Below are 57,671 nucleotides of genomic sequence, written 5' to 3'. Positions count from 1 at the left end.
ACCTCCCCCGTGGGCGCGGCGTCGGAGAACGCCGCGCTTGTCATTGCGTGATTGCGTCACGGCGACGTGCGCCCCTGCTGCTCCGGGCCCGCCGTGCCGGTGATCCTATGGTTGGAACGGCGTCCCTGGTGGCCCGTCTGACGGCCGTCGAGCGGGGCCGCTGGTTCGACCCCCCGGCGCACAGTGGAGAGCCGCCGACGTCGCGTTGCAGCTCTACGGTCAACGGCTGCTCGACGAGTTGCTGGGCGGCGCGCGACGGCCGGTCATGGAGATCAGCGGTGGCCCGAGCTGGAACTCGGGTGTCTGACCCGGCGGTTAGCCTGCCGTCATGGCGAGCACCGAGCTGGATGAGTTGATCGTCGCGGACGCCGAGGCCCTGCGCGCATGGTTGGCGGCCAACCATGCCACGTCGCCCGGCGTCTGGCTCGCCCTGACCAGGAAGGGCGGCACGGTCACGACGTTGACCTGGCAGCAGGCGGTCGACGAGGCCCTGTGTGTCGGCTGGATCGACGGGCAGGCCCGTAAGCGGGATGAGGAGTCCTCCTGGATCCGGTTCACCCCGCGTCGACCCCGCAGTTCGTGGTCCCAACGCAACGTCGCCAACGTGGCTCGACTGGAGGAGCAGGGGCGGATGCTGCCGGCGGGTCGCGCCGCGGTGGAGGCCGCGCAGGCGGACGGGCGGTGGGCCGCCGCCTACGCCCCGCCGTCGGAGGCGGAGGTCCCGGCCGACCTCCTCGCCGCCATCGCCGCCGAGCCCGCCGCCCAGGCCATGTTCGACGTGCTCACCAAGGCCAACCGGTTCGCGCTCATCCACCGCCTCAACGCCGTCAAGCGGGCCGAGACCCGCGAGCGCAAGGTCGGCGAATTCGTCGCCATGCTGGCCCGGCACGAGACGTTCTACCCGCAGAAGGCGAAGCCGACGCTGTCGTGAGGGGTGCGGCGACGCTGAAGCAACCGATTGACTTTCGATAGGTAACGAGCGAAACTCGATGCATGGTTACAGAGCATCGAGCGGTTGCCGCTCTCAGAGTTTTCCTCGTGGTGCTGTTCGGGGTCCTGGTCGTGTTCCAGACCCTCTCGCTGCCCGGGCAGTTCGCGTACATGGCTCAGGAGTCCCCGGAGGACGCCTACCTCCGCTGGCCGGCCACGATCGTGGCGGTGTTCTGGGTGCTGTGCGTCCAGGTCGTCATCGTCGCGACCTGGAAGCTGCTCAGCCTGGTCAAAAGCGACCGCATCTTCACCGAGGCGTCCCTGAAGTGGGTGGACGCGATCGTGTGGGCCATCGCCGCCGCGTGGGTGGTGCTGGTGGGCGTCTTCCTCTACGTGGGGTTCAACGCGGACGACCCGGGGCTGCCGCTGCTGCTGTTCCTGCTGACAGTGGGCGTCACGGTGCTGGGCCTCCTCATGGTGGTGATGCGGGCGCTGTTGCGGCAGGCCACCACGCTGCGGACCGACATGGAAGCGGTGATCTGATGCCCATCGTCGTCCGCATCGACGTGGAGTTGGCCAAGCGCAAGATGAGCGTCGGTGAGTTCGCCGAGCGCGTCGGGCTCACCCCGGCCAACGTGGCGGTGCTCAAGAACGGCCGGGCCAAGGCCGTCCGGTTCAGCACCCTCGAAGCGATGTGCCGAGTGCTCGACTGCCAGCCCGGAGACCTGCTGGAGTGGGTCGAGGAGGAAACCTCATGAAGTACATCCTGACCGTCGCCGCCATCCTCGTGGTCGCGCTCGGCGTCGCCGGCATCGTGCACGGCGAGGCCGACGACTCGCCGGGCCTCCAACTCCTCGGCGTCCTGCTCGTGCTCGGCGCTGTGGTGTTCGGCATCCGCAATCTCCGGGGCGGCAGTTAGCTGCTCAGGCGTCGTGCGACCGCCTGAGCTGACCCTCCCGTAATAACGATCATGTAACGGGCGCGAACCTTTCCCGGTGGGTGGCCTGTCTTGATGGTCGTCGGCCCGCCAGGGCCAGGGGAGGCGTCGGATGAAGCTGGTGTGGAGGCGGGCCCGCGAGGCGCGAGGGTTGCTGGTCGCGGCGGTGATCGCTGCCCTCGTCGCCGTCGCGTTGGTCACCGGGCTGTCCGACTACAACCGCCGGGCGGTGGACGCCGGGCAGCGGGCCCTCGTCGCCGCCTCGCCCGCCGAGGAGCGCGGCCTGCTGGTCAGTGGCTCCGGCGGGCGGGACGCCGCCGAGTTCGCAAGCCGGGACAAGGCGGTCCGAGCCGAGTTCGCCACCGGGCTCGGCGGCGTCCCGGTCAGTGTCACCGCCGCCCGTTACGGCACCGGCCGGGAGCTGATCGGCGACCTCGGGCAGATCCCGCGTACGGCCGACGAACCGGTCTTCGCGAACCTGGCCACACTCGCCGACCTCGCCAGCCACGCGGAGCTGACCAACGGAGCCTGGCCCCGCCCCGGGGCGAACCCCGTCCAGGTGAGCCTCCCCGAGCGGGTCGCCGGCGCCCTCGGCCTGACCGTCGGCGAACGTGTCCCGGTGCGCGACCGGGCCACCGAACGACGGGGAGAGCTGGTGCTCGCCGGCACCTGGCGGCCCCGCGACCCGGCCGACGCGTACTGGCTGCTGGCCCCCGGCGTGGGGGCGGGCACCGCCAGTTCCGGCACCTCGTACGGGCCGTTCACGCTCGACCCGGCCGACTTCGCGGCCACCTTCCCGGGCTCGGTGTCGGCGTCCTGGCTGGCCCAGCCCGACCTCGGTGGCATCGACACCGCCGACCTGCCCGCCGTTCGGAAAGCCCTCACCGAGGCGGTCTCGGCCGTGCCCGAGGCCGCCCAACTGGGCAGCTCCGGGCAGACGGTGACGAAGATGCCGCAGTTGCTGGACCGTATCGCCCGCGCCGACCTGGTGGGTCGCTCGTCGCTGGCCACCCCGCTGCTGCTCATCCTGGTGCTCGCCGGGTACGCGCTGGTGCTGGTCGCCGCATTGCTGCACGAGGACCGCCGCCCGCAGACCGCGCTGCTGCGTGCCCGCGGCGCCGCCCGCCGGCAGTTGGCCGGCCTCGCCGCCCGTGAGGCCACCCTTGTGGTCGCCCCGGCCGCCGTGCTCGGCCCACTGATCGCCGGTGAGGCGCTGCGGTACATCCGGCCCGGCGGCTCCGGTGACCTCTCCACCGCAGGCGGCAACACCACACTGGTCTGGGCGGCGGCCGCCGCCACAGCGGCCGGCTGCCTCGTCGCCATGGTCCTTCCGACGCTGCGCGCCGCCGGGACGTACGTCGCCGACATGGCGGCCCGATCCCGGCCGAACCGGGCGGCGAGCGTCCAACGGGCCAGCGTCGACCTGGTGCTCGTGGCGCTCGCCGTGCTCGCCTGGGTGCAGCTGCGCCGGTACGCCTCCCCGCTGGCCGGCTCGGGCGGCCAGCTCGGGCTCGACCCGCTGCTGGTCGCCGCCCCGACGCTCGGGGTGCTGGCCGGTGCTGTGCTGGCGCTGCGGGTGCTCCCGCCGCTCACCCGGTTCGCGGAGCGGTTCGTCGACCGGCGACCCTGGACCGCCACCATGTTCGGCATGTGGCAGGCCGGACGGCGTCCGCACGCCGGCCCGGTCCTGCTGCTCGCCCTCGCCGTCGGCGGCAGCACCCTGGCCTGGTCCCTGATCAGCACGGGGGAGCGGTCCCAGGTCGAACAGGCCGGCCACACCGTCGGCGCCGACCTCCGGGTGACCGAACGGGCCGGGGCCGCCCCACCGACCCGGGCCGGTGAACTCGCCGCGCTGCCGAGCGTGCACCGGGTGCTGCCGGCGTGGCGGGACGAGATCCGGGTCGGGCGGGAAAACCTGCCGGCGACCGTGATCGGTGTCGACCCGGCCAGCGCCCCGGGCGTCGTCCGGCTCGCCGACCGCCTCGGCGACGGGTCGGCGTCGGAGCAGTACCGGAAGATGGTCGACGCGCGGGGAGAGCCCGCCGGCGTCGAACTGCCCGCCGGGGCGCGCGCGATCACCGGCACGATCCGTACCCCGGTGAGCAACGCAGCCCGGGCGCTGAAGGTCGCTGTGACGCTGCTGGTCACCACCCCCGACGGGCTCGCCCTGCGGCTCCCGGCGGCCAACGCCGACGGCGACGGCCGGGCCACCCGATTCACCGCGCAACTGCCCGACCTGGGCGGGGCGCGGCTGCGGCTGGCCGGCTTCGAGGCCGACGGTGGGTTGGCCGCCGGCAACTCCTACCGGCTCCAGGTGGACGGGCTGACGCTGGTCAAGGCCGACGGCACGACCCAACCGGCCGACCTGGCCGGCGACTGGGCCATGGCGGTCCCCGGGCAGCAGCCGACACCTGTGCTGACCACCGCCACCGGGTTCGCCGCGGTCCGCTCGGTCGAGGTGATCCCCGGCGGGCAGTTCGCGTACCAGCCGCCCACCCGGTTCGCTGTCGTGCCGGGCGGAGACGACACGCCCGTACCGGTGCTGATGACCCCCGGGGCCATCAACGCGCTGAGCCTGCGCGTCGGCGACACCGTCGACCTGACCCTCTCCGGGGCGACGCTGCCGGTGCGCCTGGTCGGCGAGCTGGCCGCCGTGCCCGCAACCACCGGGGAGGGCGTCCTGCTGGACCTGCCGGCCGCGGCCGACGCGATGATCCGGAGCAGCGGCGCGGTGCGACAGACACCGGAATGGTGGGTCGGCGCCAGCGACGCCAACGCGGCCGCCCAGGCGGCCAGCGCACTCCCGGGCGTCACAGTGCTCAACCGGGAGGCGACGATCGAGGCGGCCGCCGACGACCCGTACTGGCGCGGTTCGCGTACCGGAATGCTCGCCGCCGCCCTCGGCGCGGTGCTGCTCGCCCTCGTCGGCCTGATGGTGGACGTGTGGGCCACCGCCCGGCGTCGGCTCGGCGAGTTCGCGGTCCTGCACACCCTCGGCGCCACGCCCCGGCTGATGGCCCGGGCGCTGCTGGCCGAACAGACGTTCCTCGCCGGCATCGGCGTGGGCGTCGGGCTGTTGCTCGGCACCGCGGTCGGCGCGACGATGGCCCCGCTTGTCATCCTCACCCCGGCCGCCGGCCGGCCGACACCCCCGGCGGCGTTCGTGCTGCCCTGGGTGCCGATCGGCCTGACCTCGGTCGGTCTGCTGCTGGCGGCGCTCGCCTTCAGCGCGTTCATCGCCACCGGCATCCGTCAGCGGGTGGCGGCGGTGCAGCTGCGAATCGGGGGAGAACGATGAACGTCGGGGCGGCCGTCCGGCGGGTCCGGGCGTACGGGGGGCAGTTCCTGCTGCTGGCGGTGCTGACCCTGGTGGTCACGCTGCTGATCAGTGGAGTGCCCCGGCTGGTCAACCGGCTCGCCGAACAGGGGCTGCGAGCGCAACTCAACAGCGAGCCGGCCGCCCGCCGGGACCTCTCGTACACCACCAGTCTGGCGTCGGCGACGGCGCGACGGACGGCGATGGGCGACGCCGTCGAGCGGTTCGACGCCCTGGCCGCGCAGATGCCGCCGCAGGTGCGCTCGGCCGTGACCGAGCGGTGGTACAGCGTCGAGACCGCTCCGGCCCGGGTGGTCGGACCGGACCTGGCGGCCCGCAACCTGCTGGTCAACCTGGGTCTGCGGGCCATGCCCGACGTGCAGGGCGCGAGCACCCTCGTCGAGGGGGCGTGGCCGAGCGAGACGTACGTTCCCGACCGGCCGATCGAGGTGGCGCTCGACGTCGACGTGGCCCGCAAGCTCAACCTGCGCGCCGGCAGCCAACTGCGCATCGGCAACACCGACGACAAGGGCAGACTCCTCGACGGCGCCCCGCTGGTGGTGGCCGGGCTGTTCCGCCCGGTCGACCGCGCCAACGGCATCTGGGACGGGCTGCCACAGCTGCTGCGGATCATCGAGCCGCAGGGTGATGGCGAGCCGTTCGTCATGGTCGGCGTCGTCGCGCAGTCGGCCCTCAACAAGCGGGCCGTGGCGGGCTGGCCGATCCAGTCCAACTGGCGCTACCGGCTGGGCGTCGACCGGATCGACGCACGCGAGCTGGACCAGCTGATCGACGGCCTGCAGGTGATGCAGCGCAACCAGCCGACGGGGCTCACCCTGACCCAGGGCGTCGACGTCCCGTTGCGCGCGTTCGCCGCCCAGATCGACGCGGTCCGGACCCTGCTCGCGGTGATCGCGGCCGGCGTACTGGCCACCCTGGCGGGGCTCATCGTGCTCGCGGCCAGCCTCGCCACCAGACGGCGTCGCTCGGAGTTCGCGCTGCTGCGCGCCCGTGGCGGCGGGGCCACCGCCGGCGCCCGGCGCAGCCTCGCCGAGTCGGTGCTGGTGGTGCCGGTCGCCGCCGCGCTGGGCTGGTGGTTGGGCACCCTGTTCCCCGGTGCCCCGGATCCGACCACGCCGTACGTCATCGCGGTGACAGTGCTGGTCACGCTGGCGCTGCCGTTGGCGACGCTGGCCGTACGGGCCGGCGGCGCGGCGCGCCGCGACCTGATCCGGGTGCGCCCATCGGCCCGTCGGCTCACCGTGGAGATCTCCCTGCTGCTGCTGGCCGGGCTCGCCGCGGTGCTGCTGCGCCGGCGGGGCCTGACGCTCGGCGAGGTGGACCCACTGCTCGTGTCGGTGCCGGTGCTCCTCGCGGTCGCGGCGGCGGTGCTGGCTCTGCGGGCGTACCCGTGGCCGTTGTTGCTGGTCAGCCGGCTGGCCGCGCGGACCCGGGGCAGCGTGGCGTTCCTCGGCACGGCCCGCGCCGGCCGCGCGGCGGTCGCCGCCCCGCTGGTAGTGGTGGTGCTGGCGATCGGTACCGCGGCGTTCTGCGCGGTCGTGGCCGCCGGCGTCGACGCGAGCCGGGAACGGGCCGCCGCGCAGATCGTCCCCGCCGACGCGGTGATCCGCGGGGAGCGCTTCGCGCCCGACACCATCGACGAGCTGGGCCGTCTGCCGGGGGTCCGGGCCGTCACGCGGGTGCTGTACGAGGACGATGAGCGGTTGGCCTCCGACGAGGTCGGCACCGACGCCTTCATCGAGCAGACGGACGTGCTGCTCGTCGACGGCTCAGGGTTGGACACCGTCGCCCGCGAGTCGCAGGTGGACCTCCCGGTTCCGGCGGCGCTGCGCACCGCCAGGCCCGGCCCGGGTCCGCTGCCGGCGATCGTCTCACCGGCGGTCGCCGCCGACCTGGCCAAGGCCGGGCTGGACGACTCCGCCTTCATCTCGGTGCAGGGCCAGCGGTACGAGTTCCGGGTGGCCGGAACCCAGGACGGTTTCCCGCTGCTGGCGGCGAACGCCAGCCGGTTCGTGATCCTGCCCTGGCAGGCCCTGCCGACGCGTACCACCATCCCGGTGCCGACCAGCCTGCTGATCGCCGGGGACTCGCTGGACGCCGAGGCGCTGCGCGTCGCCGGCGACCAGGGCCAGGCCCGCTACCAGCGGAACGGCACGATCACCGGTCGGGAACGGCCGCTCGGGGTCACCGTCGACACCCGGGCGGACGTCCGCCGGGATCTTGGCGAGGGCGGGGCGAACGGGGTGCTGGCCTTCGGGTTCGTGGCCGGGGCCGTCGGCGGCACCGTGCTCGGGCTGTTGGCCATCGCGTTCACAGTGCTGGCCGGCGCACGGGCCCGGGGCCAGGTGCTGTCCCGGCTGCGCACCCTCGGCCTGTCCCGCCGGCAGTGGCGTGGGCTGCTGCTTGTCGAGTTGACCCCGCTGGTAGCGGTGTCGGTGCTGACCGGCGCGCTGGTCGGTGCGCTGCTGCCCCTGCTGCTCAACCCGGTGCTCGGCCTGTCCGCGTTCACCAGTGGTGTGCCGGTCCGGGTGGCTTTCGAGCCCAGCCTGGTCGCCGCTGTGCTCGCGCTCGGGGCGATCGCCCTCGGCTTCGCGGTCGCCGTCGAGGCCCTGAACAACCGCCGGTTGCGCCTCGGAGAGGTGCTTCGGCTCGGAGAGGAGAGCTGAGATGACCGCTACCGCCCAGACTCCACTGGTGCCCGACCTGGCAGCCCTGCAACAGCGGGCCGCGCAACGCGCCGCCGAGCGGGCCGGCGGGCAGGACCGGCTACGAGGGCACATCGTCTGCGACGGCCTGGTGCGCATCTTCAAGACCGAGGGGGTCGAGGTGGTCGCCCTGCAGGGGCTCGACCTGGTCATCGACCGGGGCGAGCTGGTGGCGATCGTCGGTGCCTCCGGTTCGGGCAAGTCGACCCTGCTCAACATCCTCTCCGGCCTGGACACCCCGACCGCCGGCATCGCCCGGGTGGCCGACTACGACCTGCTCTCGCTCTCCGCCAAGCGACGGCTGAGCTACCGGCGGCAGCTGGTCGGGTTCGTCTGGCAGCAGACCGGCCGCAACCTGCTGCCGTACCTCAACGCGCTGGAGAACGTCGAGCTGCCGATGCAGTTGGCCGGCAGACGCAGCCGCAAGGCCCGCCGGGAGCGGGCCCGGGAACTGCTCGACCTGGTCGGTGTGGGCTACTGCGCCGACCGGCGGCCCGGGCAGCTCAGCGGTGGCGAACAGCAGCGGGTCGCGGTGGCGGTGGCGGTGGCCAACGACCCGGAGGTGCTCTTCGCCGACGAGCCGACCGGTGAGCTGGACGAGGCGACCGGCGCGGAGGTCTTCGCGGCGCTGCGCACCATCAACGCGGAACTGGGCGTCACCATCGTGGTCGTCACCCACGACCACGCCGTGGCCACGCAGGTCCGCCGGACCGTCGCGATCCGTGACGGCCGGACCGCCTCCGAGGTACGCCGGACCGCGCGGATCGACGCGGAGGGCAACACCGAGCTGGTCAGCGAGGAGTACGCGGTGCTGGACCGCAACGGTCGGATGCAGCTGCCGGCTGCGTTCGTCGACGCGCTCTCGCTGAAGGAGCGGGTCCGGCTCGACCTGGAACCGGACCATGTGCAGGTACGGCCCGGCGACTGGGCCTCGGACGAGCGGGGGGCGCGGGCATGAGCCGGCAGGACATGGCGGTGACCGGCGCGGCCGGGTTCGGCGGTGCGTCCGCGGTGCGCCCCGACGAGGTGGTCCGGGTCAGTGGGGTCAGCCGGACCTTCGGCCGGGGTGAGCACGCCGTGCACGCGGTGCGGGACGTGTCGTTCACCGCCAACCGGGGCGAGCTGGTCGCCATCCGAGGCCGGTCCGGGGCTGGCAAGACCACGCTGCTGAACCTGATCGGCGGGCTGGACCGGCCGGACAGCGGTCAGGTGGTGGTGGCCGGGCACGACGTGACCTCGGCGGGGGAGGCGGAGCTGCTGCGGCTGCGCCGGCGCACTGTCGGGTTCGTGTTCCAGACCTTCGGGCTGGTGCCGATCCTCTCCGCCGCCGAGAACGTGGGGGTGCCGTTGCGGCTGGCGCAGGTGCCGGCCGCGGAGCGGGAGGAACGAGTCGCGGTGCTACTGGAACTGGTCGGCCTGGGCGGGCACGCCGCCCAGCGTCCGTACGAGCTGTCCGGCGGCCAGCAGCAGCGGGTCGCTGTGGCCCGTGCGTTGGCCAACGAGCCGGACCTGCTCATCGCCGACGAGCCCACCGGCCAGCTCGACTCGGAGACCGGCCGGTCCATCATGGACCTGCTGCGCGCGGTGGTGCACGCCCGTGGCATGACGGCCCTGGTGGCCACCCACGACCCGGCCCTGATCGACCTCGCCGACCGGGTCCTCGTCCTGCGCGACGGTCGCCTGGTCGACGGCTGACGGCTGCCCGGAAGGCTGGCCGTTTGCCGGGCAGCTGGCGGCTGGCTCTGCCGGGCGGGCTGGCCGGTGCTGGGCGGCTGGCCACGCTGGGGGTGCCGCTCGCCGGACCCCTGCTGTGCGGCGCTCGTCCGCGCGTCAGCTCGCCCGGGTGGCCAGTGTGCGCCTGATATGGAGCTGATGTCGTGAACGGATCGGGCGGTGATTCGTTTGTGGCATCAGCTCCACAGCGTCTGACCACGTGGGGGCGACCCCGCCGGAGACGCAGCGTCAGCCGGCTGACCGCGATCGGCTCCGCTCACCGCCCTCGCGCTCACCGATCATCGGATCGGGCCGCCCGGTCAGAGCGCGAGCTTCATGCCTTCGTGACTGGCCACGAAGCCGAGGCCCAGGTAGAAGCGGTGCGCGTCCTCGCGGGTCTTGTCCGTGGTGAGCTGCACCAGCGCGCAGCCACGCTGCCGGGCCTGGTCGACCGCCCAGGTCATCAGGTCCCGGCCCAGCCCCTGGCCGCGCCTGTCGGAGCGGACCCGGACCGACTCGATCAGCGACCGCTCACTGCCGTGCCGACCCAGGCCCGGGATGTAGGTGATCTGCAGGCAGCCCACCAGTTCGCCGGCCTGCTCGGCCACGATCAGCTGGTTGCGGGGGTCCGCGTCGATGGCCGCGAACGCCCTCTCGTACGCCTCGTCGACCTCGGTGAAGTCGCGTGCCTTGCCCAGGACGTCGTCGGCGAGCAGGGCGATGACGGCGGGCAGGTCAGCCCGGACCGCCTCCCGGTAGATCACGTCGGTCATGCCGGCGATCCTGGCACAGCGAAACCGGCGAATGGGCCTGTGCCGGTTGCGGGCGACGGGCAGCATGGGGCGGCATGGAGCTAGTGCTACTGCCGTTCCGTTGGGTGTACCGGGCGTTGGTGTGGTTCGCGAACTCGCCCCGCACGCTGATCACCTCGTACCTGTTGATGATCGTAGTGGCCGGGATCATCTATGGGGAGGTCGAGCAGCGCAGCCCGGCCGACGCCGTCTGGTGGGCGGTGGTGACCGCCTCCACCGTCGGGTACGGCGACATCTCGCCGACCACCTGGGCGGGCCGCACACTCGCCGCGCTGCTCATCTCGACCATGGTGCTGCTGGTCATCCCGCTGATCACCGCGCACTTCGCGAGCCGGCTCATCGTCGACGACGACGCCTTCGAGCATGAGGAGCAGGAGCAGCTCAAGGCCGACGTGCGCCGGATGCGGGCGCTGCTGGAGGAGTTGGCCACCCGGCAGGGGATCGATCTGCCCCCACTGCCGCCGACCCAGCCGGTCAGCGGGCCGGGCAGCGCTTCCCCTCCGATGGCACGGTCAGGTCGAGCAGGTACGCGTCGACGGCGGCGGTGATGCAGGACGTCTGCGGGTAGGCGGTGTGCCCCTCGCCCTCCCAGGTGAGCACCCGACCGACACCCAGCATCGACGCGAGCCGTGGGGTCTGCTCGTACGGCGTCGCGGGGTCGCCGGTGGTGCCGACCACCAGGATCGGCGGCGCGCCGTTCGCCTTCCCGGTCGGGTACGGGTCACGACCGCCCGGCCACTCGACGCAGCTCAACATGCCGACCGCCAACGCCGGCCCGAACAGTGGATATTTTCCGCGCCACTCGGACTGCAACTGCCGGATCTGCGCCCGGCTCGGCTTCTCCGTCTCGTCGGCGCAGTTGATGGCCAGGTTGGCGTCGAACAGGTTCGAGTAGTGCCCGTCGTCCTCCCGGCCGGCGTACGCGTCGGCGAGTCGGAACACGTCCTTCGGGTCGCCCTCGGCCAGCTTGTCGATCGCCTGGGCCAGCTCCTGCCAGCCGGATTCGGTGTAGAGCGAGGAGATGACGGCGTAGAACACCCAGCCGGCGGTGGCCTCCCGCCCGTCCGCGCCGCGTACCGGAGAGACCTTGGCCTTGTCGATGGCCGAGGTGACCGCGGCGCGGGCGTCCGGGGCGATCGGGCAGCGGCCGGCGTTCGCCGCGCACCAGCGGGTGAAGTTGGTGAAGGCCCGTTCGAAGCCGCGGGCCTGGCTCTCCGAGCCCTCGACCAGCCGCTGCTGCGGGTCGACAGCGCCGTCGAGCACCAGCGCCCGCACCCGCTGCGGGTAGAGCTGGGCGTAGGTGGCGCCGAGCAGGGTGCCGTACGAGTAGCCCAGGTAGGTGAGCTTGTCGTCGCCCACGGCGGCGCGTACCGCGTCCATGTCGCGGGCGGCCTGCTCGGTGCCGTACAGCGGCAACTGGTCGCCGTAACGGTCGCCGCAGCCGCGCCCGATCCGCTGGCTCAGGCCGACGAACCCGTCGAACGACGACTGGCTCGCCGGGTCGGGGTCGAAGCCGAAGCTGGCGTCCAGGTCGGCGTCGGAGATGCACTTCACCGGGCTGGACCGGGAGACCCCGCGCGGGTCGAAGCCGACGATGTCGAAGCGCTCGGTGATCGACGCGGGCAGCCCGCCGAACTGGGGACCGAAGGACAGGTAGACGGCGGTGTCGACGCCGGAGCCGCCCGGGCCGCCCGGGTTGATCACCAACGAGCCCACCCGGTCGCGCTGCTTGGTGGACCGGGCGCGCAGCAGGGCGATCTCGAAGGTCTGCCCGGCGCCCGGACCGGCGCTCGCGCCGCCGCCGGTGCCCCAGTCACGGGGCACCGCGATCCGGGTGCACTCGTAGCGCATGTTCGGTGCGCTCCGCCCGACCAGTTCGTCGGCCACCTCCGGGCAGGGCCGCCAGGTCGGCGCGCTGCCGGTCGGGGCGGCCGCGCCCTCCACCTCGGTGCGCGGCGCGAACGCCGGCAGCGTGCAGCCGGCGGTGAGCAGCGCGGCGACGCCGAAGGCGGCCAGAGTGCGACGGACCCGGCGGCTGGTCGCCATCCGAGGCTGGTCGGCGGTGCGGGTCACGTGGTCCTCCGGGATCGGGTCGACGGCCAGGCTACGCCGAGCCGGTGGCGGCTCGGTCCACGGTGGCCGTCGGGTCGCCACGTAGCACCTGGTCCACGTCGAAGCGGATCGGCCGGTCGAGCTGGTCGTAGCGGCAGGACCGGGGGTCGCGGTCCGGGCGCCACCGAACGAACTGGGCGGTGTGCCGGAACCGTTCGCCCTCCATCGCGTCGTAGCCCACCTCGACCACCAGCTCCGGGCGCACCGGCTCCCACTCCAGGTTCTTCGTGCCGGTCCACCGGCTGACCCCGCCCGGGATGCGTTGGCCGCGCTCGTGGTCGCCGTGCACCCACGGGTGCTCGCCGCCGACGTCCCGATAGGGCGCCAACTCGTCGAGCAACTCGGCGCGACGGGCCATGCTGAACGACGCGCTCACGCCCACGTGGTGCAGGACCCCGGCGTCGTCGTAGAGGCCGAGCAGCAGCGAGCCCACCACCGGGCCGGACTTGTGCCAGCGGAAGCCGGCCACCACCGCGTCCGCGGTGCGGGCGTGCTTGACCTTGAACATCAGTCGCTTGCCCGGCTCGTACGGCAGGTCGGCCGGCTTGACGATCAGACCGTCCAGCCCGGCGCCCTCGAACACGTCGAACCAGCGACGCGCGGTGTCCGGATCGGTGGTGACCTGGGTGACGTGCACCGGCGGGCGCACCCCGGCCAGCGCCTCGACCAGCCGCTCCCGGCGGCGCGGGTAGGGCTGGTCGAGCAGCGCCTCGTCACCGATCGCCAGCAGGTCGAACGCGACGAAGTCGGCCGGGGTGGTCTCGGCCAGCATCTTCACCCGGGACGCGGCCGGGTGGACGCGCTGGGCCAGCAGCTCGAAATCCAGCCGGGGCTGGCCGCTCGGCCCGTCGCGCCGAATCACGATCAATTCACCGTCGACAGCACACCGCTCCGGCAGCTGCCGACGGGCCTGCTCGACCACCTCGGGGAAGTAGCGGGTCATCGACTTGCCGCCCCGGCTGGCCAACTCGACCTCGTCGCCGTCGCGGAACACGATGCACCGGAACCCGTCCCACTTCGGCTCGTAGGTCAGCCCGGGCGTGGTGGGCAGTTTGGAAACGCTCTTGGCCAGCATCGGCTCGACCGGCGGGTTGATCGGCAGGTCCACGTCGCCCAGTCAATCAGACGGTGCCGACAGTCGTGAGGCAGATCACCGCCGACGCCAGGGCGGCGTGTCCGCCTATTGCGTCGCTCGTCCCGACCGGGCGAATCGAATAACCCCAGGTCAGAGCTACTTTCGCGAGGTGTCCGAGTGGGTCTGTGACTGCTGCGGGCGGTGGCGGGTGAGCGTCGAGCTGATCCGGGGCCGCTACCGCTTCCGGCTGACCCGCCGTTACCCGGAGAGGTTCGGCGGCGGCCGGAACGTGCTCGGCGAGGTCGGTTCGGTGCCGGAGCTGGAGGAGCTGCTGCGGCGGCGTACCCCGCTCACCCTGGCCGACCTGCACGAGGCCGCGTGATCCGCGCGGCGGCCGCGGGAGGTGTGACCAGGAACGACGGGGTGCCCGGCCGGAGCTGCCTCCACTGAGGAGGGCCGGACGGGATTGAGCGTCGGTGTCACAATCCTTCCGGCGGCCTCGTCTGCATCCGGCGCGGTGCCGAGCGGCGCCGCCGGGGAGGGGACACCATGCGGTTCGTAGCCGGTACCGAGATCGCCGCGGACGCCGAACAGGTCTGGGCGGTGCTGGTCGACGTGCCGCGCTGGCCCGAATGGACGGACTCGGTGACCCGGGCCGAACGGGGGGAGCCGGGGCCACTCGCCGTCGGCGCGACCGCCCGACTGACCCAGCCGAAGCTGCGCCCGGCGGTGTGGCGGGTCACCGAGCTGACCGAGCGCCGGGAGTTCGTCTGGGTCTCCGACGCGCCGGGGGTGCGGACCACGGGGGAGCACCGGCTGCTGCCGCTGTCCGACGGACGTACCCGCGTCGAGCTGGTCATCGACCAGTCCGGTCCGCTGGCCGGCCTGATCGGTTGGCTGTACGGCGGGCTGTTCCGCCGCTACGTGCGGATGGAGGCCGACGGGCTCAGGCGTCGCTGCGAACAGGGGTGACCGAGAGGCGGCCGACGTGGCGTCGGAGAGACTCAGAACCTGGCGAACGATCGGATCGGGGCGCGTGGGCCGTACTTCGGTGCCCGGATGCCGGCCGCCTCCAGGAGCAGACACACCCGGCCCCGGTGACCTCGGAACGGCTCCAGCAGGGCCATCATCCGGGCGTCGTCGCCCCTCGGCTCGCCGGCGAGCGCCCAGGCCACCGTGTTCGGGATGTGGTAGTCGCCGACGCTGACCGCGTCCGGGTCGCCGTACGCGATCCGGACCACCTCGGCGGCCGTCCACGGCCCGATGCCGGGGATCGCGGTCAGCCGGCGGGTGGCGTCGGTGGCGTCGGTGCTGCGTTCCAGGCGGTCGGCGAGCGCCGCGGCGCGGCGGAGCGTGTCGGCCCGGCGCTGTTCCACCCCGAACGGGTGGAACACCCAGTACGGCGTGGCGGCCACCGCGGCGGCCTCGGGCGGCAGGAGCAGCGGCTGTAGCGGGCCGGGAGCCGGCTCCCGGAAGTGCCGCACCATCGCCGAGTACGCCCGGTAGGCCTCCTTGCCGGTGACCTTCTGCTCGAAGACCGCGCGCAGCAGCCGGGGGAAGACCTGCCCGGTGGCGGGCATCCGTAGCCCTCGGTGCTCCCGGGCCAGCCGGGCGACCAGCGGGTGCGCCGCGGCCAGTTCGGTGAAGCCGGTGAGGTCGTCGCGCAGCCCGGCGATTGCGTCGGCGCGGGCGAGGACGTGCTCGGCGCCAGGCCCGTACCCCTCTGCGAGCAACTCGCCGCCGGTCGGCCGCAGCGCGAGCGTCGCCGGCCCGTCCGGGGTGCGGGTGGCCCACCAGAAGGTGCCGGCGGCCACCCGGGCGCACGGGTCGTACGGGCTGAAGGTGAGAGCGCGGACCGACGCGGCCAGCCGGTAGCCGACCGGTGGGTGCAGCACCCTGGTGGCGGCGGGTCCGGTCTCGGTCACCCCGCTACTCTGCCAGGTCACGCTGGGGTTGACGACCGCCGTACCGGTCCCGCCCGGGGTTGAGGAGCTTCGCGGGGGTACGTTCGACCGGCCGTCCCGGTGTCGTTGGACCACCCGAATGGCCAGAATTATTTTGGCGAATAGGCGCATACCGCCCTTATGCCATTTTTGGCGGTGGGCCAGGTATCGATCATGTGGTTGTTTGATGGCCTGCAGGTAAACGCACTGCCCCGGGCCACCTGCGGCGGCCAGCGACCTTCCCGCTCGCGGGAGAACGCGGTCCGGCCCGGAGACCGGTGTCCGCCGACAGCCGCCACCAGGCGGCGCGCGGCCGACGCCGGATCGCCACGCAGTGCCAACGGGGGATCTGTGGAAGGGCATGCAGTGATGGCTGCGCGAGTGTGTGTCGAATCATCGCGAGTGGGATGTCACCCCGCTACCCGTCCGCAGGGCTGACGGGTGCGTGTTGACGAGGCGGCCGTTCCGAGCGGACGGGCCCGCGCATGATCGCTCTGAAGGTCTATCGACTCCTACCGTCGTCGGCGCGGCGGCGGCTGCTGGGTCTGCTGCCCGCGCACCGGCGGATCGGCCTGGTGCAGACGCTCTCCCGGCCGCGCGGCGGCGACACAGTGCATCCCCTCGGCACCCGGGTGGCCGTGACCGACGGTGGCGTTCGGACCCGGGCCGAGGTCGTCGCCACGGCGACCCCGCTGGAGCAGTGGCACCGCAATCTCACCGCCGTCACCACCGCGCTGCACGCCGCCGGCATCGAATATCACTGCATCCGTAACGACGACCACCTGCGCAGCACCGTCGCGGTCCTCGACGACCACCGGCCGGCGGTGCAACGCCTGATCCGCTCGGCGCCCGCACTGTCGGGCGCGGACGTCCGGGTGGTGCAGGTCCAGCCCCGTCGGGACCAACCGGACGCCGCCCCGACCGAGGTGATCCAGGTCTGCTTTCCGGTGACCGACGCCCGCGCCGGTGTGGTCCTCGGCGCCCAGTTCGCCTGCGAGATCGAGTTCTGGAGCCGGCACGGAGACATGGTCCGCGCTCCCCGGCGCAACGGGGTCGTCGACGAGGCGCCCGCCCGGGCCCAGCCGGTCCGGGTGGCAGCGGCGCTGATGAGCCACTTCGTGCCCGAGGCCGACGACCACACCTACGGCACCCGCCGCGACCTGGCCGTCCGGGCGCCGGACCGGGTCGGCTTCCCGATCGACGCCGTCTACACCTGGGTGGACGGCTCCGACCCGCAGTGGCTGAAGCGGAAGTCGCTGGCGCTCGGCGCTCCGGACGGCCCGCTGCACGCGGTCGCTGCGAACTCGTCGCGCTACCACAACCGCGACGAGCTGCGGTATTCGTTGCGGTCGCTGCACAGCTTCGCGCCCTGGCTGCGGCGGATCTTCCTGATCACCGACAGCCAACTGCCGAGCTGGCTCGACCCGAGCCATCCGATGATCACAATCATCTCGCACGCCGAGCTTTTCGCCGACCTCGGCGGCCGGTCGTCGTACAACTCGCACGCCATCGAGTCCCGGCTGCACCGCATCGACGGCCTGGCCGAGCACTTCCTCTACCTCAACGACGACGTGTTCCTCGGTCGCCCGCTGCTGCCGAACCACTTCTTCCACGCCAACGGGATCGCGAAGTTCTTCCCCTCGCCGGCCCAGTTCGGCCTGGGCGAGGCCAAGCCGGAGGACCCGCCGGTGAAAGCCGCCGGAAAGAACAACCGTCGGCACATCCAGCGGCAGTTCGGCGTGACCATCACGCAGAAGATGAAGCACACTCCGTTCGCGCTGCGCCGCAGCATCATGCAGCAGATCGAGGGCATGCTGCCCGACGAGGTGACCGCCACCGCGCGGCACCGGTTCCGGCACCACGGCGACCTGTCCATCCCGTCGTCGCTGCACCAGTACTGGGCGTTCCTGACCGCGCAGGCCGTCCCCGGCGACATCGAGTACGAGTACGCCGACCTGGGTCACCCCTCGACCCCCGCCCGGCTGGCCGAGCTGCTGGCCCGCCGGCACCGCGACGTGTTCTGCCTCAACGACACCGACTCCGACCCTCGGTCGTTCGCCGAGCAGGAGCGGATGCTGGCCGACTTCCTGCCGCGCTACCTGCCCTTCCCCGCCCCGTTCGAGCTGCCGGACGACGTGGTGGCGGAGCGGCGGAACGTGGGCGCCGGGGAGCTGTGGCGGCGCTCGTACCGCCCGGTGGTGGATGCCCGTCGGAGCGCCCCGGTCGACGCGCCCACCATGCCCAACAACATGCTCAACACGGTCACCGACTTCAAGGCCGTCCTGCTCGGGCGCGACGAGTGAACCCGGCCCTGGGCCGGCGCGCCGATGTTCCCCCCGCGTTTCCGCACCCTCTCCACTGGAGCCCAGAGTGGTAGACCCCGCCCCGCAGGTCACGATCATCGTTCCGGTCTACAACGTGGTGGACTACCTGCCCGAGACGCTCACGTCGATCGCCGCGCAGACCGTCTTCGGCCAGTGCCACGTCATGCTTGTCGACGACGGCAGCACCGACGGCTCCGACCTGCTGGCCAAGCAGTTCGCCGCCGAGCACCCGAACGTGACAGCCCTGCAACAGCCCAACAGCGGGCCGGGGGCGGCCCGCAACCTGGCGCTCGACCTGGCCGACACGCCGTACGTGGCGTTCGTCGACTCCGACGACCTGCTGCCGCCACGCGCCATCGAGGTGCTGCTCAAGGCGATCGTGACCCACCGGGCGAGCATCGCCATCGGCGACATGGACACCTTCCCGAAGCCGACCGCGTTCCTGTGGAAGAAGCCGTTCGGCAAGGGCGACAGGCTGCTGGAGTCCGTCGTCGACGCACCGGATCTGATCTTCGACGCCGGCCCGTGCCACAAGCTGTACGACCTCGCCCAACTGCGCCGGCACGGCCTGCGGTTCCGCGAGGGTGTCCACTTCGAGGACGCGTTCCTGGCCATCCCGATGCTGCTCAAGGCCGAGGGCATCGCGCTGGTCGACACGGTGGTCTACCAGTACCGCCGGCGGGATACCGGCACCTCCATCATGGACAACCTGTTCCTCCGGGAACAGAACTACTGGGACCACCTGGAACTCTGCGAAACCCTCGCCGGTCTCAGGCCCGAGCTGGACGTCTTCCGCCGCGAGGTGCTGGAACGCTTCCTGGTGCGCAGCTACCAGGGTTTTGCGATGCGGGCGCACACCCTGTTCGACGACGCTGCGCTGTGGCGGATATTCGAGAAGTGCACGCAGATCTACCAGGACGTTGATCCGGCCTTCATTGCCCGGTGGAGCGCTGACACCCGGCACCGGGTGGCCTACCTCGCCTTCAAGACGTATGACTTCGACCTGTTCGCGCGCCCATGGGAGCGGGTGCAGGGCGTCGTCGCCTGCGGTGGCGAGCTGCACCTCGACTACCCGGTCACCCCGGCTCTGCTTCCGTTGACCAAGGTGAGCGCGGTCTCGGTGCGGTTGGAGCAGGCGCGGCTGACCGAGTCCGGTGACGCCCTCAAGCTGTCCGGGCACGTGCAGATCAACGGCCTGCCCATGCACCGACCGATCCGTACGCCCCTCGGGCTGCGGTTGCGGGGCAGCAAGCTGACGGTGCCCGCCACGCTCGAGCGGCGCAGCGATCTGAAGTCCGCCGACGACAGCCGGGAGTGGTCCGGGTTCGTGGCCGAGGTACCCGTCGCGCAGATGCGCACCGGCAGCCACCTGCTGCGGCTCGTCTTCCTGACCGAGACGGGCCAGGCCTCCCGGCAGTGTCTGATCTCCGCAGCCTTCCTGCGTGACGCGGGGATGAAGCTCGCCGGGGACACCCGGATCCTGCCGGGCTTCGCCGGGCGGGAGAACGCGACTCTGCTGGTACAGCGGGCCGGTGGCACCGCAGGCCGACGCCGGTGGCGGCGGATGCTGGTGCGCAAGGACCTTCGACACGTCGTGTCCCGCCGACCCTTCTGGAAGCAGCGTCTGCTGCGTCTGATCACCGAGCCGCTGATGCGCGGGCGCGACATCTGGCTCGTCGGGGAGCGTAAGGACACCGCACAGGACAACTCCTGGCACCTGTTCCGGCACCTTCGCAAGGTCGAACGCAGGCGGAATGCCTACTACGTGATAGCCAGCGACAGCCCGGACCGGGAGCGGCTGCGTGGGCTCGGCAATGTCGTCACGTACGACTCGTTCCGGCACAAGTTCCTCATGCTGCACGCCACCAAATTGATCAACTCCTACGACATCGACTCCTACATGCTTCCGTCCAGCTGGGAGCGGGGGGCGTATCTCAAGCACCTCAACTGGCGGATCGCCCCGGCCCGCGTCTTCCTGCAGCACGGCGTCACGGACAAGGACGTCAGCGGCGGGTTGCACCGGGCCAAGACCGGGGTCGACCTGTTCGTCGCTGCGGCCGGTCAGGAGGCCGAGTACGTGTCGAAGCAGTTCGACTACGGCGATGCGGCCCAGCGGTTGGGTTTCCCGCGTTTTGACGCACTGGTCCCGGACCGGGGTGGCCGGCGGATTCTGCTGATGCCCACCTGGCGCAGCTACCTGGTCAGTCCGTCGTACAACCCTGCGCTGCGCCCCAGGTTCCCGTTCGACACGTCCGGGTACGCCCGGTTCCTGAGCGAGCTGTTCGGTAGCGAGGAGTTGAAGCTCAGCCTGCGGCGCCACGGGTACACACTGGAGTTCCTTCCGCACTACGAGATGCGGAACGTGTCGACGGCGATGGTGCCGGCGGACCCCTCGTTCTCGGTAGTGGACCAGACGCAGCGCAGCGTGCAGGACGCCTTGCGGCAGTGTGACCTCTTCATCACCGACTATTCGTCAACGGCCTTCGACGTCGCCTACCTCGGCACTCCGTTGATCTACGCCCACTTCGACAAGGAGGAGTACTTCTCCATCGGGGGCTACCGCAAGGGCTACTTCGAACACGATGAGCACGGGTTCGGCCCGGTCTGTGCGACAGCGGAGGAGACGGTGACCGCGATCGTCCGCTACCTGGAGAACGGGTGTGTCCGCGAGGAGAAGTACTCGCGTCGGGCGGCCGACTTCTTCGCCGTACAGGACCGCAACAACTCCCAACGGGTGGCCGCCGCCGTCGCGGCGCTGCCGGGCCCGCAGCAGTGACCGGCCCGACGCCCCCGCACGGGGAGCCACCCCGGGCGCTGGCCGAACCCACCGGGTTCGTGGAGGTGTACCGCCGGGTGCTCAGCCCGCAGACCCGGCGTGCCATCGCGACGAAGGTGAGCCCCCGGGCCCGGCACCAGCTGAAGCAGTGGGTCGCCCGGGCCGCGCGCGACGGCAACCTCTCCGAGCGCCGGGGCGAGCGGCTGGCCCGCCGCCAGCCCGAGTTGCTGGCCGGGGCGGACCGGGTGGTCGTCACCGCCGACCGGGGACCTCGGGTGGCCCGGATCGGGGCGACGGTCACCCCTCTGATGGCGCGGCTGGACAACCTCACCACGGTGACGGCGGCGCTCGACGAGGCCGGCGTACCCCACTTCCGGGTACGCGGCGAAACCCACCGCTCGTCGGTGGTCGCCGTCGACGCCGAGCACCGCGCGTCGGCGTACACCGCACTCGCCGCCGCCTGCGGTCGGATCCCCGGCTACGTCTGCGTGCCGGACGGCACCGGGCAGCCGGCCGCCGGCTTCGAACCGAAGACCTGGGACCGGCTGGCCGACGCCCCGGTGTTGCGGCTGACCTGGTACTGGACGGACCCCCAGCGGCGGCTGGTGCTGGGCCAGGCGTACGGGTGCGACGTCGAGTTCTGGACCCGGGAGGGTGACACGCTCGTCGCGCCCCGGCCCAACGCCGTCGCCGAACAGGTGACGGTGGCGGCGCCGCTGGTCCTCGTACCGGAGTCGCGGTTCACCGGCCTGGCGCCCGCTGCCGCCCCCGCGACCGCCTGGACCCGTGCGGAGTTCGCCGCGCCGCGCCCCGACGACGTGCCGTTCCCGGTCGACGTGGTTTACACCTGGGTCGACGGTACCGACCCGGCCTGGCTACGCCGCCGGGCCGAGGTGGCCGGGGTGCCATACCACGCGGAGGCGGCGAGCGCGGCCCGCTTCCTCAGCCGCGACGAGCTGCGCTACTCCCTCCGGTCGCTGCACATGTTCGCGCCCTGGGTGCGCCACGTCTACGTGGTGACCGACGACCAGGTGCCGACCTGGCTGGACCCGTCCGCCACCGGGCTGCGGGTGGTCAGCCATCGGGAAATCTTCACCGACCCGACAGTGCTGCCGACGTACAACTCGCACGCCATCGAGAGTCAACTGCACCACATCGACGGGCTCTCCGAGCACTTCCTGTACTTCAACGACGACGTCTTCCTCGGCACCGAGGTGCTGCCCCAGGACTTCTTCCTGGCCAACGGCATCTCCCGGTTCTTCCCCTCGCCGGCGCTGGTGCCGCCGGGCCCACCCACCGCCGGGGACATCCCGTCGTCGGCGGCCGGAAAGAACAACCGGGCGTTGATCGCGGAGCGGTTCGGCACGGTGCTGACCCAGAAGATGAAACACATGCCGCACGCGCTGCGGCGAAGCGTGCTCCAGGAGATCGAGCAGACGTTCCCGCAGCAGTACCTGCGGACCGCGGCGAGTCAGTTCCGCAGCATGGACGACCTGTCGGTCGCCTCGTCGCTGCACCACTACTACGCGTTCCACACTGGTCGCGCGGCACCGGGGAACCTGCGGTACACCATCGCCGAGTTGTCCCACCCGGACACACCTGCCCGGTTGGCGCACCTGCTCGCCCGTCGGGATCGGCAGGTGTTCTGTCTGAACGACGCGTTCTCCGTCGAGGATGACCTCGACGCGCAGTTGGCGCTGCTCATCCCGTTCTTGGAGACGTACTTCCCGGTGCCGAGCCCGTGGGAGCGGGCCTGAACTTACCCCGGACACGACGGTGGCCGGTCGCGCCCTCCCCGGCGACGACCGACCACCGTGCCCTCGTGTGCGATCAGGCTCAGTACGAGTAGCCCGAGCCCGCAGCGTCGTTCGAGCCGCTGTCCGTCGGCGGTGCGACAGCCTTCGGGGTGCCCTTGGGCAGGCAGCTCAGGTTCTTCTTGCCGTCCGGCTGGACCACGAACCAGGTGCCACCGACAGCCTGGCCCTTCCACTGGCCGGGCTTCTTGTCGCCGATGTAGCGGTAGACCGGCCAGCCACCGACGGTGAGCTGACGGGTGCCGTCCTGCCGGGTCACGCTGCCGACCTTGTCGTCGGAGACGCCGGTGAGCTCCGGGTTGCCGTCGGTCAGTGCCGGAGGCCACACCTCGGCGCACTTGTCGACACAGTTCGACGACGGCGGGTCGGCGGTGTCCTTGTCGAAGCGGTACAGGATCCAGCCGTCCTGGTCGGTGACCACCTTGCCCATCCGGGCGACACTCTTACCGACCAACTTCTCGGTCAGGTCGACGTCCGCGGGCGGGGCGTCGGCGGCCGGCGCCTCAGCGGATGCCGAGACCTCAGGTTCAACCGTCGCGGTGGGCTCGGCCGCGGCGACGGCGACCGGCTCGGCCGCGCTCGAGTTCGCCCCGTCGTAACCCGCGGGAGCGCAGGCCGTTAGTGCGACCATCGCGCTCGCGACGATGACGGTCCGCTTCATCTGTGCCACGTGCCCTCCTCATTCTTGACAGTTCACCCATAGGTACGGCGGGCAGGCTGTCAAGGTTGAAGTAGTAACAGTGGTCAATTTCACGTAAACCGATTGAACCGTTTTCCGCCGCCATACGTACGCCCCCGCGAGGGAGGCCAGCCGAAACGACAGATCGGCGCCGGTCATTGTGACAATGACCGGCGCCGATGCGGCAGACGCGCTTACATGGGTACGGTGACCAGCGGACTCGCCACGCCGTTGGCATCCACCGACTGCACCTGGAGCTGCTTGATGTCGGCAGGCAGAGCCGACGTCGTGGCACTCAGTTCGAGACCCTGCGGTCGGTTGTTGGTGCCATAGCCACTCTCCGGCACCGACCATGTCGAGATGACTTCGGTGCTGGCGTTCTTGCGCACCACCACCAGTCGGCAGATGCGCGGGCCGGGCAGCTTCCGCAGAATGAAATTGATCCGGGTGCCGTAGTCCTTGGTCACCAGGAACATGGTGGTCTGCACACCTGTGGTCGGGTCGGTCGCCTCGACCTGGTCGCCCTCCTCCTCGGTGCCGCCCACACCCGGGCCGCTCGGCGCGGCCGTCGGCCCGTTCGTCGGCGGATCGTTGGGTGCGCTCGGCGTCGACTCGGCCAGCACCCCCGGCGGCTGCTCGTTGCCGACCACGCTGACGAACCCGTACCCGGTCAGACCGCCGAAGACCACCACCGCGGCGGCCGTCGCGAGCATCTGACGAAACCGGGTACGCCGCCGGTCAGCCCGGACCGCGCCGAGCGTCCGGTCCAGCAGGGCCGGGTCGGTCGCCGTCTGCTCCAACGCCATCATCGTCTCGCCGTCGATGTCGGAGAGCAGCCCCACCACCGGCACCATCGTCTCCAACTCGGCCGCGCAGGCCCAGCAGGTGGCGAGATGCTCCTCGAACCGCTCAGTGTCCTGCTCGTCGAGCACACCGAGCGCGTACGCCGCGACGTCCATGTGGTCCGGCCGGCTCATTCTGTCACCCCCCGCTCCTGCAGAGCCGTGCGCAGCGCGCGCAGCGCGTAGTAGACCCTCGACTTGGCGGTGCCGAGGGGTAGACCCAACTCCTCGGCGGCCTCCGGCACCGTCCGCCCCCGAAAGTACGTCGAGATCAGGATTTCCCGGTGCGACTGACTGAGCGTACGCAGGGCGTCCGCCACCGTCATGGTGCGCAGCACCCGGTCGGTGCTGTCCGCCTCGGCGAACGCGGTGAGGTCCCGGTCGTACGTCTCCGGCGGCCGGGCCTCCTGGCTGCGGTGCTCGTCAATGGCGATGCGGCGGGCCACAGTGACCAACCACGGCCGCAACGAGCCCTGCCCCTGCGTGCCCAGCCGGTGCGCGTTGCGCCAGGCCCGCAGCAGCGTCTCCTGGACGATGTCCTCCGCGCGCTGCCGGTCCCCCCCGGTGAGGCGCATGACGAACATCAGCAACGGGCCGGCGTGCTCGGCATAGAGCTGACGGATCAACTGGTCGGAGTGGCTCGCCTCGGTTGACGTCGCCTGATGGCGTCCGGGCGCCGGTCGCGGCGTCACCGGACCATTCTGGCGAGACGTCGCTCGCGCGTCGACCCCCCGGGCAGACGAGGTCGACCGTGACGAGGGTCGCGCCGACAACCAGTCAGCGCGGACCGCGTCGCCATGCCAACCGGCCGCCACCGCGTGCATGCAGACCTCCGGGATGTCCGTGACCAACGCCGGCCCACGAGGCGGGCCGCCCGGTGGTACGCAGCGCCGACCCCAGCGGATCAACAAACGGGGAAGAAATTTCCGCGCCGCCGGTGATTGGACGGTCAGCGGCGTACCGAGAACAGCCCCGGCGGTGGCGGATCGGAGCCGGTCGCGTCGGCATCCCGCACGACAGGCGCACCACCGGCGAAGCGGTCCAACTCGTCACCGGCCACCACCCGGCCGGGGAACCAGTCGCCGGCAGCGCGTCTGGTCAGCTCCGGCACCGGCGGTGTGGACCGCCCGGCGACCAGCACCAGATTGCCGTACCGGCGCCCGCGCAACACCGCCGCGTCCCCGACCAGACAGGCCTGCGGCAGCACCGAACGGACAGTGGCGACCTGCCCCCGGGCGTGCCGCAGCGGCGGGCCGTCAGCCAGATTCGCCAGGTACCAGCCGGCCGGCCGGAGCACCCGCGCCACCTCGGCCGCGTACTCCACCGAGGTGAGGTGTGCCGGGGTACGCGCACCGGCGAACACGTCGGCGACCACCACGTCGTAGCTGGCATCCCTGGTGGACGTCAGCACCGCCCGGGCGTCCTCCACCCGGACCCGCAACCGGGCGTCGGACGGCCACGGCAACGCCCGACGGACCAACTCCACCAGCGCACCGTCCACCTCGGACACCCGCTGGGTGGACCCGGGCCGGGTGGCGGAGACGTACCGGGGCAGGGTCAGGGCGCCGCCACCCAGATGCAGCACCCGCAGCGGCTCCCCGGCCGGTGCGATCAGATCCACTGCGGCGGCCAGCCGCCGCACGTACTCGAACTCCAGGTGGGTGGGGTCGGTCAGGTCGACGTGCGACTGCGGCGCCCCGTCCAGCAGCAACGTCCACGAGCCGGCCCGGTCCGGATCCGGGACGAGCTCCGCCAGCCCGGTGTCCACCTGCTCGACCACCCGGTCACCAGCCCGTTTACGCCCCACCGGAACCAGTATCCGCGTTCACCGGGCGGCGCGGGCCGCTGCGGTCAACGCGCGGTGCAGCAGCCGGGAATCGCCGAGCAGGGCCCGCAGCCGGCGCTCCAGGCCGGCGATCGGGATCAGGTTCTGCGGGGCGCGAGGGTCCTTGTACGGGGTGGAGGCGAAGCGCGGCAGGGTGACCAACGACAGGTCGGCCAGCTCGATCGCCGCCTCGACGGGCAGGTCGGCGGAGCACTCCACCCGGACGATGCCCGCCCACGGGGCGCCGACCGCCACCGGCAGCCGCAAATACCACGACCAACCACCCCAGGCGGTGCCGAGCCGGAACACCGGGGACCGCTCACCCGACGCCAGACCGGTCACCACAGCGGTCAACCGGGCATCGAGATACTGGCTGTGCTGCGTCTTGATGTAGCCCAGGGTGCGTGGCAACTGCCGACGACTCCGCAACGGGCCGTCCACCACCAACAGGTCACCGTCGACCCGGGCGGCGTCGGAGACCGCCACCTCCAACGCGGTCAGCGGACCCTGCACGGCGGCCGGGAGCTTCGCCAGCTCACCGGTGCCACCCACCCGGTGCACCGGGTAACGGATCGCGCCCGCCACCACATCCTGCGCCGACGGGCTCGCGGTGAACAGGCCCCGGCCCACCCGCGTGCCCGCCAACTGCGCCGCACCCCGGCCCAGGTCGCACCGGACCACCCCGGCCGCGTACGAGGCGGCCAACCCGGGGAACGACCCACCGTCGGTCTCGGCCGTCCAGATGCTCGCGTCGATGCGGCGAACCCCGTCGACAAGCAACACCACGTCGGGTGCCCGCACCCCGGGGCGTACCCCGATGGCCCGCCAGTCCACGGCGGGCAACTCCACGTCCGCGTCGACCTGGGCGCTGCTCGGCGCGGCCGGCCCGGCGGCGGACGCCTCGAACGACGCCCCGTACGCCGGATCCCACGAATCCACGAAGAACGCGGCGTCACTCACCGGCCGGTCCGCTCCACGCGCGCGGACCGGGCATCCTTGCGCACCTCGAAGCGGACCGGGATCCGCTCGGCCAACGCCGGCACGTGGGTGACCACCCCGACCATCCGATCGCCCCGGGCCGCCAGGTTTTCCAGGGTCGCCGCCACCGTGTCCAGGGTGGCGGCGTCGAGCGTGCCGAAACCCTCGTCCAGGACGATCGACTCCAGGCTCGCCGCCGTGGTGGACATTCCGGCCAACTGCTCGGAGAGCGCCAACGCCAACGCCAGCGACGCCTGGAACGTCTCACCGCCGGAGAGGGTGCGCACGCCCCGACGCAGCCCCGCGTCGTGGTGGTCGACCACCACGAACTCGCCCTTGTCGTGCACCAGCTCGTACTGCCCGGAGGAGAGCTCCCGCAGGATCCCTGACGCGCCGTCGACCAGCAGGTCCAACGCCTCGGCCAGCAACCACCGCTCGAAGTTGTTGGCCCGCAGGTGCCCGGCGAGCGCGCGCGCCACCTGCGCCTCCCGCTCGTGGCCCGCCCGCTGCTCGCGCAACGTCCCGGCCTGCTCGCGGCGCTCGTGCAACCGCCGCCGCTCGGCGTCGGCCCGCTCCACAGCCACCGTCGCCGCGTGCACCGGGTCGTCCCCGACCGGCACGTCGGCGGCGGCGAAGATGCCCGCGATGGCCCGCTGCACGCCGTCGGCCACCGACTCGGCCTCCGCCACGGCGGCGGCCCGAACGGCCCGGTCAGCGCGGCGGCGGTCCGCCTCGGTCGTCGCCCAGTCGGTCAGCGCCGCCCACGCGGCCGCCACGTCCTCCCGGTCGGTCGCCGGCGGGCCGAACCGGGCCAACCCGTCACGAGCGGTGTCGAAGGCCCGCCACGCCGCCCGCAACCGATCCTCGGCGGCGTCCACCCCGGCCCGGGCCTGCCGAGCGGTCTCGCGGCCGGCCCGGACCGCGGTCGCCGCCTCCTCCAGCGCGCGCCGCAACCGGGCGTGCTCGGCCAACTCCCGCCGCAGCACTGCCGGCTCGGCAGCGCCGGAGAGCTGCCCGTCCAGCTCGGCCAGCCGGGCCTCCACCTGCTCCTGCCGGGCCCGCGCCTGCACCAGCTGCCGCTCCAGCTCCCGCGCCGCCGTGTCCCGCTGCTGCACTGTCGCCTGCGCGGCCTTGGAAGCGGCCCGCGCGGCCTTGCCCGCCGCCGTCGCGGCCGCCACCGCCGAATCGGTTGGCACCGCCGGCACCTCGGCCACCGGCTGCTCACACACCGGGCACGCCGCGCCGGCGTGCAGGTGCACCCGCAGGCTCACCGCCAGGTCGGTGGCCTTCGCCTCCTCGTGCGCCCGGAAGGCCGCCTCCAGTTCGGCGTCGGCCCGCTCGGCGACCGCGCGGGCGTCGGCCAGGGCCGCCACCGCCGCCGCGTGCTCCTCGTCCGCCGCGCGCACCGTCGCGCGGGCCGTGTCGGCCTCGCCGGACAGCCGGTCCCGGTCGTCGTACGCCCGCAGCAGCAGTCGCAGCGCGCTCTCGTCACCGGCGCCGGCCAACTCGCCGCGCAGCTTCTCCTCCCGCTCCTCGGCCAGCGACACCCCGGTCGCCGCCGCCTCGGCGTCGGCCCGCGCCGCGGCGACCGCGCGAGCGACAGCGGTCACCCCACCCGGGGCGCGCACCCCGGTCAGCACTGTCAGCTCGCCGTCCAGGGCGGTCAGCGCCGCCGCGGCCTCCCGTGCGGTGACCCGGGCCGCCGTCAGCTCCGGCACCGCCTCGGCCACCGCGGCCGCCAGCTCGACCATCCGGTCAACCCGGGCGTCGGCCTCGGCCAACGCCTCGTCGTCCACGCCGGTCAACCCGGCGAGCACCTGGTCGACCGCCTCCAGCCGGGCCTCCGCCTGCGCGGCGCGCGCCGTCGCCTTCTTCTGCACGTCCTCATAGACGCCGAGGCCCAGCAGGTTGACCAGGATCTGCTGCCGCGTGGCCGGCTTGGCGTGCAGGAAGTCGGCGAACTGCCCCTGTGGCAGCACCACACAACTGGTGAACTGCTCGTACGGCAGCCCAACCGCCTCCAGCACCGCCTGCTCCATCTCGGCGGGGGTGCCGGCCACCACCTCGCCGAGGTCGTCCGGGCTCAGACCGGTGTCCAGTTTGGTCACGTCGAAGCCGGCCGGCATCAGTTGCAAACCGGCGTTCGCGGTCTTCACGTTGCCCCGGCCGTCCCGGCGGACCACCCGGGTCGCCACGTACCGGGCACCGCCGGACTCGAAGACCAACCGCACCCGCGCCTCGGTCGCCGACGGCGCGAGCGCGTTCGCCAGCCCACGGGCACCACCCCAGCGGGGCACCATGCCGTAGAGGGCGAAGCAGATCGCGTCCAGCACAGTGGACTTACCCGAACCGGTCGGGCCGATCAGCGCGAAGAAGTCGGCGTCGGTGAAGTCGACAGTGGTCTCGTCCCGGAAGACGGTGAACCCGGCCATGTCCAACCGCATCGGACGCATCAGTGCTCGACCTCCTCGAAAAGCTCGTCGAAGAGCTCCCGGACACCCTCGTCGGCGTGGCCCCGGCTGTCCAGGTAGTCGGCGAACAACTCCCGGGGCGAACGCCCCGACCGCTGGGCGATGCGCGCGCCACTGCCCGGCGCGGCCAACAGCTCCGGGTCGATCCGGATCTCCAGGGCACGGGGGAGCAGCTCCTGGACCTCCTCGCGCAGGCCGGCACGGGGTTGCTCCCGCACGTACACCCGCAGCCACGCGTCCGGTGCCTCGATCTCGGCGAGCTGGGCCAGGGTGCCCCGCACCGTCCGCAGCGCACTCGCCGCCGTCACCGGCACCTCCCGCACCCGGGCGGCGGTGCTGGCCGTCACCTCGACAATCGTCACCGAGGGGATGTTCTCCTGCTCACCGAAGTCGACAGCGAGGGGACTGCCGCTGTAGCGCACCGGGCAGGGGCCCGCGACCCGCTGCGCCCGGTGCAGGTGACCCAGCGCCACGTAGTGCGCGGTGGCCGGGAAGACGGTGGCCGGAACGGCGTAGCCCAACACCGTGTGCGCGTCGCGCTCGCCGCCACCGGTGGCCGCGCCGGTCACCGTCAGATGCGCGGTGACCAGGTGCACCCGGTCCGGTTCGGTGAAACCCTCGGTCAGTCGCCCCAGCACCCGGCCCAGGTGGTCGGCGTACGTCTGGTTGGTCTCCGCGGCGGTCAGCTCGTACATCTCCAACGCGCGCACCGCGTACCGCTGGGACAGGAACGGCAACGCGGCCAACCGCCACCGCTCGCCACCGGCGGTGGTGCCGTCGATGACGTGCTCGTCAGGATTTTCCCGCACCCCGCCACGCAGGGTGATGCCAGCGGCGTCGGCCCACGGGCGCAGCGCGTCCAGCGCGGGGCCGTTGTCGTGGTTGCCGCCGATCGCCACCACGTCCGCGCCGGTGCGCCGCAGCGCCGTCAACGCCCGGGTGACCAGGCGGGTCGCCTCCGAACTGGGCGCGGCGGTGTCGTAGAGGTCACCGGCGACGATCACCAGATCCGGCTGCTCGGCACGGGCGATCTCGATCACCCCGGCCAGCACGGCCTTGTGCTCGTCGGCCCGGGACTGCCCCTTGAGCACCTTTCCCACGTGCCAGTCGGAGGTGTGCAGGATCTTCATGGCTGTGCTGGCCCCTAGCTAGAACGGGATGTCGTCGTCGGTGCTGCCGCCGCCGGAGCCCACCACTGCGAACGGGTCGGCGGACTGGGTGATCGAGCGCAGCGTCTCCGATGGTGCCCGGCCCGCCTCGGAGACCCGGGTGGCCCACGCCGGGAACGGGAACTCCAGGCAGAGCGGCACCGGGATGTCCGGCTGGTTGACGAACATGGTGCCCGGCTTGGCCAACAACGCCCGCTGGCGCTGCGCGGGCGGCAGGAAGCCGTATTCCGGGCGGGACGCCTCGGCCGGGTCGAGCCGGCCGACCACCCGGATCGCCGAATTGGTGACGATCCGCCGTTCCACCTCGCTCGCCGTCTGCTGCGCGCCGATCAGGATCACCCCGAGCGAGCGGCCCCGCTCGGCGATGTCCAGCAGGACCTCCTTGATCGGCGAGGAGCCCTCCCGTGGGGCGTACTTGTTCAGCTCGTCGAGGACGACGAAGAGCAGCGGCTTGGCGGTGCCGGACTTCTCCTTGCGCTCGAACTCGCTCTTGAGCGTCACACCCACCACGAACCGCTGCGCGCGGTCGGGCAGGTTGTGCAGGTCAACCACAGTGACCTGCGCCGACTCGCTCGTGTTGATCGAGTGGGGGCGACGGGTGGCGAGATCACCACGGATCAGCCGGGCCAGGTCCTTCTTGCTGCCGATCAACCGCCGGGCGAACGCGTTGACGGTGCCCAGCCCCACCGCGCTGCCCGCCCAGTCGGAGCGGGTCTCGTCGTCGTTGAGCTGATCGACGATGTGGTCGACCAGATCGCCGTACGAGCCGAGCCGGACCCCGTCGATGCTCACCCCGCCGTCGGCGGGCTGGGCGTAGCGGGCCAGGTGCGCGGCCACCGAGTGGACCACCATCGTGTACTGCTGGCGCTCGTCGTCGGCGTCGGCGAAGACGTACGGCAGCAGGCGGTCGGTGCAGAACTCGCTCAGCGTCCAGTAGAAGCTGTCGACGCCGGTGAGCCGGCTGCTCACATCCGGCGTGCCGGCCGCGTCGCCGACCCGGGGCGGGGCGTAGACCCGCACGTCGGGGAAGGCGCCGGCGCTCAGCCCCAGCTTCGCGTACGCCGCGCGGGTGGGCTCGTCGAGGCGGGTGTTGGGGTGGTCCAGGAAGAGCAGATCCTCACCCTTGACGTTGAAGATCAGCGCCTTGGCGTTGACCGCGTCGCCGCCCAGCACTCCCGAGCGGAACACCGAGTAGAGCAGGAAGGTGGCGAAGCTGGTCTTGGTGGCCACCCCGGAGATGCCGGAGATGGAGACGTGCGCGCCCCGGCTGCCGTCGAGGAAGTCGGCGTTGAGATAGACCGGGACGCCGTCGCGACCCATCCCCATCGGGATGCGTCGCTCCATCCGGTCGAAGTGCAGCGCGCGAGCCCGGGCGTCACCCTCGGCCCGGTGCACCACAGCGCCCGGGGTCGGCGGCACGTACAGCTCGGGATCGACCCGGGTGGTGGTGACCTCGGCCGCCTCCTGCACCTGCGCGGGAAGCGTGCCGTCGGCGATGGCGAACACGTCGGAGTCGAACTGGGCGCCCTCGTGCCGCGCGCGGACCTGGGTGACCACCCCGGCGATCGTCACCGGCTCCCGGTCCGGCAGCTCCCGTCGAGTGACCACCACGTCGTCGAGCTGCAGGTAGCTGCCGGGCGCCACGGCCGTCCAGAACTGCAACGGGGTGGCGTCGGCGGTGCCCAGCACCCGCCCGACCGCCTCGCCAGGGCTGTCGAGGTCGGCGTCGGTCATCGGGCGACTCGGGTCGGTCGGGCATCACGGTCGGCGCGCATGCAGTGCATCCTGCCCGAGGAGTACGACAGGTCGCCACGCGACGCGGCGGACGACACCATGCGCCGTCACACCGACGACGGTGGGTGTGTGACCGGGCGACGGCGGGTTACCGGCGGGCGTGGCGGAGCAGGAGGACACCGTCGTCGGCGGCGAGCACGTGCCGCAGTGGCAGGTGCCGGGGCGGGGCGGCGTCGCCGGCGGTGATCCGGCCGGGGCCGGGCCCGGCCAGCAGCGGCGAGACGGTGAGGCACAGTTCGTCCACCAGGTCGGCGGCGGTGAGCGCGCCGAGCAGGTGGGGCCCGCCCTCGCAGAGCAGCTGGGTGAGCCCGCGTCGGTGCAGCTCGGCGAGGCCGGCGGCCAGGTCGACCCGCTCGGTGCCGCAGCGCAGCACGTCGGCGACGTCGGTCAGCCCGGCCGGCGGGTCGGCGGCGGCGTGGGTGAGCACCACCGGGCGGGTCGGCGCGTCGGCGAAGGCGGCCTGCGCCGGATCCAGGTCGAGCGAACGGGAGACGACCACCAGCGTCGGGTACTCGGCCAGCCCGTTGGCCCGGCGCCAGGCGCGGCGGCGCTCGTCGAGGCGGACCGCCCGGTATCCCTCGTGGCGGAGCGTGCCGGCGGCCACCACCAACGCGTCGCAGACCATCCGCAGAAGGCCGAACACCCGCTTGTCCGGCTCGCCGGAGAGCCCGGCGGAGTAGCCGTCCACGGTGACCGCGCCGTCCAGGCTGGCCACGAAGTTCACCCGCAGTCGGGGCGTGTCGGCGCGGCCGTAGAGGGTGGTCAGCGCGGCGTCGTCGAGCGGCTGCGTCGACGGCTCGGGCCAGAGCCGCCGGATCGGAATTCCGACGGTCATTCGCCGGCCGGACCGGTGACCGGAGGCGTGGGTTCGGCGGTACGGTGCTGGCAGTCGCACCAGTTCCGGCCCGGGCAGTCGTCGTGTCGCCGGGCCCGGCACGCGCGGCAGATCATGCTCGCAGCCTAAGCCGCGGGAGGACAGGACAGCATGTCGCGTCAGATCTTCCAGCTGAAGATGTCCCTCGCCGGGACCCGTCCGCCGGTGTGGCGCCGGGTGCTCGTGCCGGCCGGCTACACGCTGGACCGGCTGCACCGGGTGGTGCAGCACGCGATGGGTTGGCGGGACTGCCACCTGCACTCGTTCGAGATCGACGCGATGCAGTACGGCGAGCCCGACCCGGACGGGGAGTTGGCGTTGCACGACGAGTTGGACGCGCGGCTCGACGCGGTGCTCGGCAAGGGCAGCCGGTTCTCCTACACCTACGACTTCGGCGACTGGTGGGAGCACGACCTGGTCGTGGAGGACGCGTTTACCGCGGACCCCGACGAGCGGTACCCGGTCTGCCTGGACGGCGAGCGGGCCTGCCCGCCGGAGGGTGTCGGCGGGCCGTCGGGCTATCAGGCGCTCCTGGAGGCCCTAGACGACCAGGACGCCCCGGACGACCTCGTCAGCCCTCGTCAGGCGATGCTGCGCGACTGGGCGGGTTCCACCTTCGACGCGTCCCGCTTCGACCCCGACCGCGCAACCACTCTCCTTCGCCGCTTCTGCTGACCCCCCGCCCCGAGGACGGCGTCTCGGGCAGGAGGTTCGCGTCAGCCGAGCCGCGATTTCTGACCGAAACCTCTTGATCACCCGCGGTGGGCGGAGTTGTTGGTGGGGCTGGCGGTGCGGGAGTGATCAGCGGTAACGATCTGGGAACGCTCCCATCGCCCTATTGACACTCCCGTTACCCGCCGGCAATCTCATGGGAGCGCTCCCGGAGGTGGCGTGGCTCACTCACGAATCTCCCGGCCTGGCGCGACGGGCACCCCCCACCACACCCATCCAGCCTCACCACCGGAAAGAGGGGTCAGCGCATGAGTGTCACCACGCGGCGTACCCGCCTGGCGGCCGCTGCCCTGGCCGCGATCACCGCAATCGGCGGTCTCGCGGCCTGCGGCAACGACGACGACAAGCCGGCGGCCGGCGAGAAGCCGGCCAAGCTGGTCGTCGACACGTTCGGCGAGTTCGGCTACGAAGAGCTTGTCAAGCAGTACGAGAAGGACACCGGCATCAAGGTCGAGCTGCGCAAGACCGCGCAGCTCGCCGAGTACCGGCCGAAGCTGGTCCGCTACCTGGCCACCGGCAAGGGCGCGGCGGACGTCACCGCCCTGGAGGAGGGCATCCTCAACGAGTTCAAGCCCAACGCGCGCAACTGGGCCGACCTCAACCCGTTGGTGGCCGACCACTCCAAGGAGTTCCTGCCCTGGAAGTGGGAGTTGGGCAAGGCGCCGGACGGTCGGCTGATCGGCCTCCCGACCGACGTCGGCAGCCTCGCCGTCTGCTACCGCAAGGACCTGTTCCAGGCTGCCGGCCTGCCCACCGAGCGCGACCAGGTGTCGGCGCTCTGGCCGGACTGGAAGGGCTTCCACGACGCCGGTCTGAAGTACAAGCAGGGCAGCGGCGGCAAGGCGTTCATCGACTCGATCACCGCCGTCTCCAACGGCGTGATGTTCCAGGGCAACGGTGACCTGTTCTACGACAAGGAAGACAACGTCATCGCGGACACCAGCCCCGCGGTGAAGAACGCCTGGGACACCGCCACCTCAATGGCGGACATCTCGGCCAAGGCGCAGACCTGGTCGCCGGAGTGGTCGGGTGGCTTCAAGCAGGGCACCTTCGCGGCCACCTTCTGCCCGTCCTGGATGCTCGGCATCGTCTCGGAGAACTCCGGTGCGGCCAACAAGGGCAAGTGGGACGTGGCGTCCGTGCCGGGCGGCGGCGGTAACTGGGGCGGCTCGTGGCTCGCCGTTCCGGCGCAGAGCAAGTACCCGAAGGAGGCGGCGAAGCTCGCCGAGTACCTGACCAACGCGAAGAGCCAGGTGGAGGCATTCAAGGCCAAGGGCCCGCTGCCCACCAACCTGGAGGCGCTGAAGAACGAAGCGTTCATCGGCTACACCAACGAGTACTTCAGCAACGCGCCGACCGGCAAAATCTTCGGGGAGAGCGTCGCCAAGATCCAGCCGATCCACCTGGGCCCGAAGCACCAGGCAATCAAGGAGAACGCGCTCGAGCCGGCCCTGCGGGCGTTCGAGAGCGGGCAGGCCGACAAGGCGAAGGCCTGGGAGCAGTTCACGAAGGATGCCAAGACTCAGGGTGCCTTCTGAGTGATTCCCTGCCGGTGGCGTTCGGGGCTTCCCGGACGCCACCGGCCGGTCCCCTCCGCGTAGCGCCCTGCGCGAGGGCCCCCGGGCCTCGCCGGAAAAGGAAATTCGCATGAGCCTGTCGGCCACGACGGCACCGCCGTCGCCAGCAGCACCGCCTTCTCCCGACGTCTCTTCCCGACGTAGCCGGGGAAGGTTACTCAACCGTCTCGATGTCAAGTACTCGCCGTACCTCTACATCGCCCCGTTCTTCCTGATCTTCGGTGCGTTCGGGCTGTACCCGATGGTGCGTACCGCCTGGATGTCGCTGCACGACTGGGACATGATCGGCGAGCACTCGTTCATCGGCTTCGACAACTACACCCGGCTGTTCGCCGACGAGTACTTCTGGAACGCGCTGGTCAACACGTTCGGCATCTTCGCCCTGTCGACCATCCCGCAGCTGTTGCTCGCCCTCTTCCTGGCGAACCTGCTCAACCGGACCTTCCTGCGCGCCAAGACCTTCTTCCGAATGGCCATCTTCATGCCGAACGTGGTGTCGGTGGCCGCGGTCGCGATCGTCTTCGGAATGCTGTTCCAGCGGGAGTTCGGCCTGTTCAACTGGCTGCTGAGCCTCGTCGGTGTCGACCCGGTCGACTGGGACGGGCAGCGGTGGAGTTCGTGGTTCGCCATCTCCTCGATGGTCAACTGGCGCTGGACCGGGTACAACACCCTGATCCTGCTCGCCGGCATGCAGGCGATCCCGAAGGATCTCTACGAGGCCGCAGCGATCGACGGCGCCAGCCCGTGGCGACAGTTCTGGCAGATCACCCTGCCCATGCTCAAGCCCACCTTCATCTTCGTGGTCATCCTGTCCACGATCGGCGGCATGCAGCTCTTCACCGAGCCACTGCTCTTCGCCAACGGCAACATTCTCGGCGGCAGCCAGCGGGAGTTCCAGACGCTGGCCATGTACATGTACGAGATGGGCATCGTGAACCTGAACTCCGCCGGCTACGGAGCCGCGGTCGCCTGGGCGATCTTCATGATCATCGTCTTGGTGTCGCTGTTCAACTTCCTACTCGTCCGCCGCTCGGCGAAGTGAGGAGAGATCAATGATCTCGGCTTCCCAGCGCCTGTGGCGCACCAGTCCGCTGACCTACGTGGCGCTCGTCCTGGCGGCCCTGCTGTCGATCTACCCGTTCTACTACATGCTGGTGATCGGCACTCGCAGCCTGGACTCCATCAACGAAGTCCCGCCACCGGTGACCCCCGGCGGAGCGTTCGGTGACAACTTCGGGCGGGTGCTCGACAACGACGCCGCCAACTTCCTCACCGGCATGATGAACTCGATCATCGTCTCCTCGGTGGTCACCGTGTCGGTGGTGCTCACCGGTTCGCTGGCCGGGTTCGCCTTCGCCAAGCTGAAGTTCCGGGGCAGCAACGCCCTGCTGCTGGCGATCATCGTCACCATGATGATCCCGACCCAGATGGGCCTCATCCCGCTCTGGTCCATGATGCAGGACCTGGGGTGGTACGACACCCTCTACGCGGTCACCGTGCCGTTCCTGGTCAGCGCCTTCGGCGTGTTCATGATGCGGCAGTACGCCAGCCAGGCGATCTCCGACGAGCTGATCGAGGCCGGCCGCGTCGACGGGGCGAGCACGTTCCGGATCTACTGGAGCATCGTGCTGCCCGCGCTACGTCCCGCCGCCGGCGTGCTCGGCCTGCTGACCTTCATGGAAACCTGGAACTCGTTCATCTGGCCGTACGCCATCCTCACCCCGGAGAACCCGACCCTCCAGGTCTCGCTCTCCTTCCTGTCGTACGCCTACTACACCGACTACTCCCAGGTGTTCGCCGCCACGGCGATCGGCACCATCCCCCTCGTGCTCGTCTTTCTCGTGTTCGGCCGCCAGATCATCGGCGGGATCATGGAAGGTGCCGTCAAGTCGTGAGCAACCCCGCCAGCCCGCCCGCCGTCGACGTCCTCGACGAGCGCCCCGGGCTGACCTTTCCACCCGGATTCCTCTGGGGGGCCGCGACGGCGGCGTACCAGATCGAGGGGGCGGCGGCCGTGGACGGCCGCGCCCCGTCGATCTGGGACACCTTCAGCCACACCGAGGGTCGAGTCGTCGCCGGGCACACCGGGGACGTGGCGTGCGACCACTACCACCGCCTCGGCGAGGACGTCGCGCTGATGGCCGAGCTGGGCCTGAAGTCGTACCGTTTCTCGGTCTCCTGGTCCCGGGTGCAGCCCACCGGCACCGGCGCGGCCAACCCGCGTGGCCTGGACTTCTACCGGAAACTGGTGGACGAGCTGCTGGCCAACGGCATCGAGCCGTGGCTCACCCTCTACCACTGGGACCTGCCGCAGCCGCTGGAAGACGCCGGCGGCTGGCCGGCCCGGGACACCGCGGCACGCTTCGCCGACTACACGACCCTGGTGGCCGACGCGCTCGGTGACCGGGTGCGCTACTGGACCACGCTGAACGAGCCGTGGTGCTCCGCGTTCCTCGGCTACGGCTCCGGCGTACACGCGCCCGGCCGCACCAACGGAGCGGACGCGGTGCGCGCCGGACACCACCTGATGCTCGGGCACGGCCTGGCCGTGCAGGCACTGCGGGCCGCCCGGCCGACCGCCGAGGTGGGCGTGACCGTCAACCTCTACCCGGTCGACCCGGCCAGCGACACCCCGGCCGACTCCGACGCCGCCCGGCGGATCGACGGGCTGGCCAATCGGTTCTTCCTGGACCCGCTGCTGCGTGGGTCGTACCCGGAGGACCTGGTGGCCGACCTCAGCACGGTGACCGACTTCGAGCACGTGCGCGACGGCGACCTGGCGACCATCTCCACGCCGCTGGACCTGGTCGGGGTCAACTACTACAGCCGGCACGTGGTCGCCGCACCGGTCGAGGGCGTCGAGGCCGACCCGGCCCCGTCGTGCTGGCCGGGCAGCGAGGACGTGCGGTTCGTCACCCGTGGCGTCCCGGTCACCGACATGGGCTGGGAGATCGACGCCCCGGGCCTGACCGAGACGCTGCGGCGGGTGCACGGCTACACCGACCTGCCCCTGTACGTCACCGAGAACGGTTCCGCGTTCGTCGACTCGCTGGTCGACGGGCAGGTCGACGACGTCGATCGGCTGGCCTACTTTGACGCCCACCTGCGCGCCGCCCACGAGGCGATCGACGCCGGAGTGCCTCTGCGGGGATACTTTGCCTGGTCGTTGATGGATAATTTCGAATGGGCCTGGGGTTACACCAAGCGGTTCGGCATGATCCACGTCGACTACGACAGCCAGGTTCGCACCCCCAAGTCCAGCGCCAAGTGGTACGCCTCGGTGATCCGGCGCAACGGTCTGGCCGCACAATAGGCTCGGGCCAGCCATCAGGACGGCCCCGGCGTCCACCTCCCGCAGGTGGCGCCGGGTCCGCCCGCCGTCGGAGGAGCAGACGATGACAACGCAGCGCACCCGGTCGCTCGGGCGCCCGACCCTCGACGCGGTCGCGGCGCGTGCCGGCGTCGGTCGGGGCACGGTCTCCCGCGTGGTCAACGGCTCACCCCAGGTCAGCCCGGAGGCCCGGGCCGCGGTCCAACAGGCCATCGCCGAGCTGGGGTACGTGCCGAACCGGGCTGCCCGCGCGCTCGTCACCCAGCGGACCGACTCCGTCGCGCTGGTGGTCTCCGAATCCGGCGAGCGGGTCTTCACCGAGCCGTTCTTCGCCTCGATCGTGCGGGGGATCAGCTCCGGGCTGCTGGAGACGCCGATGCAGCTCTGGCTGGCCATGGCACAGTCGCCGGTGGAACGGGAGCGGGTCGAGCACCACCTCACCAACCAGCACGTCGACGGCGTACTGCTGCTGTCGTTGCACGACTCCGACCCGCTGCCGACGCTGCTGGAGGAGCGCGGCCTGCCGGCCGTGCTCGGTGGTCGGCCCGCCCGGATGCTGCAACCCGGCGCCCAACCGGCCTGGTTTGTCGACGTGGACAACGTTGGCGGGGCCCGGCAGGCGGTGGAGTACCTGACCGGGCAGGGGCGGCGACGCGTCGCCACCATCGCCGGTCCCCAGGACATGGGCGCTGGCCTGGCCCGGTTGACCGGCTACACCGAGGCGGTCAAGGCCACCGGGGCCAGCGTCAACCCCGACCTGATCGCGTACGGCGATTTCAGCGAGGGCAGCGGCGCGGCCGCCATGCGTCGGCTGCTGGACGTCTGCCCGGACCTGGACGCGGTCTTCGTCGCCTCCGACCTCATGGCGTTCGGCGCGCTGCGTACCCTGCGCGAGGCCGGCCGGCGGGTGCCGCGGGACGTCGCGGTGATCGGCTTCGACGACGCGACGATCGCCCGACAGGCGGAGCCGCCGCTGACCACGGTCTTCCAGCCGGTGGAGGACATGGGTCGGCAGATGGCCCGCCTGCTGGTGGCCCGGATCCGTGGCGAGGAGCTACCCGCCTCCCACATCCTCCTGGACACCCAACTGGTCCACCGAGCCTCCGCCTAACCCTCGCCCCACCCCTCGGGGTTGATCATGGAGTTATTGCCATGACACGCCGACGGCGGTGGCAATAACTCCATGATCAACGAGGGTGGGGTTGGGTTACCGGGTCCAGCGGCGGAGTTCGCGCTTGGCCAGGGAGTTGCGGTGGACCTCGTCGGGGCCGTCGGCGAGGCGCAGGGTGCGGGTTTGCGCCCAGAGGGCGGCCAGCGGGGTGTCCTGGCTGACGCCGGCGCCACCGTAGCCCTGGATCGCCTTGTCGATCACCCACTCCGCCATCGCCGGCGTACCGATCTTGATGGCCTGGATCTCGGTGTGCGCGCCCTTGTTGCCGACGGTGTCCATCAGCCAGGCCGTCTTGAGCACCAGCAGCCGGGCCTGCTCGATGCGGACCCGGGACTCGGCGATCCACTCCCGGACCACGCCCTGCTCGGCGAGGGGTCGGCCGAATGCGATCCGCCCGAGCGCCCGCTTGCAGAGCAGCTCCAATGCCCGCTCAGCCATTCCGATCAATCGCATGCAGTGGTGGATCCGGCCCGGACCGAGCCGGGCCTGAGCGATCGCGAAGCCGGTGCCCTCGGCGCCGATCAGGTTCTCCGCGGGCACCCGCACGTCGGTGAAGTCGATTTCGGCGTGCCCGCCGTGCGAACCGTCGGTGTAGCCGAAGACGGTCATGCCCCGGCGCACGGCCACCCCTGGGGTGTCCCGGGGGACCAGCACCATGCTCTGCTGGCGGTGCCGGTCCGCGGTGGGGTCGGTCTTGCCCATCACGATGAAGATCTCGCAGCGCGGGTCCATGGCCCCGGACGACCACCACTTCCGTCCGTTGATCACGTACTCGTCGCCGTCGCGGGTGATCCGGGTGGCGATGTTCGTGGCGTCGGAGGACGCCACGTCCGGCTCGGTCATGCAGAACGCCGAGCGGATCTCACCCTCCAGCAGCGGCATCAGCCACCGCTTCTGCTGCGCCTCCGAGCCGAACTCGGCCAGCAACTCCATGTTGCCGGTGTCCGGTGCCGCGCAGTTGACCGCCTCCGGCGCGAGGTGCGGGCTGCGCCCGGTCAGCTCGGCCAGCGGGGCGTACTGGAGGTTGGTGAGGCCGGCGCCGTAGCGCGGGTCGGGCAGGAACAGGTTCCACAGGCCGCGCCTGCGGGCCTCCGCCTTCAGTTCGGCCAGCACCGGGGTACGCGACCACGGATCCCCGGCAGCCACCTGCTCGGCGTGCACGGCCTCGGCCGGGTAGACGTGCTCGGTCAGGAACCGGGTCAGCTCGTCGCGCAGCTCCTCGGTCCGGGCGTCGTATGAGAAGTCCATCACCGCTCCCTGGCGGCGGTCTGCCCGTGCGCGACCAGCGGTGCCACCATCTCGCCGATCCGGTCGAAGCCTTCGCCGAGCGTCTGCCCGAGCGTGTGCCGGTAGTGGATTCCCTCGCAGATGACAGCGAGCTTGAAACAGCCCAGCGCCACGTGCCAGTGCAGCGGCCCGACGTCGACATCGCTGCGTCCGGCGTACCTGTCGATCAGCTCGCTGCCGGTGGGGAAGCCGGCGCGCGGGCCGAGCCCGTCGGCGACCGGGTTGCCCGCGGCGGTGTCGCTGCCACCGAGCACGTCCCAGTACGTCAGCAGCAGCCCCAGGTCGGCGAGGGGGTCGCCGAGGGTGGCCATCTCCCAGTCGAGCACCGCGTGCACGGCGACCGGGTCGGCCGAGGCGAGGAGGTTGTCCAGCCGGTAGTCGCCGTGCACGATCCGGCCGGCGTTCGCGCCCTCCGGGGCGGTCGCCGCGAGCAGGTCACGCAGCTCGTCGATGCCGGGCAGCGGGCGGCTGCGGGAGCGGTCGAGCTGCCCGGCCCAGCGGCGGACCTGCCGGGCCAGGTAGCCCTCGGGGCGGCCGAAGTCAGCCAACCCGACGGTGGCCGGCTCGACGGTGTGCAGCGCGGCGAGGGTGTCCATCATCGCCATGGCGAGAGCGTGGCGTCGTTCGTCGCCCAGCGGGTCGGTCTGCGCGCGGGTGCGGAAGACCTCGCCGGGCATCCGTTCCATCAGGTAGAACGGGGCGCCGATGACGTCCGGGTCGGTGCAGAGCAGCAGCGCGCCGGGGACCGGCACCTCGGTCGGTGCCAGTGCCGAGATGACCCGGAACTCGCGCGCCATGTCGTGCGCGGTCGCCAGCACGTGCCCCAGCGGGGGGCGGCGCAGCACGACCTCGCGGTCGCCGAGGCGCAGCAGATAGGTGAGGTTGGACTTGCCGCCCGCGATCAGCTCGGCGCGCAGCGGCCCGACGGCCAGCTCGGGTCGGTGCTGCGCCAGATAGTCGGCGAGACGGTCCAGGGCCAGCCCCGCGGGTGAGGCCGGGACGGCCCCCGGCCGCGACGCATCGACGGCCGGATCACTCATCCGACTAGTTGATGGCAGCCCGTTCACGTTGTCAAGGTCAGATTCACCGGTAGCCCCGCCGCCGGTTGAGCCGGCACGGCGGACAATCGCCATACTTCCGACAATTGCCTGGATATCGTCTTGATGGCGGGCCGCGGCGGCGGTCTCTGGAGCGATAGGGGTCCATCGTGGTGAAGGCGAGCAAGGGTACGACGACGGTCGGCGAGCTGTTGCTCAGCCGGCTCCACGACCTCGGGGTGCGCCATGTCTTCGGGTTGCCGGGGGACTACAACATGGATTTCCTCGATCAGATCGAGGCGTTCGACGGGATCGAATGGGTCGGCAGTTGCAACGAGCTCAACGCCGGCTTCAGCGCCGACGGATATGCCCGCCTCGCCGGCGTGGCCGCGATCCTCACCACGTTCGGCCCCGGTGAGCTGTCGGCGGTCAACGCGCTGGCCGGGGCCATGGCGGAGTCGGTACCCATCGTCTCGATCGTCGGCGGTCCGACCGAGGAGATCATGCGGCAGCACACCTCCATGCACCACTCGCTCGCCGACGGCGACTTTGACCATTGGGTACGGGTGGCACGTGAGGTGACAGTCGCCCAGACCTCGCTGACCCCGCAGAACGCTCTGGGGGAGGTCGACCGGGTGCTCACCGAGTGCTGGTCGCAGCAGCGTCCGGTCTACGTTCGGATACCCGGCGACGTGGCCCACGCCGAGGTCGCCCGGCCGGGGCAACGGTTCACCCGCCCCGAGCCGGTCGTGGCTCCCGGGCAGCTCGACGCCTTCGCCGCGGCCGCCCGGCGACTGCTCGCCGGTGCCGAGCGGCCGGCCATGCTTGTGGGAAACCTGCCGATCCGCTTCAACCTCGGCGCTGCCGTCAGCGCCATGGCCGCCGAACGAAACTGGCCGGTCGCCGCGCAGTCGCTGGGACGGGGACTGCTCGACGAGTCCGACCCTCACTACGTGGGCATTTACAACGGCGGCGACAGCTCCGACGAGGTCGGTGAGGTTGTGGAGGGCGCGGACGCACTGATCTGCGTCGGCACCACTTTCTTCGACTGGGACGGCCTGTTCACCGCCGACCTGAAGGTGGACCGGGTCATCAGCCTGCACCGGGACGCCGCCGTCGTCGCCGGCACCCGCTTCGCAGCTGTCGCGTTGCCGGCGGCGCTGCGGTGCCTGCACGAGATCGCCCCGAACCGTACGGCTGAATGGTCACGCGCGCCGCTGTTGGCGGGTGACCCGCCCGCGCTCGACCCGTCGAACAACGAACCGATCCGGCAGGCACGGCTCTGGCCGGCGATCCAGAACATGCTGCGCGAGGGGGACATCTTCGTCCCGGAAACCGGGACCCCGTCCTTCGGCGCGGCGACGATGCGTCTGCCCGCCGGGGTCACCGTTGTGGAGCCGCCCATCTGGGGCTCGATCGGCTACGCCACCCCGGCCGCCTTCGGTGCCGGCGTGGCGGCCCCGGATCGACGGACGGTGCTGATCACCGGCGACGGATCAATCCAACTGACCGTGCAGGAGATCAGCCGGATGCTCGCCACGAACCAACGCCCGATCATCATCGTCGTCAACAACGGCGGCTACACCGTCGAGCGGGCGATCGACGGACGGCACCAGCCGTACAACGACATCGACAACTGGCGGTACACGGAACTGCCCGCGGTGTTCGCACGGGACAGGACGTTCACCGCCCACGTCGCCCGTACCGAAGGGGAGCTGGCCGCCATCCTGGCCGGCATCGACGGACCCCCGGCCCAGTTGACGGTCATCGAGGTGGAAACCGATCGGCTGGACCTGCCCGCCGGAATGCCCCAGTGGGGTCGGGAAACGTCCGCGGCGGACTACCACGCACAGCTCGCCTCCACACCGGTCCTGCCCCTGGTCGGGTTGCCCTGAGCGTCGGCGTCCGCTTCCCGACCTGCCGGACCAGCCGGTCGCCGGCGCAAATTTCCACTCGGGACATGGCCCTGCAACAGGGACGAAATGGTCAACTAGCAGGCTGGGGTCAGCCTGCCGGCCGCTCTTTCGCCGGCCCGCCGAGCGGAGGGACAGACATGTTGCTGCGAGTTCGGGTCACCCTGCCGGACCGTCCGGGCACCCTCGGTCAGGTCGCCCGCACGTTGGGCGTCTCCGGGGCGGACATCGTCCAGGTGGTGGTCCTCGAACGGCTCGGCGGGCGCGCGGTGGACGATTTCACTGTCGTCTGGCCGGGTGCGGCGCGGGTGGAGCGGCTGCTGGCTGGCCTGGCGGCGATACCGGGCGTGCGGGTGGACGGCGTGTGGCGGGCGATCGGCGCGCCCACCACCACCGGCCAGGACGCGGAGCTGCTGGCCCAGGTCGCGGCCAACCCGGCCGACGGGACGGCCACCCTTGTCGACGCCGTCCCCGGGTTGTTGGCCGCCGACTGGGCGGTGGCCGCCGTGGTTCCGGTCGACTGGGCCTCCCGGACCGGCGGTGGCGGGGCGACAGTGGGGCACGCCAGCTGGCGTACTCCCGTACCCCTGCGGTTGCCGGAGGTGACCCCGCTGCGCGGTCGGTCGATGACCACGCCCGACGGCACCCACCACGCGATCGCGCCGTTCGGCCGGGCGGGCCTGGTGCTGGTGGTGGCCCGCGAGCGCAGCGAGACCCTCTCCGCGGCTGGTTTCCACAGCACGGAGGTCGACCGGCTCATCCAGCTCGTCCGGGCCAGCGCGGTGATCCTCGGCGACCGACTGGACCTGGTCGGCGCACCACCGGTCAGCGCCAACCCCTGAGGCGCCAGCCGTCGACCGGCAGCCCGTGGGGGCCGGACTTGTTGATCTAGTCTCCTCGGGATGAACAACTCCACTGATGGATACCGCGCGGAGACCGCCGCGGGCGGCCGGGTCCCGTCCGGTGCGCCGCAGGGCTACGAGGCGGACGCCAAGCTGCCGCACCCGCCGGCTGCCGCGCCGGTGCCCGGACGGCGGCCGGGGATCCAGATGGCACCCACCTATGCGGACTTCGGCACCGAGCCGCCCCGCCTCGGCAACGTCGAGATCACCGGCGTGCACCGGTCCTCGGCGGCGGACGACCACCTGGCGATCAACGCAGGCGGGTCGGTCGAGTTCGAGTTCGACGTACCCGACCCGGCCGTGGTCCGGGAGGCATGCGTCACCCTGGTGGCGCTCGCGTCGATGCTGGCCGGGGGCCCCGGGTACGCCCCGCTCACCGTTGCCCTCAACGGCCGGCCGCTGGCCGACGAGTTCCGCATTCCGAACGGTGGTGGGCTTCCGCAACGGCTGGTCTTCGCGGTCCCGGCCGTGGAGTTGGTCGCCGGCCGGAACACGATGCGGATCGCGAGCGGTGTCGACGCCCGGAGCATGCTGTGGCTCTACCGGGTCACTGTCGACCCGATGTACGCGCATGACCAGGCGGGCCTGGCCCTCGTCCGGCAGGCGATCGCGGAGCCGGTGCTGCGGTACAGGAGTGACGCTGGCGAGGTCACCATCTTCGTCGATCGGGGCGAGCAGTCCGTCCTCGACCAGGTGGCGTGGGCCGACACGTCCGGTGCCGAGTACGCGATCACGTTCGAGAAGCAGCAGCAGGCCTTCTACGGCTGGCGGCGGCAGCTGGGTGGAGAGCCGACGGAGTTCCGCGGCCGGCTGACCGAGCGCGGCACCGTCGCCAAGGAGGCGCGGCGCTTCCACACCCAGGAGGGCTGGGCCGGCGGCTGGCACCGCTCGGGTGACCTGCTCCTCGCCGTGGGGGTGCGCGACCACCCGCTCAGCAGGCTGGCCTGGCGGGACCTGCGCGGCAACAACGGCACGATCGCCTTGGGCGGCGGTGGGTTCCTGGGCACCTACCAGCGGGTCGGCGAGGGCCCCATCGGCTACCGCGGCCGTTTCGCGTAGCGGCGGATCCGGTGACCCGCCCGGCGGGGTCATGCTCCCGAGCGCAACCCGTCACCGCCGGGCAATCGGGCGGCAACAGCGGGGGACGAGGGTGGTACCCGGGAAGGGAGCCAACCATGACGTTGTGGCGGATCCGAGCGACGGTGGACGACCGGCCGGGTTACCTGTCGGTGCTCACCGCGAGTCTCGCGCTGCGCGGGGTCAACATCCTCACCGTGCAGGTGCAGCCCACCGAGCAGGGCGCGGTGGACGACTTCCTGGTCGACGCGCCGGACGCGCTCGACGAGGCCGAGTTGGTCGCCGCCGTCGAGCGGGGGCGGGGCCGGGACTGCTGGGTGGCGCGCAGCGAGGCGCGCGGCCTGGCCGACCAGCCCACCCGGGTGCTCGGGCTGGCCAATCGGCTGGTACGTGACCCGGACGCGACGGGCGAGGCACTGCGGACCCTGCTGGCTGCCGACGACGTCAGCTGGCGGCCGGCCTCGGTCGGCGTCGACCGGGGGATCCTCGGCACGAGCATGTCGCTGGCGGACCCGGCGGGCGGCTCGTTCGCGCTGCGCCGGGCCGCGCCCGCGTTCACCCCGGCGGAGTACGCCCGGGCGCAGGCCCTGGTCGAGCTGGCCGCCACCGTTGTCCGTCGGACCGCCGAGCAGGTCACGGTGGTGCTGCCCGACGGCGCCGAAGTCGCCGTACGCCCGGCCTGCGCCGACGACCTGCCCGGCGTACGGGAGCTGCATGAGGGGTGTTCGGCGGCTACCCGGCAGCGGCGTTACCTGGGCGGGGCGGCGCTGCCGCGCCCGGACCGACTGCGTCGGCTGCTGGAGCCGAGTCGCGGGCTGACCCTGGTCGCGGTGGCCACCGACTCCGACGGTGCGGCCGGGCCGGTGGTCGCCATGGGGAACCTGCTCGGCGAGGGCGACGAGGCCGAGGTGGCGCTGCTGGTGCGCGACGACTGGCAGCGGCGCGGGCTCGGCACGGCGTTGCTGCGCCGGCTGGTCCGGCACGCCGACGCGGCGGGCTACGCGGCGCTGACGCTGCACGTCCAGGCCGAGAACGCCCCGATGTTGCGTACCCTGCGCCGGCTGGGCCGACCCAGCTCGACCGAGCGTGAGGGGGCGCTGCTCACCCTGACCGTCCCGCTCACCGCACAGCGGAAGGTAACCGTGTTGTCGCCTGGCGCATGACAAGGGACGCCTCTCGGCAGCGCGTCAACGAGTGGAGGGTCGGCGGCGGCCGGACAGGCAGAACCGGTTGCCCTCCGGGTCGGCGAGGACCACGTACGGCGGTTCGGTGGGGTGGGGGTCCGTGGGGTAGTGCCGCCACTCCACCCGCTGGGCGCCGAGCGCGAGCAACCGGTCGAGCTCCTCGTCGAGGCTGCGCTCGCCGGCGTCCAGGTCAATGTGGAGCCGGGGGAACTCCTGCACCGGGCTCTCGCTGACGTCCATCGCGATGGCCATGCCCGCAGCCCCCGGCGGTGGCTCCAGGACGATCCATTCGTCGCGGTCGAATCGGGGTGCCCGGCGACGGTAGCCGAGGGCCGCGGCCCAGAACCTTCCCGCCCGTTCGGCGTCGGACACACCCAGGGAGAGTTGCTCGATCATCGCCATCTCGCGACGGTACGCGGCCGGTCCCCTGTCGGACGCGCCGGGCGTCGACAGGGGACCCTCACGGCCTCAGGTGGCGGGGTAGCTGGTGTAGTCGGGGAAGTTGCCGTAAAGGCGGTGGTCGCCGCCCACGGTGACCGCCTGTACCAGCAGGTCGCCGCCCACGAACGCGCCTTTCCAGGACGCGCCCCGGCCGCCGAACGGCTCGTCCCGGTCGCCGCGCGAACGCGGCTTGTTGATGCCCACCTTGAACGCCTGCAGGTCCACCGCGAGCTTGCCGGCCTCGTCGGTGTCGTCGCAGGCCAGCGACGCGACGAGCGCGCCGTTGGAGGCGTTCATGGCGGCCAGCAGTTCGTCGGTGGTGTCCACCACGACGATCGTGTCGACCGGGCCGAACGGCTCGGCGTGCATCAGCCGGGACCGGCCGGGCGGCGCGAGCAGCACCGACGGCGCCACGTACGCCGAGGTGTCCTGCCCGGGCAGGAACGGCGCACCGGTCAACTTGCCCCGGTGCAGCGGCACCGCGCCGCCGCGAACCGCCTCGTCGACGGTGCGGCGCAGCTCGTCGGCCTTGGCGGCGCTGATCAGCGGCCCGAAGTCCAGCTCGGGCAGCGGGTCACCGGCCGTCCAGTCGTCCTCGACGGCCAGCGGGTGACCGAACCGGACCGAACGCACGACCGGCAGGTACATGTCGAGGAACTCGTCGACCAGGTCGCGCTGCACCACGAACCGGGGGTACGCGGTGCAGCGCTGCTTGCCGTACTCGAAGCCCTTCTTCAGGTGCGCGGCGAGCAGGTCCCACTGGGAGAAGTTCCAGATGCCCCAGGCGTTGAGGCCCTCCTGCTCGATGAAGTGCCGCTTGTCGCTGTCGAGCAGCGCGGCGGCCACCTTGCCGCCGTTGGAGCGGCCACCGACGAACGCCACCGCACCGATCTCGGGTGCCCGGACGAGCACTTCGGACAGCTCCTCGCCGCCGCCGGAGACGAGGGTGGCGGGCAGTCCGGCGCGACGCATCAGGGCGTGCGCGACGGTCAGGCAGACCGCGCCGCCCTGGGACGGGGTCTTGGCGATGACCGCGTTGCCGGCCAGCAGTTGGACCAGCTCGGCGTGCACGAGGACGCTCATCGGATAGTTCCAGGAGGCGATGTTGCTGACGGGACCGTCCAGTGGCTCGCGGCCGTCGGCGAGCATCCGGTCGATCTCGCCCACGTACCAGCGGACGCCGTCGAGTGCCCGGTCCACGTCGGCGCAGGCGAGCCGCCACGGCTTGCCGATCTCCCAGACGAGCAGGAGCGCGAGCAGGTCACGGTGGGCGGTGAGGGCGTCCAGGGCGTCGCAGACCCGGGCCTTGCGGTCGCTCAGCGGGGTACTCGCCCAGGCCCAGTGCGCGGCGGCGGCGTGCGCGACCGCGGCGCGGGCGGTGTCCGCGTCGAGTCGGGACAGGTTGATGACGACGCTGTTGTCGACCGGGGTGCGGACCGGCGCCGGGTGGCCGACTGCCCGCCAGTCGCCTTCGACCAGGTTGTGCAGCGTGGTGACGCCGTCCACCTCGGCGCCGAACGCCTCCGGGGTGGCGGCGACCGCCCGGGCGAGGACGTCGGACCAGGCGGTGCCGTCGGCGAGTAGTAGTGCCATCGCGTTCTCCTCAGGGTTGACCGGGGAGCGGCGGCGTCGACGGCACCGCTGATGGTCGGTACTGTCCCGCGCGCGGTAGCCGGTCAGCAACCGTACGTTTGTCTGGCTGGGCGCCGGCCGACCGAAGCCGTCCGGTGTCCGACTCGCGACGAAGGGCCATGACCAGCGGGTACGGCGGTCGATGGATCGACGTGCATGAATGGTGTGACGTTGTTGGCTTGGTTACCCGTCAGTACGGAAGGCGGGCCGGGGGACCTCCGATGTGGAGGAGCGTGAGGCATGCGAAACGCCCACGACCGGCCCCGGAGCGATGTCCGGAACCGGTCGTGGGCGTTCGTCGGTCAGCTGGTGAAGGTGATCCGGTCGCGTCGGCGACGCATCATCAGCAGGGCGCCGCCGCCGATCAGGGCGACACCGCCGAGGGCGATGCTGGTGACGGCCACGCCGGTGAGCGGGAGGCTGCCCCCGTTGTCGCCGCCGCCCGCGCCTCCCGGGGTCGAGGCTGATCCACCGGGCGCCACCGACTCCGACGGTGAGACCGAGCCCGTCGGCGTCGACGTGACCGGAGTGGTCGGCGTCGGGGTAGTCGGCGTCGGCGTCGGCGTCGGCGTCTCCGTGATCGGTGTCGGCGTCGGCGTCTCCGTGATCGGCGTGGTCGGGGTCGGCGACGCGGTGGCGCCGGTGCCGGCGCACGTGTGGCTGAGGTTGAACTTGTCGCCCTCGCCGCTGACCAGGGCGCTGCCGCCGGTCAACGTCCATCCCGCCGGGGTGAAGAGGTAGGCGTGCTTCACCTGCTTGTCACCGCCACCGTTGGCGGACAGGAAGTCGGTGTACGGATCCGTGGGGTTCGGCACCGTCACCGTCACCGAGACGCCCGAGGTGTCCTTGAAGGTCAAGGTCAGGCTCTGGAAGTCACCGGCGCGCTTGGTGGGCAGCACGAAGTGCCAGCCGTCCTGGTTGGTGGGTCGCGTGCCGAACTTGGGGTCCTGGCACTCCTGCTGGAACGTCCCCGCCGTGGCGCTGGCGTGGGCGGGGTTGAGGGGGACGATGCTCGATGCCCAGGCCGGGGAGGCGATGGCGAGAACGGCCGTGACGGTGGCCGTGCGGACGGCCGCGCGCGTCAGGCGCCGACGCAGTGGCATGAGGAATCCTTCGGGATTGGTCGAGGGGGCCGCCCATGATCCCATGAGGGGGGCCTGCCGACGGCATCGGCCAACCGGTCTGAGCTGGGACGACGTCTCGGACGGGAAGTGCCTTCCGGGTCGACCTTCCGTGCTGGCATGCGCGTGTCGCCGTAACGCTCTCGAGGGCTGCGGCGCTGGCGCGCAACACGGGCTTCCCATTCGACGACGTGCACATTACATTGTCGTTTATCCATGGGAGCGCTTCCATGACCCATGGTCACACCGCCACCCCCGCTGTCGCCGGTGGCCGTGCCGCCCCCACGCCGTCCCGCGTCGGTGCGACCGCCGGCGGCGCCTCCGACAGGAGCCCTTCATGCGCCACCTGACCCGGCCGTCCACCGGCCACCCCGGCCGGTCGCCGGTCGCCGACCAGCCCTGGCCCCGGCGGTTGCTGGCCGCCGGCGTCGCCCTGCTCACCGGGCTGTCCCTCGCGGTGACCGCGCCCCCGTCCGCGCCCGCCTCCGCCGCGCCGGCGGCGACCTACAACTACGCCGAGGCGTTGCAGAAGTCGCTGCTCTTCTACGAGGCGCAGCAGTCCGGTCGACTGCCCGACTGGAACCGGGTCTCCTGGCGCGGAGACAGCGCGCTCACCGACGGCGCCAGCGCGGGGGTGGACCTCACCGGCGGCTGGTACGACGCCGGCGACCACGTGAAGTTCGGCTTCCCGATGGCGTTCAGCGCCACCATGCTCGCCTGGGGAGCGGTCGAGTACCGCAGCGGCTACACCGCCTCCGGGCAACTGCCGCACCTGCTCAACAACCTGCGCTTCGTCAACGACTACTTCATCAAGGCGCACCCCTCGGCAAACGTCCTCTACGGACAGGTCGGCAAGGGCGACGACGACCACAAGTGGTGGGGCCCGGCCGAGGTGATGCCGATGGCGCGGCCCGCGTACAAGATCGATGCGAGCTGTGGCGGCGCGGACCTGGCGGGGGAGACGGCGGCAGCGATGGCCGCCTCGTCGATGGTGTTCCGGCCCACCGACGCGACCTACGCCGACAAGCTGCTCGGGCACGCCCGGCAGCTCTACACCTTCGCCGACACGGTGCGGAAGTCCTACCACGAGTGCATCACGGACGCCACCAGCTTCTACCGCTCGTGGAGCGGCTGGCAGGACGAGCTGGTCTGGGCCGCGATCTGGCTGCACCGGGCCACCGGTGAGGCCAGCTACCTGACCAAGGCCGAGAGTGAGTACGACAAGCTCGGCACCGAGAACCAGTCCACCACCCGCTCCTACAAGTGGACGATCGCCTGGGACAACAAGCAGTTCGGCGCGTACGTGCTGCTGGCCAACCTGACCGGCAAGCAGAAGTACGTCGACGACGCCAACAGGTGGCTGGACTACTGGACCGTCGGGGTGAACGGGCAGCGGGTGCCGTACTCGCCGGGCGGGATGGCGGTGCTCGACTCCTGGGGCGCGCTGCGCTACGCCGCGAACACCTCGTTCGCCGCGCTTGTCTACAGCGACAAGACCACCGACACCACCCGCAAGGCGCGCTACCACGACTTCGCCGTCCGGCAGATCAACTACGCGCTCGGCGACAACCCCCGCAACTCCAGCTACGTCATCGGGTTCGGCGCCAACGCACCGAAGAACCCGCACCACCGCACCGCGCACGGCTCCTGGTGGGACAGCCAGACCGTGCCCGTCGAGACCCGGCACACCCTCTACGGCGCGCTGGTCGGCGGCCCCTCCTCGGCCAACGACGCGTACAGCGACAGTCGCTCGGACTACGTGATGAACGAGGTCGCCACCGACTACAACGCCGGCTTCACGTCCGCGCTGGTCCGGCTGACCTCCGAGTACGGCGGCACACCGCTGGCGAACTTCCCCGTCGCCGAGACGCCGGACATCGACGAGCTGACGGTGGAGACCACTGTGACGCAGGCCGAACCTCGGGCCACCGGGCTCAAGGTGATGGTCTACAACAAGTCCGCCTTCCCGGCCCGCGCGCTCACCGACGGCCGGTTCCGCTACTACTTCCGGCCCGACGGCACCGGGCCGGTGCAGGTCACCGCCGGCTACACCCAGGGCTGCCCGTCCCCGACCACGGCCAAGCAGTTCAGCGGCGACATCTGGTACGTCGAGGTGGACTGCGCCGGGTACACCATCGCCCCGGCCGGTCAGTCGCAGCACCGGATGGAGGTCCAGTTCAAGATCGGCGTGCCGGAGGGCGGCACCTGGGACCCGACCAACGACCCGTCGTACCAGGCCACCGCCGGACCCAACCGGAAGGTGCCGCTCTACTCCGGCACCAACCGGGTCTGGGGCGACGAGCCGGGCCCGGTCGTACCGGACACCACCGCGCCGACCGTCCCGGGCACCCCGGTGGCGTCCAACCTCGGCCCCCGCACTGTCACCCTGACCTGGGCGCCGTCCACGGACAGCGGCGGCAGCGGCCTCGCCGGGTACGACGTTCGCGAGTTCATGGTGGGTAACGACGTGGTGGCGACCCGACGGGTCACCGAGAATTCGATCACCATCACCACGCTGCTGCCGGAGCGGACGTTCGAGTACACGATCGTGGCGCGCGACGGCGCGGGCAACACCTCGGCCGCCTCGCCGAAGCTCAGCGTGACCACGCCACCGGCCGGCACCGCCGACACCACAGCGCCGAGCACCCCCGGCACGCCGGTCGCCTCGGCCGTCACCGCCACCGGGCTGACCCTGGCCTGGACCCCGTCCACCGACAACGTGGGCGTCACCGGCTACCGGGTCTATCGCGAGGCCGGCGCCACCGACGTGCTGGTCGGCTCGCCGACCGGCACCACCCAGGCGGTGACCGGGCTGACCGCCTCGACGGCGTACCAGTTCTACGTGGTGGCCGTGGACGCGGCCGGCAACACCTCCGCGGCGTCCACGCCCGTCGCGGTGACCACCGCGGCCCCGCCGGTCGGCGGCACCTGCTCGGTGGGGTACGCCACCACCGACTGGGGCAGCGGCTTCACCGCCAACGTGTCGATCACCAACACCGGCACCACCGCGATCAACGGTTGGACCCTGCGGTTCAGCTTCTCCGGTGGGCAGAGCGTCAGCCAGGGCTGGTCGGCGGCGATCAGTCAGACCGGCGCGGCGGTGACCGCGACCAACCTCTCCTACAACGGCACCCTTGCCCCGGGGGCGTCGGTGAGCTTCGGCTTCAACGGCACGTACAGCGGCGCCAACCCGAAACCGACGGCCTTCACCGTCAACAACACCGCCTGCACCATCGCCTGACCAGCACCGCGACGAGATCTTGGACAGTTACCGTTCCGTGGGCGGGCCGTGCGGACGGTAACTGTCCCAGATCTACCCGTTGCCGGACCGGGCTGGTGGCGGGACACAATCGGCTGCCCGCCGCGTCGACCCGGTGCCCCTGCGCGTTCTCGCCCGACGACCGGGAATAGGTTGTCGCGATTCGGGGCAAGCCAGCCTGGTGGCGGAGTTGCTGACCGTAGGGCACGGCGCGGCCGACCGGGTGCGGCTGGGGGAGTTGCTGACCGAGGCCGGGGTGGCTCTGGTGGTGGACGTGCGGAGGTATCCGGCCAGCCGCACCAACCCGGATGTCCGCCGCGAGGAGCTTGAGCGGTGGCTACCCGAGTACGGGATCGCCTACCGCTGGGAGCCGCGCCTGGGCGGACGCCGACACGTCCCGGCCGGCGAGCCAGAGCCGGACACCTGGTGGAACGTCGCAGCATTCCGGGCGTACGCCGCCCACACTCGGACGGCCGAGTTCGACGACGCGCTCGCCGAGGTGCTCGCCGGGGCGGATCGTCGGACCACCGCGATCATGTGCAGCGAGAGCTTGTGGTGGCGCTGCCACCGGCGGTTGATCGCCGACGTCGCGACGCTGGGCAGCGGAGTCCCCGTGGCGCACCTGATGCCGGACGGCCGCCTCAACCCGCACCGGCGGGCCGAGGGCGCCCGCCGACTGCCCGACGGTCACCTGCTGTGGGACGGCTGAGTCACTCCACCAGGTCGTCGGCGAGCAGGTCCATCAACAGGCCGTCGTGCCAGCGGCCGTCCGCGCCGCGCTCGTAGCGGCGCAGCACCCCCACCGGACGAAAACCGACCTTCGAGTACGCCCGGATGGCGGCGCTGTTCGCGGCGGCCGGGTCGATGGTGAAGCGGTGGTGGCCGTACTCGTCGATCAGGTGGCGGACCAGGGTGCGGATGGCGTCACCGCCGAGGCCGGCGCCGCGCTCCGCCGGATCGAGGAAGACGTCCAGGCTGGCGTGCCGGTAGTCCGGGTCCGGTTCGGCGTACCACTGGATCGCGCCGATCACCCGGCCGTCGTGCTCGATGGCGTACAGCGCCAGGTCGTCGTCGGCCAGGTCGGCGCGGACCGAATCGGCCAGGTCGTCGCCGCCCCGCCACCACCGGCGTACCTCCGGGTCGGCCCGGATCGCCGCGAGGGCCGGCACGTCCGCGGCCGTCGCCGGCCGTAGTGTCACCGCCCGCCCTCGCAGCACCGGCTCAGCCCCGGATCTCGCCGTGCTCGACGCAGACCGCCGACCAGCCCACCGGCAGCACCTGCACCTTCATCCGGCGCCGGCACTGCGGGCAGTAGCGCGGCGGCTCCAGCGTCCGGGCCACCGCGCACGGCTCGTGCCCGCCGACCGCCGCCGCGTCCTCGCCGCAGCGGTCACACCAGAGCTGCGCCGCCGTGGGCTCGACAAGCTCGGTCACGTCGTCCTCACCAGGTCCGTCTCTACAGGGTCGCCGAAAGGGCCTTGACCGGCATCTTCAGCTCGTCCAGCAGCTCCAGGTCGGCATTCGCGGGTCGGCCAAGCGTGGTCAGGTAGTTGCCGACGATCACCGCGTTGATGCCGCCGAGCAGACCGTCGCGGGTGCCCAGGTCACCGAGGGTGATCTCGCGACCACCGGCGTACCGCAGGATGGTGCGCGGCATGGCCAGCCGGAACGCGGCGATGGCCCGCAGCGCGTCCTTGCCCTCCACCACCGGGCGGTCACCGAGCGGGGTGCCGGGGCGCGGGTTGAGGAAGTTGAGCGGAACCTCGTGCGGGTTCAACTCGGCGAGCTGCGCGGCGAACTCGGCCCGCTGCTCGACGGTCTCGCCGAGGCCGAGGATGCCACCGCAGCACACCTCCATGCCGGAGTCGCGAACCATCCGCAGCGTCTCCCAGCGCTCCTCCCACGAGTGCGTGGTGACCACGTTGGGGAAGTACGACCGGCAGGTCTCCAGATTGTGGTTGTAGCGGTGCACACCCATGTCGACAAGGTCGTCGACCTGCTCCTTGCTGAGCATGCCCAGCGACGCGGCGACCTGGATGTCGACAGCCGCCTTGATGGCGGCGACGCCCTCGCGCATCTGCTTCATCAGCCGGGCGTCCGGGCCGCGGACGGCGGCGACGATGCAGAACTCGGTCGCCCCGGTCGCGGCGGTCTGCTTCGCGGCCTCGACCAGCGACGGGATGTCCAGCCAGACCGAGCGCACCGGCGAGGTGAACAGGCCCGACTGCGAGCAGAAGTGGCAGTCTTCCGGACAGCCGCCGGTCTTGAGCGAGACGATCCCCTCGACCTCGACCTCCGGGCCGCACCAGCGCATCCGCACGTCGTGAGCGAGCTGGAGGGCGGCGGGCAGGTGCTCGTCGGGCAGGTTCAACACGGCGAGGATGCCGGCCTGATCGAGGCCGACACCGTCACCCAGGACCTGGGTCCGGGCCTGGTCGAGGATCTCTGGCATGGCTCGTACCCTACAAGGCCCCCCGATCAGCCGGAATGCCCTGGCAGTCGGCGGACAGCTCGCACCGAGTGGAATCGTCGGGCCAATGGCGGCGGGTGGTAATTTCGCCCAGCGGGTGTCGGGCTGACCGGCACGCACAGCGGGGGAGGGTGACGGTGGCGGACTGGCTGGCGGCGCTCGACCGCCGCGCGGAGCTGCGGGCGAAGGCGGGGCTCACCCGGCGGCTGCATCCGCGTCCGGCCGACGATCAGATGACCGATCTGGCCGGCAACGACTACCTCGGCCTGGCCACCCACCCGGAGGTCACCGCCGCGGCCACTGCGGCACTGTCCGCGTACGGGCTGGGGGCGACCGGGTCGCGCCTGGTGCGGGGCTCCACCGACGCGCACCGGGCGCTGGAGGATGACCTGGCCCGCTGGCTGGGCACCGACGGCGCCCTGGTCTTCTCCTCGGGCTACCTGGCCAACCTCGGTGCGCTGCGGGCGCTCGTCCAACCTCGGACGTTGCTCGTCTCCGACGCGCACAACCACGCGTCGCTGATCGACGGCTGCCGCCTCTCCGGAGCGGAGACGGTGGTCACCCCGCACGCCGACGTCGACGCGGTCGCCGCCGCGCTCGCGGCCGCTCCGGGCCGTCCGGCGGTGGTGGTGACCGAGTCGGTCTTCTCGGTCGACGGTGACCTCGCCCCGCTGGCTCGACTGCACGCGGTGGCGCGCCGCCACGGCGCGCTGCTGCTGGTCGACGACGCGCACGCGCTGGGGCTGACCGGCCCGGCCGGCGCGGGCGCGGTGGCGGCCGCCGGGCTGGCCGGCGAGCCGGACCTGGTGGTCACCGCCACCCTGTCCAAGGCGCTCGGTGGCGCGGGTGGCGTCGTCGCCGGCCCGGCCGAGTTCGTTCGGCATCTGATCGAGACCGGGCGCACGTTCATCTTCGACACGGCACTGCCGCCGGCGGTCGCCGCCGGTGTGCACGCCGCGCTGCGGCTCGCCCAGGCCGGCGACGACAGGCGCGCCGAGTTGTCCGACCGGGTGGGGCTGGCGGTCGGTCGACTGCGGACGGCCGGGTTGACCGTCTCCGCCCCGGACGCGGCGGTGATCTCGGTGACCGCCCCCGGGCCGGAGGCCGCGACCGCCTGGGCTGCGGACTGCCGGGACCGGGGCGTCGCGGTGGGCTGTTTCCGGCCACCGTCCACCCCGGACAGCCGCTCCCGTCTACGTCTCACTGTCAGCGCGGGAGTGCCCCGGGCGGCGTTCGAGCGGGCGCTGGACGTCATAGTGGACTGTGCCCCGTGAGCGCGAGGAGTGAGCCGGGTTTGCGAGCCCCGCAGTCGCGAACCGAGGTGGGTCTTGTGAGCGCGAGGAGTGAGCCGGGTTTGCGAGCCCCGCAGTCGCGAACCGAGGTGGGTCTTGTGAGCGCGAGGAGTGAGCCGGGTTTGCGAGCCCCGC

48 protein-coding genes are annotated in these 57,671 nt (G+C 71.8%); 27 read left to right on the top strand and 21 right to left on the bottom strand.

Annotated elements, in window-relative coordinates:
* Positions 1-328 precede the first annotated feature (328 nt).
* The 8 genes from ABZU74_RS08965 (at position 329) to ABZU74_RS08930 (ending at position 9,604) form a co-directional block, all read left to right on the top strand.
* Entirely contained in the window at positions 329-931 is a 603-nt protein-coding gene (locus tag ABZU74_RS08965; protein ID WP_355420078.1) for a YdeI/OmpD-associated family protein, read from the top strand.
* A 107-nt stretch (positions 932-1,038) separates the two neighbouring features.
* Positions 1,039-1,473, top strand: coding sequence for a DUF2975 domain-containing protein (locus tag ABZU74_RS08960; protein ID WP_355420075.1), 435 nt, complete (start codon positions 1,039-1,041; stop codon positions 1,471-1,473).
* Positions 1,473-1,688 carry a helix-turn-helix transcriptional regulator gene (locus ABZU74_RS08955; RefSeq protein ID WP_088946848.1) on the top strand — a complete coding sequence of 72 codons (216 nt, stop codon included), beginning with the start codon at positions 1,473-1,475 and terminating at the stop codon, positions 1,686-1,688. Before ABZU74_RS08960 ends, ABZU74_RS08955 begins: the two co-directional genes overlap by 1 nt.
* On the top strand, positions 1,685-1,849 hold the full coding sequence (locus ABZU74_RS08950) for a hypothetical protein (protein WP_355420072.1): 165 nt from the start codon (positions 1,685-1,687) through the stop codon (positions 1,847-1,849). Before ABZU74_RS08955 ends, ABZU74_RS08950 begins: the two co-directional genes overlap by 4 nt.
* Positions 1,850-1,979: 130 nt before the next feature.
* Complete coding sequence (locus tag ABZU74_RS08945) at positions 1,980-5,165, top strand: ABC transporter permease (RefSeq protein WP_355420069.1); 3,186 nt, start codon at positions 1,980-1,982, stop codon at positions 5,163-5,165.
* Positions 5,162-7,870, top strand: coding sequence for an FtsX-like permease family protein (locus ABZU74_RS08940; RefSeq protein ID WP_355420066.1), 2,709 nt, complete (start codon positions 5,162-5,164; stop codon positions 7,868-7,870). The genes ABZU74_RS08945 and ABZU74_RS08940 overlap by 4 nt, the downstream gene beginning before the upstream one ends.
* A 1-nt stretch (position 7,871) precedes the next feature.
* Positions 7,872-8,867 carry an ABC transporter ATP-binding protein gene (locus ABZU74_RS08935; protein ID WP_355420064.1) on the top strand — a complete coding sequence of 332 codons (996 nt, stop codon included), beginning with the start codon at positions 7,872-7,874 and terminating at the stop codon, positions 8,865-8,867.
* Between the two features lie 11 nt (positions 8,868-8,878).
* Positions 8,879-9,604 carry an ABC transporter ATP-binding protein gene (locus ABZU74_RS08930; protein WP_355420513.1) on the top strand — a complete coding sequence of 242 codons (726 nt, stop codon included), beginning with the start codon at positions 8,879-8,881 and terminating at the stop codon, positions 9,602-9,604.
* 338 nt (positions 9,605-9,942) lie between these two features.
* On the opposite strand, the gene ABZU74_RS08925 is transcribed toward ABZU74_RS08930, so the two are convergent.
* A complete protein-coding gene (locus ABZU74_RS08925; RefSeq protein WP_355420061.1) occupies positions 9,943-10,395 on the bottom strand; it encodes a GNAT family N-acetyltransferase in 453 nt (150 codons plus the stop codon).
* Between the two features lie 74 nt (positions 10,396-10,469).
* On the opposite strand from ABZU74_RS08925, the gene ABZU74_RS08920 reads away from it, so the two are divergent.
* Positions 10,470-10,982 carry an ion channel gene (locus ABZU74_RS08920; RefSeq protein WP_355420058.1) on the top strand — a complete coding sequence of 171 codons (513 nt, stop codon included), beginning with the start codon at positions 10,470-10,472 and terminating at the stop codon, positions 10,980-10,982.
* Here the strand turns inward: ABZU74_RS08920 and ABZU74_RS08915 are convergent.
* A complete protein-coding gene (locus ABZU74_RS08915) occupies positions 10,909-12,480 on the bottom strand; it encodes an alpha/beta hydrolase (RefSeq protein WP_355420510.1) in 1,572 nt (523 codons plus the stop codon). The genes ABZU74_RS08920 and ABZU74_RS08915 overlap by 74 nt on opposite strands.
* Positions 12,481-12,538: 58 nt before the next feature.
* On the bottom strand, positions 12,539-13,654 hold the full coding sequence (locus ABZU74_RS08910; protein ID WP_355420055.1) for an ATP-dependent DNA ligase: 1,116 nt from the start codon (positions 13,652-13,654) through the stop codon (positions 12,539-12,541).
* 136 nt (positions 13,655-13,790) lie between these two features.
* On the opposite strand from ABZU74_RS08910, the gene ABZU74_RS08905 reads away from it, so the two are divergent.
* Both ABZU74_RS08905 and ABZU74_RS08900 read left to right on the top strand, forming a co-directional pair.
* Positions 13,791-14,003, top strand: a complete 213-nt coding sequence (locus ABZU74_RS08905; RefSeq protein WP_030336201.1) for a hypothetical protein — start codon at positions 13,791-13,793, stop codon at positions 14,001-14,003.
* A gap of 167 nt (positions 14,004-14,170) precedes the next feature.
* Positions 14,171-14,593: an SRPBCC family protein gene (locus tag ABZU74_RS08900; protein ID WP_355420052.1), complete on the top strand. Its 423-nt coding sequence runs from the start codon at positions 14,171-14,173 to the stop codon at positions 14,591-14,593.
* Positions 14,594-14,625: 32 nt separating this feature from the next.
* Here ABZU74_RS08900 and ABZU74_RS08895 read toward each other — a convergent pair whose 3' ends face one another.
* Entirely contained in the window at positions 14,626-15,546 is a 921-nt protein-coding gene (locus tag ABZU74_RS08895; protein WP_355420049.1) for a DNA-3-methyladenine glycosylase 2 family protein, read from the bottom strand.
* Between the two features lie 503 nt (positions 15,547-16,049).
* Here ABZU74_RS08895 and ABZU74_RS08890 point away from each other — a divergent pair.
* The 3 genes from ABZU74_RS08890 (at position 16,050) to ABZU74_RS08880 (ending at position 22,421) form a co-directional block, all read left to right on the top strand.
* Positions 16,050-17,867 carry a stealth family protein gene (locus tag ABZU74_RS08890; RefSeq protein ID WP_355420046.1) on the top strand — a complete coding sequence of 606 codons (1,818 nt, stop codon included), beginning with the start codon at positions 16,050-16,052 and terminating at the stop codon, positions 17,865-17,867.
* A gap of 67 nt (positions 17,868-17,934) precedes the next feature.
* Complete coding sequence (locus ABZU74_RS08885) at positions 17,935-20,664, top strand: CDP-glycerol glycerophosphotransferase family protein (RefSeq protein ID WP_355420043.1); 2,730 nt, start codon at positions 17,935-17,937, stop codon at positions 20,662-20,664.
* A complete protein-coding gene (locus tag ABZU74_RS08880; protein WP_355420040.1) occupies positions 20,661-22,421 on the top strand; it encodes a stealth family protein in 1,761 nt (586 codons plus the stop codon). Before ABZU74_RS08885 ends, ABZU74_RS08880 begins: the two co-directional genes overlap by 4 nt.
* 79 nt (positions 22,422-22,500) lie before the next feature.
* On the opposite strand, the gene ABZU74_RS08875 is transcribed toward ABZU74_RS08880, so the two are convergent.
* From ABZU74_RS08875 to ABZU74_RS08835, 9 genes are all read right to left on the bottom strand, one after another.
* Positions 22,501-23,139 carry a hypothetical protein gene (locus tag ABZU74_RS08875; RefSeq protein ID WP_355420508.1) on the bottom strand — a complete coding sequence of 213 codons (639 nt, stop codon included), beginning with the start codon at positions 23,137-23,139 and terminating at the stop codon, positions 22,501-22,503.
* A gap of 212 nt (positions 23,140-23,351) precedes the next feature.
* Positions 23,352-24,134 (bottom strand): zf-HC2 domain-containing protein, encoded by a 783-nt coding sequence (locus tag ABZU74_RS08870; protein ID WP_355420038.1) that lies wholly within the window; start codon positions 24,132-24,134, stop codon positions 23,352-23,354.
* Positions 24,131-24,823 (bottom strand): sigma-70 family RNA polymerase sigma factor, encoded by a 693-nt coding sequence (locus ABZU74_RS08865; RefSeq protein WP_030336181.1) that lies wholly within the window; start codon positions 24,821-24,823, stop codon positions 24,131-24,133. Before ABZU74_RS08865 ends, ABZU74_RS08870 begins: the two co-directional genes overlap by 4 nt.
* A gap of 125 nt (positions 24,824-24,948) precedes the next feature.
* Positions 24,949-25,806, bottom strand: a complete 858-nt coding sequence (locus ABZU74_RS08860) for a fused MFS/spermidine synthase (RefSeq protein WP_355420035.1) — start codon at positions 25,804-25,806, stop codon at positions 24,949-24,951.
* An 18-nt stretch (positions 25,807-25,824) separates the two neighbouring features.
* Positions 25,825-26,784 carry a hypothetical protein gene (locus tag ABZU74_RS08855; RefSeq protein WP_355420032.1) on the bottom strand — a complete coding sequence of 320 codons (960 nt, stop codon included), beginning with the start codon at positions 26,782-26,784 and terminating at the stop codon, positions 25,825-25,827.
* Positions 26,781-29,255 carry an SMC family ATPase gene (locus ABZU74_RS08850; protein WP_355420029.1) on the bottom strand — a complete coding sequence of 825 codons (2,475 nt, stop codon included), beginning with the start codon at positions 29,253-29,255 and terminating at the stop codon, positions 26,781-26,783. Before ABZU74_RS08850 ends, ABZU74_RS08855 begins: the two co-directional genes overlap by 4 nt.
* On the bottom strand, positions 29,255-30,403 hold the full coding sequence (locus ABZU74_RS08845; protein WP_350859440.1) for an exonuclease SbcCD subunit D: 1,149 nt from the start codon (positions 30,401-30,403) through the stop codon (positions 29,255-29,257). The genes ABZU74_RS08850 and ABZU74_RS08845 overlap by 1 nt, the downstream gene beginning before the upstream one ends.
* A gap of 18 nt (positions 30,404-30,421) precedes the next feature.
* The gene (locus ABZU74_RS08840; RefSeq protein WP_355420027.1) at positions 30,422-32,176 is read right to left on the bottom strand and encodes an ATP-binding protein; all 1,755 of its coding nucleotides are present in this window, start codon (positions 32,174-32,176) and stop codon (positions 30,422-30,424) included.
* Between the two features lie 148 nt (positions 32,177-32,324).
* On the bottom strand, positions 32,325-33,071 hold the full coding sequence (locus ABZU74_RS08835) for a pyrimidine reductase family protein (RefSeq protein WP_355420024.1): 747 nt from the start codon (positions 33,069-33,071) through the stop codon (positions 32,325-32,327).
* A 150-nt stretch (positions 33,072-33,221) separates the two neighbouring features.
* Here ABZU74_RS08835 and ABZU74_RS08830 point away from each other — a divergent pair, with 150 nt between their 5' ends.
* The 6 genes from ABZU74_RS08830 (at position 33,222) to ABZU74_RS08805 (ending at position 39,861) form a co-directional block, all read left to right on the top strand.
* Entirely contained in the window at positions 33,222-33,785 is a 564-nt protein-coding gene (locus tag ABZU74_RS08830) for a plasmid pRiA4b ORF-3 family protein (RefSeq protein WP_355420021.1), read from the top strand.
* Positions 33,786-34,090: 305 nt separating this feature from the next.
* Positions 34,091-35,380 (top strand): extracellular solute-binding protein, encoded by a 1,290-nt coding sequence (locus ABZU74_RS08825; protein WP_355420018.1) that lies wholly within the window; start codon positions 34,091-34,093, stop codon positions 35,378-35,380.
* Positions 35,381-35,489: 109 nt separating this feature from the next.
* A complete protein-coding gene (locus ABZU74_RS08820) occupies positions 35,490-36,461 on the top strand; it encodes a sugar ABC transporter permease (protein ID WP_355420016.1) in 972 nt (323 codons plus the stop codon).
* A gap of 10 nt (positions 36,462-36,471) precedes the next feature.
* Positions 36,472-37,314: a carbohydrate ABC transporter permease gene (locus ABZU74_RS08815; RefSeq protein WP_355420013.1), complete on the top strand. Its 843-nt coding sequence runs from the start codon at positions 36,472-36,474 to the stop codon at positions 37,312-37,314.
* On the top strand, positions 37,311-38,732 hold the full coding sequence (locus ABZU74_RS08810; protein ID WP_355420010.1) for a GH1 family beta-glucosidase: 1,422 nt from the start codon (positions 37,311-37,313) through the stop codon (positions 38,730-38,732). Before ABZU74_RS08815 ends, ABZU74_RS08810 begins: the two co-directional genes overlap by 4 nt.
* A gap of 82 nt (positions 38,733-38,814) precedes the next feature.
* Complete coding sequence (locus tag ABZU74_RS08805; RefSeq protein ID WP_355420007.1) at positions 38,815-39,861, top strand: LacI family DNA-binding transcriptional regulator; 1,047 nt, start codon at positions 38,815-38,817, stop codon at positions 39,859-39,861.
* A gap of 96 nt (positions 39,862-39,957) precedes the next feature.
* On the opposite strand, the gene ABZU74_RS08800 is transcribed toward ABZU74_RS08805, so the two are convergent.
* The gene (locus tag ABZU74_RS08800; protein ID WP_355420004.1) at positions 39,958-41,169 is read right to left on the bottom strand and encodes an acyl-CoA dehydrogenase family protein; all 1,212 of its coding nucleotides are present in this window, start codon (positions 41,167-41,169) and stop codon (positions 39,958-39,960) included.
* A complete protein-coding gene (locus ABZU74_RS08795; protein WP_355420001.1) occupies positions 41,169-42,248 on the bottom strand; it encodes a phosphotransferase family protein in 1,080 nt (359 codons plus the stop codon). The genes ABZU74_RS08800 and ABZU74_RS08795 overlap by 1 nt, the downstream gene beginning before the upstream one ends.
* A gap of 170 nt (positions 42,249-42,418) precedes the next feature.
* On the opposite strand from ABZU74_RS08795, the gene ABZU74_RS08790 reads away from it, so the two are divergent.
* The 4 genes from ABZU74_RS08790 to ABZU74_RS08775 all read left to right on the top strand — a co-directional run bounded on the left by ABZU74_RS08790 (position 42,419) and on the right by ABZU74_RS08775 (position 47,300).
* A complete protein-coding gene (locus tag ABZU74_RS08790) occupies positions 42,419-44,140 on the top strand; it encodes a thiamine pyrophosphate-binding protein (RefSeq protein ID WP_355419998.1) in 1,722 nt (573 codons plus the stop codon).
* A gap of 158 nt (positions 44,141-44,298) precedes the next feature.
* Positions 44,299-45,000 (top strand): amino acid-binding protein, encoded by a 702-nt coding sequence (locus ABZU74_RS08785; RefSeq protein WP_355419995.1) that lies wholly within the window; start codon positions 44,299-44,301, stop codon positions 44,998-45,000.
* Between the two features lie 60 nt (positions 45,001-45,060).
* A complete protein-coding gene (locus ABZU74_RS08780) occupies positions 45,061-46,119 on the top strand; it encodes a hypothetical protein (protein WP_355419992.1) in 1,059 nt (352 codons plus the stop codon).
* A 116-nt stretch (positions 46,120-46,235) separates the two neighbouring features.
* On the top strand, positions 46,236-47,300 hold the full coding sequence (locus tag ABZU74_RS08775; protein WP_355419990.1) for a GNAT family N-acetyltransferase: 1,065 nt from the start codon (positions 46,236-46,238) through the stop codon (positions 47,298-47,300).
* A gap of 24 nt (positions 47,301-47,324) precedes the next feature.
* Here the strand turns inward: ABZU74_RS08775 and ABZU74_RS08770 are convergent, their stop codons facing one another.
* The 3 genes from ABZU74_RS08770 to ABZU74_RS08760 all read right to left on the bottom strand — a co-directional run bounded on the left by ABZU74_RS08770 (position 47,325) and on the right by ABZU74_RS08760 (position 50,497).
* A complete protein-coding gene (locus ABZU74_RS08770) occupies positions 47,325-47,723 on the bottom strand; it encodes a VOC family protein (RefSeq protein WP_355419987.1) in 399 nt (132 codons plus the stop codon).
* Between the two features lie 66 nt (positions 47,724-47,789).
* A complete protein-coding gene (locus ABZU74_RS08765) occupies positions 47,790-49,355 on the bottom strand; it encodes an aldehyde dehydrogenase family protein (protein ID WP_355419984.1) in 1,566 nt (521 codons plus the stop codon).
* Between the two features lie 341 nt (positions 49,356-49,696).
* On the bottom strand, positions 49,697-50,497 hold the full coding sequence (locus ABZU74_RS08760; RefSeq protein ID WP_355419981.1) for an LPXTG cell wall anchor domain-containing protein: 801 nt from the start codon (positions 50,495-50,497) through the stop codon (positions 49,697-49,699).
* Positions 50,498-50,852: 355 nt separating this feature from the next.
* Here ABZU74_RS08760 and ABZU74_RS08755 point away from each other — a divergent pair, with 355 nt between their 5' ends.
* Together ABZU74_RS08755 and ABZU74_RS08750 are read left to right on the top strand one after the other, a co-directional pair.
* A complete protein-coding gene (locus ABZU74_RS08755; protein ID WP_355419979.1) occupies positions 50,853-53,756 on the top strand; it encodes a glycoside hydrolase family 9 protein in 2,904 nt (967 codons plus the stop codon).
* A gap of 199 nt (positions 53,757-53,955) precedes the next feature.
* Positions 53,956-54,483: a DUF488 domain-containing protein gene (locus ABZU74_RS08750; RefSeq protein WP_355419976.1), complete on the top strand. Its 528-nt coding sequence runs from the start codon at positions 53,956-53,958 to the stop codon at positions 54,481-54,483.
* Position 54,484: 1 nt separating this feature from the next.
* Here the strand turns inward: ABZU74_RS08750 and ABZU74_RS08745 are convergent, their stop codons facing one another.
* Genes ABZU74_RS08745 through bioB form a run of 3 tightly spaced genes read right to left on the bottom strand, consistent with a single transcriptional unit; the run spans position 54,485 to position 56,226 of the window.
* Positions 54,485-54,991 (bottom strand): GNAT family protein, encoded by a 507-nt coding sequence (locus tag ABZU74_RS08745; RefSeq protein ID WP_355419973.1) that lies wholly within the window; start codon positions 54,989-54,991, stop codon positions 54,485-54,487.
* Positions 54,992-54,995: 4 nt separating this feature from the next.
* Positions 54,996-55,208, bottom strand: coding sequence for a hypothetical protein (locus tag ABZU74_RS08740; RefSeq protein ID WP_355419970.1), 213 nt, complete (start codon positions 55,206-55,208; stop codon positions 54,996-54,998).
* A gap of 22 nt (positions 55,209-55,230) precedes the next feature.
* Positions 55,231-56,226, bottom strand: a complete 996-nt coding sequence (gene bioB, locus ABZU74_RS08735) for a biotin synthase BioB (protein WP_355419967.1) — start codon at positions 56,224-56,226, stop codon at positions 55,231-55,233.
* 155 nt (positions 56,227-56,381) lie between these two features.
* Between bioB and ABZU74_RS08730 the strand changes: the two genes are divergently transcribed.
* Entirely contained in the window at positions 56,382-57,518 is a 1,137-nt protein-coding gene (locus ABZU74_RS08730) for an 8-amino-7-oxononanoate synthase (RefSeq protein ID WP_355419964.1), read from the top strand.
* The last annotated feature ends 153 nt before the right edge of the window (positions 57,519-57,671 follow it).

It is taken from the genome of Micromonospora sp. NPDC005171 (assembly GCF_040608575.1).
GTDB lineage: Bacteria > Actinomycetota > Actinomycetes > Mycobacteriales > Micromonosporaceae > Micromonospora.
Note: the sequence above shows the minus strand (reverse complement) of the source record. Positions and strands in the feature narration are given on the sequence as shown.

What these genes read in the sequence shown, in the direction of transcription:
- bioB (WP_355419967.1), bottom strand. Translation starts at nt 56,226, where the DNA reads ATGCCAGAGATCCTCGACCAGGCCCGGACCCAGGTCCTGGGTGACGGT.
- ABZU74_RS08820 (WP_355420016.1), top strand. Translation starts at nt 35,490, where the DNA reads ATGAGCCTGTCGGCCACGACGGCACCGCCGTCGCCAGCAGCACCGCCT.
- ABZU74_RS08825 (WP_355420018.1), top strand. Translation starts at nt 34,091, where the DNA reads ATGAGTGTCACCACGCGGCGTACCCGCCTGGCGGCCGCTGCCCTGGCC.
- ABZU74_RS08950 (WP_355420072.1), top strand. Translation starts at nt 1,685, where the DNA reads ATGAAGTACATCCTGACCGTCGCCGCCATCCTCGTGGTCGCGCTCGGC.
- ABZU74_RS08955 (WP_088946848.1), top strand. Translation starts at nt 1,473, where the DNA reads ATGCCCATCGTCGTCCGCATCGACGTGGAGTTGGCCAAGCGCAAGATG.
- ABZU74_RS08770 (WP_355419987.1), bottom strand. Translation starts at nt 47,723, where the DNA reads ATGGCGATGATCGAGCAACTCTCCCTGGGTGTGTCCGACGCCGAACGG.
- ABZU74_RS08865 (WP_030336181.1), bottom strand. Translation starts at nt 24,823, where the DNA reads ATGCACGCGGTGGCGGCCGGTTGGCATGGCGACGCGGTCCGCGCTGAC.
- ABZU74_RS08890 (WP_355420046.1), top strand. Translation starts at nt 16,050, where the DNA reads ATGATCGCTCTGAAGGTCTATCGACTCCTACCGTCGTCGGCGCGGCGG.
- ABZU74_RS08835 (WP_355420024.1), bottom strand. Translation starts at nt 33,071, where the DNA reads ATGACCGTCGGAATTCCGATCCGGCGGCTCTGGCCCGAGCCGTCGACG.
- ABZU74_RS08795 (WP_355420001.1), bottom strand. Translation starts at nt 42,248, where the DNA reads ATGAGTGATCCGGCCGTCGATGCGTCGCGGCCGGGGGCCGTCCCGGCC.
- ABZU74_RS08760 (WP_355419981.1), bottom strand. Translation starts at nt 50,497, where the DNA reads ATGCCACTGCGTCGGCGCCTGACGCGCGCGGCCGTCCGCACGGCCACC.
- ABZU74_RS08935 (WP_355420064.1), top strand. Translation starts at nt 7,872, where the DNA reads ATGACCGCTACCGCCCAGACTCCACTGGTGCCCGACCTGGCAGCCCTG.
- ABZU74_RS08830 (WP_355420021.1), top strand. Translation starts at nt 33,222, where the DNA reads ATGTCGCGTCAGATCTTCCAGCTGAAGATGTCCCTCGCCGGGACCCGT.
- ABZU74_RS08900 (WP_355420052.1), top strand. Translation starts at nt 14,171, where the DNA reads ATGCGGTTCGTAGCCGGTACCGAGATCGCCGCGGACGCCGAACAGGTC.
- ABZU74_RS08940 (WP_355420066.1), top strand. Translation starts at nt 5,162, where the DNA reads ATGAACGTCGGGGCGGCCGTCCGGCGGGTCCGGGCGTACGGGGGGCAG.
- ABZU74_RS08755 (WP_355419979.1), top strand. Translation starts at nt 50,853, where the DNA reads ATGCGCCACCTGACCCGGCCGTCCACCGGCCACCCCGGCCGGTCGCCG.
- ABZU74_RS08945 (WP_355420069.1), top strand. Translation starts at nt 1,980, where the DNA reads ATGAAGCTGGTGTGGAGGCGGGCCCGCGAGGCGCGAGGGTTGCTGGTC.
- ABZU74_RS08785 (WP_355419995.1), top strand. Translation starts at nt 44,299, where the DNA reads ATGTTGCTGCGAGTTCGGGTCACCCTGCCGGACCGTCCGGGCACCCTC.
- ABZU74_RS08815 (WP_355420013.1), top strand. Translation starts at nt 36,472, where the DNA reads ATGATCTCGGCTTCCCAGCGCCTGTGGCGCACCAGTCCGCTGACCTAC.
- ABZU74_RS08850 (WP_355420029.1), bottom strand. Translation starts at nt 29,255, where the DNA reads ATGCGTCCGATGCGGTTGGACATGGCCGGGTTCACCGTCTTCCGGGAC.
- ABZU74_RS08765 (WP_355419984.1), bottom strand. Translation starts at nt 49,355, where the DNA reads ATGGCACTACTACTCGCCGACGGCACCGCCTGGTCCGACGTCCTCGCC.
- ABZU74_RS08775 (WP_355419990.1), top strand. Translation starts at nt 46,236, where the DNA reads ATGACGTTGTGGCGGATCCGAGCGACGGTGGACGACCGGCCGGGTTAC.
- ABZU74_RS08840 (WP_355420027.1), bottom strand. Translation starts at nt 32,176, where the DNA reads ATGACCGACGCCGACCTCGACAGCCCTGGCGAGGCGGTCGGGCGGGTG.
- ABZU74_RS08925 (WP_355420061.1), bottom strand. Translation starts at nt 10,395, where the DNA reads ATGACCGACGTGATCTACCGGGAGGCGGTCCGGGCTGACCTGCCCGCC.
- ABZU74_RS08875 (WP_355420508.1), bottom strand. Translation starts at nt 23,139, where the DNA reads ATGAAGCGGACCGTCATCGTCGCGAGCGCGATGGTCGCACTAACGGCC.
- ABZU74_RS08965 (WP_355420078.1), top strand. Translation starts at nt 329, where the DNA reads ATGGCGAGCACCGAGCTGGATGAGTTGATCGTCGCGGACGCCGAGGCC.
- ABZU74_RS08870 (WP_355420038.1), bottom strand. Translation starts at nt 24,134, where the DNA reads ATGAGCCGGCCGGACCACATGGACGTCGCGGCGTACGCGCTCGGTGTG.
- ABZU74_RS08800 (WP_355420004.1), bottom strand. Translation starts at nt 41,169, where the DNA reads ATGGACTTCTCATACGACGCCCGGACCGAGGAGCTGCGCGACGAGCTG.
- ABZU74_RS08930 (WP_355420513.1), top strand. Translation starts at nt 8,879, where the DNA reads ATGGCGGTGACCGGCGCGGCCGGGTTCGGCGGTGCGTCCGCGGTGCGC.
- ABZU74_RS08920 (WP_355420058.1), top strand. Translation starts at nt 10,470, where the DNA reads ATGGAGCTAGTGCTACTGCCGTTCCGTTGGGTGTACCGGGCGTTGGTG.
- ABZU74_RS08805 (WP_355420007.1), top strand. Translation starts at nt 38,815, where the DNA reads ATGACAACGCAGCGCACCCGGTCGCTCGGGCGCCCGACCCTCGACGCG.
- ABZU74_RS08780 (WP_355419992.1), top strand. Translation starts at nt 45,061, where the DNA reads ATGAACAACTCCACTGATGGATACCGCGCGGAGACCGCCGCGGGCGGC.
- ABZU74_RS08845 (WP_350859440.1), bottom strand. Translation starts at nt 30,403, where the DNA reads ATGAAGATCCTGCACACCTCCGACTGGCACGTGGGAAAGGTGCTCAAG.
- ABZU74_RS08915 (WP_355420510.1), bottom strand. Translation starts at nt 12,480, where the DNA reads ATGGCGACCAGCCGCCGGGTCCGTCGCACTCTGGCCGCCTTCGGCGTC.